This window comes from Promicromonospora sp. NPDC090134, assembly GCF_044746965.1.
GTDB lineage: Bacteria > Actinomycetota > Actinomycetes > Actinomycetales > Cellulomonadaceae > Promicromonospora.
This window is the reverse complement of the sequence record NZ_JBIVCZ010000013.1, coordinates 94,133-149,459: the sequence shown is the minus strand read 5'-3', so window position 1 is coordinate 149,459 and position 55,327 is coordinate 94,133. Positions and strand designations below refer to the sequence as shown.

Sequence of the window (55,327 nt, the reverse complement as noted above, 5' to 3'; positions counted from 1 at the left end):
GCGGGCGATGGCCATGACGTGGTCGCCGTACAGCCTCAGTCTGGCCGCATCGACCGGCATCCCGACTTCCTCGACGGCGAGAAGCGCGCTGTCGAGCTGCGCGAAGGCCGTCATCCGCTCGTCCGACGCGTTGTACGCCGGTCCCAGGGCGGCGAGGGCAGCTTCGGCCCGCGGGTAGCGCCGGTCCGAGTCCGGATCGGCCGGTTGGCTGTTCGCGAGAGCGTCGATCGCCATCCCCAGCATGCGGTAGAGGCTGCCCTCGGGTTGATCGACGATGTCGAGAATCCTCTTGGCCCGGCTCAAGGGCAGGCCGGCGACGATCGTGAGCGAGCGGATCAGTCGCAGCCGTTCAAGGTGCAGCTCGTCGTAGTCGGCGCGGGTCGCGCTCGTGGTGCGCCCGGGGGGCAGCATGCCCTCCCGGATGTAGAACTTCACCGTCGCCAGCGGCACGTCGGCCCGCCGGACCAGTTCCGAGATCAGCACCTTGCCTCCATTGGATATTGGCACTATCTTAGCGCTAGATAGCTCACTATCCAATCAGTCAGGAGCGTCGTGCACCCCACAGCCCGGATCGTCGCCCACCCGCGCACGTGGGCGGTCCCGATCGTCTTCCTCGTCGGCCTCGCCGTCCTGTTTCCCGCCGTCTACCTCTTCGCGACGGTGGACCCGCAGAAGCACCTCACCGACCTCCCGGTCGCCCTCGTGATCGAGGAGCAGACGATCGACAGCCCGCCGAGCGCGGCAGGTGCGGTCGCCGACGCGATCGAGGACGGGGCAGGCACCGAGATCGCCTTCACCCGGATGACCCCCAGCGAGCTGGCAGACGGCATGGGAAACGACACTGTCGCCGGAGCGGTGGTCATCCCCGCGGACTTCGACCAGTCGATCGCCAGCCTGCTGCCCGGCTCGGATACGGCAACGGTTCCGACCGTCGACATCCGCACCAACGCCGGGGACGGCGGGCTCAGCGGCGGGCTCGTCACGGGAAATCTCGCACCCGTGCTGAGGGGGGTCGCATCGGGCCTCGGTGCGCAGCTCGCGGCGAGCGCAGGCGGAGACGCCCTGCCTGCCGCGAACCAGGCGCTGCTTGCCACGCCTTTCGACGTGGTGTCGGCCCCGTACGCCGAACTTCCGGCGAACGCCGGACTGGGAACCAGCGCCTTCTACTACGCCCTGGTCCTCGTGCTGCTCGGCTTCGTGGGGGCGTCGATGATCAGCCCGATCGTCGATTCGGCACTGGGCTTCGCACCCAGCGAGGTGGGCCCTCTCGTGCAGCGACGCCCCTACATCGCCGCGTCCCGGCTGCAGACCCTTCTGGCGAAGTTCGGCATCCTCCTCGCCGGCGCTCCGGTCGCTGCGCTGGCCGCGCAGCTCGTCGCCGTCGGGCCCGTCGGCATCCCCGTCTCCGATCCGGTGACGCTCTGGCTCTTCTCCACCGCGACCATCATGGCGATCGGCACAAGCGCCATGACGGTGTTCGCCATCTTTGGCAACGGCATCGGCGCGCTGGTGAACACCATGTTCTTCATCGCGCTGTCCATGACGTCCTCCGGCGGAACCGTCCCGCTGGCCGCAACCCCGACCTTGTACCGCTGGCTCTCGGAGTTCGAGCCGTTCCGAGCGGTGGTCGACGGCGTGCGTGCCCTGCTCTATTTCTCCGGCAACCCCGACGCTGGTCTTACCGAGGCGTGGGTGCGCGTCGCGATCGGCGGCGCCATCGGCATCCTCCTCGGGATCACGATCACTGCTCTCTACGGACGGGTGCGGATGTTCACCCGCCACCCGCACCTCGAACCCTCGACCACTACCTGAACCAGGCCCCACAACCGAGCTCCATACCGAGGGGAACGCACCATCATGTCGACACCCGACCAGTCGTACGAGCGCTCACGTCGCCGCGTCATCGCGAAGACCGTCTACCAGGGCGCGGTCGCCCTCTGGGCACTGCTCGGCGTCGTGTAGGTCGCGATCTGGAACCTCACGACGGGCGGCTACTTCTGGCCTGTCTGGCCGATCCTGGGAACCCTTGTCGCCGCGGTCGCCTGGGCGATCCCCGCCTACGCGCACCGACCTGTCGTCTCCGAGCGTCGAATCCAGGCCTAGCTGGCCCGCATGCGGGACGGCCTCTGACGTCATGACCACGCGGCCCCTCCCGGCAACCTTTTCGAAGCTGTACCGCTGGCACCGCCCGCTCCTCACGTTCGCCGCCGCCCTGGTGGTCCTCGCGGTTGGCCCTGCGAACCAGGGAATAGGACGCACCCCCGCGGCGGGTGTACTTCGGTGCCACGTCTAGCCAAGTTTGGGAAATGGTGACATTACGACGATTAACGGTGCAAACCATGGAAGTTGCCCTGACCTGCACCTATGCCCCTGACGATGCGCTCATGGGCATTCCACGGGCATTGAAGATTCAGGTGATGATGCATGGCCTCAGAATCAGATGGAGGAACGGCGCCCGCCAGAGTCGAGAGGGCACCTCACCCGCTTCTGGCCGCGCCGCGGCGCTCGGTGACCGGCCCTCATCCCTGCGCCGTCGGCTCTGCCGTATTCAGCTGCGACAGCCACAGCGCGTACGGTCACTCGGGCTTCCGAATGCTGGGCTTCAGACGTTGAACTGTGCGAACCGGTCCTGACCTGGTGGTCTATCTCCTGCCGTGAGCGGCTGGGATTTCCCTGGGACTTGGGACCGGTAGCGAAATAGAAGTCGCCGGCCGAAAGCCAGCCGACGCGGCGAGAATCCCTCGCGGGCTGCTCGCCGATGCGCACGGCAGCCGCCGAGCGCATGCCCAGACTTGACCGTCCCGGAACGCAATGTCATTTCGACAACGTCGCCTCGACCGTATGACACCTATCGAGTTCGAAACCGTTTACGCTGACCGGACCCTGGCCCTCGCGGCCTGACTCATCAAAGAAGACGTGTCAGCCATTCCTGGGGCAGTCCCTTGCTCTACGAGGCCGTGCCGGAGTCTGCATCTGCCGCGGCGTCAGCCGAGTCGTCCGAGCGGTTGAGCGTGGTCGTACCGGACCAGTGCGACAGCAATGCGAGGGCCTGGGCTGAGGGTGAGTGTGGTTCGACCGTGTGGGCGGCCAGGACGAGGTCGGGTTCTCCGACCGGGCCCAGGAGTTCGTATCCCAGCTCCAGCTCGCCGACGAGGGGGTGGTGGTAGCGCTTGCTGCCGTGCTCACGCCGGTACACGTCGTGTTCAGCCCACCAGTGTCGGAAGTCGGGGTCGCCCACGGCGAGGTCGCCGACGAGTTCGGCGAGCTTCGGATCGTGGGGGTGGGTGCCGGCGTAGGAACGCAATTCGGCGACCACTCTGCGCGCGGTGGCCGCCCAGTCGTCGTACAGGTGACGGGCGGCGTTCACGGTGAACAAGTAGCGGACCATGTTCCGCCGTTCTGCCGGAAGCAGATCAAGACCGACGTAGAAGGCCGCACCGAGGTCGTTGATGGCGATGAGGTCCTGACGAGGGCCCAGGATGAGCGCCGGGACGTCGGTCAGCAAGTCCAGGGCCCGCTGCAACCCAGGTCGCAACCGCGGGGCGGGCGGGTTCACGGGCTTGTGCCGGGAGGGGCCGGCAAGCGCGAAGAGGTGATCGCGTTCCGCGGCATTGAGCTGGAGCACCCGGGCGATGGCATCAAGCACCGAGGCGGAGGGGTTCTTCGTCCGACCTCGTTCCAGTCGCTCGTAGTACTCGGCGCTGACCCCGGCAAGCAGGGCCACTTCCTCGCGCCGCAGTCCGGGCACCCGGCGGACTCCGATTGACGCCGGCAGCCCCGCATCCTGCGGAGCGATGCGGGCGCGGCGCGTGAGCAGGAACTCGCGCAAGTCGTTCGCTGCAGGATCGGCCATCCTCCGAGATTATCCGTGCCCACGGTGATCCGCGGGGGGCCTGTCGTTACCCCCTCTGACCGTTACCCGGTCACAACAGGGCGTGGTGCCACCGTCAGCTCGGATTTCTCATGGAACCAACGCAGCAATCCGAAGTCGAGACAAACAACGGAGCATCATGCAACAGCACACCCTGGGTAGGTCAGGCATCATCGTCAGTGACATCGCGTTCGGCGCGATGAACTTCGGCTTTCCCGGCGGCCCCTCCGACGAGGTGGCCGTGAGGATGATTCACCAGGCGTTGGACGCCGGAGTGAACCTGATCGATACCGCAGACGTCTACACCGCCGGTGAGTCCGAGCGCGTGGTCGGGCTCGCGATCAAGAGCCGCCGTGACGAGGTCGTCCTGGCGACGAAGTTCGGCCTTCCGATGGGCGAGGACCCCAACCAGGCCGGTGGTTCGTCGCGTTGGCTCAAGCGCGCCGTGGAAGACAGCTTGCGCCGTCTGGACACGGACTACATCGACCTGTATCAGATGCACCGGCCGGACTACCGAACCGACGTGGACGAGACGCTGGCGGCACTGTCCGACCTGGTGCGCGAGGGCAAGGTCCGCGCGATCGGCTCCTCGACGTTCCCTGCCGAACTGATCGTGTCGGCCCAGTGGGCGGCGGAAAAGGGTGGGCATCGTCGGTTCGTCACCGAGCAGCCCCGCTACTCGATCTTCAACCGCCGTCCCGAGACGCACGTGTTCCCCACGATGCAGCAGTTCGGCATGGGCGCGATCACCTACGCGCCGCTTGCCAGCGGCTGGCTCTCAGGCCGCGACGACCCCTCCAGCGGCCAGCGCGCGCAGATGGAGACCCACGTCTTCGACCTCGATAGGGCGGCCAACCAGGCCAAGAGCACCGCGGTGGCGCAGTTGCGCGAGCTCGCCGACGGCCTCGGCATCCCGATGACCCACCTCGCGCTGGCATTCGTCCGCGCGCATCCGGCGGTGAGCGCCGCGCTCATCGGACCGCGGACCCCCGAGCAGCTCGAGGATCTCCTGGCCGCCGCGGACGTGACCATCGACGACGCCACGCTTGACCGGATCGACGAGATCGTCGAGCCGGGCACAGACATCAATCCGGCCGACAACTACGACGCAGTCATCCCGGCCATCGCCGACAAGCAGGCGCGTCGCCGCCCCTGAAGCCGGCACCCACACAGCCAACCCGCACGCCAAGCGTGTGCACCGCGGCCTGCCATCACGGCCGCTCAGAGGCACCGTCGGCTCCGCCCCAAGCGTCCGGCGGCGCTGACGTCGTCGAGCAGATCCGCAAGCTGAAGGAGCTACACGAGGCAGGAATCCTGACCGACGCGGAGTTCAGCACAAAGAAGACTGAACTTCTCGATCGGCTCTAGCCCGTCACACGACCGACAGACAGCCCGATCAGACCGAGAACGATCGGCACGACGAATCATCAGCGCACGGCGAGGACATCTCGATGTCCGGCCCCCCGCGAAATCCCTCCACGGGATCCGTCCGTCTCCGATGACGGATCACGTCGACCTGCCGCCGTAGATGCCGCACGGGCGTTGCCACCGTCAACAACGGCTCCACCACGCGCGCCGATGCCAGACCTTTCCGTAGTGGGACATCTCGGGCACAACAAGCTCCAGAGGGTGCCGGAACTGGGTCCGCCCTGTCCCCGTTCAGGCGGGAAAGTGGTTCGGCGATCTTGCTCTGCTCCGCGCGAAATGCACGGCCTGAGCTGGTTCGTCGTGCCTACCCGGGGCCACACGGGGTCATGCACACGGTCGATCTCGGCCCAGCTGTCCCGACATCTGGTTGAGGTGACGGCGCGGTGAGACGTGACTGGTGCCTCGAAACGGCGCGTCAACGCGCAGCCTGCCGGGAAGGGAGTCGCACTGCGGCGGTCCGCACGGACTGGACGATGAAGTACTCCGAGACGAGGACGTTGCCCACGAGGGCCGTCCAGGCGCTGGCAGTGTAGATGTCGCTGAAGTCCATCGTGGGCGCCACTGTCATGAGGAGGAGCTGGTAGACCCGCAGGGTGACGGCGGCGAAGGTCAGAGTGTAGTTACGGATCATCCAGATGCGGTGGAGCTGCACGTCGCCGCGGCGGATGGCCCGGTACGCCTGCGCCGCCGAGTACAGCTACGCCGCGATGAGGATGTAGAAGGCGACCTGCAACGGGAAGCCGCTCGGCGTGACCGCGGAGGAGTACGCGGCCGCCAGCGCGGCGATCACGACTGAGATCAGATACACCCGGCCGGCCATCCGGTGCGCCTGGGGAAATCGGGCCCGCAGGGGAGAGACGAACTGGAAGGGCCCGATAGCCATGGCCAGTCCGGCGGGCAGGGCGTGCACCACCAGGCTGGCGTAATACCCGACGATGGTCCGGTCGACGGGAAAGTTCGAGCTGCCGTGGCGGTCGGTCTTATTGCTGCTGTCCGGGTTCGGCTCACAGCAGTTTGTCGAGCATGATCGGGAGCGCGCTTCGAAATGGTCGCGGGACGTGTGTACGCGGCAGATCTGCTGGGCTGTCTACGTGGCTCGCCGGGTCGTCGGTTCAGCGCAGGGACTGCGCGCCGATGACGGACAGCACCTGCAGCTTCTCGTAGCTCTCCGTACCGGGAACGGCGGTGTAGACCATCAGGGAGTGAGCCTGACCAGGATCGATCAGCCGCTGGCAGTTGAGCTCCAGGGCGCCCACCTCGGGGTGGACGAAGTGCTTGACCTGGTGGGGATGTATCCCGATCTCGTGGTCGTCCCACACGCTCCGGAACTCCTCGCTGCTGTCCAGGAGCAACCCGGCCAGGTAGGCCGCCCGGGACGCCGGGCCACGAAGGGTGACGAGCCCACGCAGCCCGGCGGCGTACATCCGGGTCAGGAACGCGTGCTCCTCCGGCGCGTAGATGTTCCGGACGCCCGGGTCGGTGAACCACCGGTAGCCGATGCTGCGGGCAGGCCCGGTGTATCGGGTCGTGTCGCCGGTCAGTGCTACGCCCATCGGGGTCTGCCGCAGGGTCTCCCCCAGCTCGGTGATGATCTCCGCGGGCGTGTCCTCCAGCCGGTCGAGGATGCGCAGCAGCCCGGGGTTGATGTGCTCGCTGGACGAGCCCCTGGGCGGTGGGTTGTGGCCGGCGAGGCGGAAGGGGTGGTCACGTTCGTCGATCGACAGGTGCAGCCCCTGGGCGATCGAGGCGAGCATCTGCGGCGACGGCTGCGGACCGCGCTCCCGCTCCAGGCGGGAGTAGTAGTCGGCCGACATGTTGCACAGCGTCGCGACCTCCTCGCGCCGTAGCCCGCTGGTCCTGCGGCGCTGTCCCCGAGGCATGCCGACGTCCTCCGGCTGCAGTGCCTCGCGCCGGTTGCGCAGAAAGCCGGCCAGCCCGGTGCGATCGATCATGACGCTCCCCCTCCTGGAGTACTGCCTCGTTTCTATCCCGTGCGGGCGGGGGTAACCACGGCCTGGCGATCCCCCCTTATGGAGCGGAGCCGTGGCCCGGCGAGCCTGTGATCGGGAGGTCCTGGATAGGTCTTCGCCGTCCGCCAAGGATCGATGCCACGGCCGAACGCACGGACCGAGTGGACGGCCCGGGCAGCCCGATCGCACAAGGAGCAGATGATGACCGACCTGACAGGAAGAGTCGCCGTCGTGACGGGTTCGGCACGCGGGATCGGAAGGGCGATCGCGCTGCGGTACGCGTCGCTGGGCGCGAGCGTGGTGATCAACTACTCCGCGGACGGGGACAACGCACGACGCACGCTGGACGAGATCGTGGACGCCGGGGGGCGAGGGATCGTGGTCCAGGCCGACGCGTCGTCGCTGGCCGACCTGGACCGGCTGTTCACGACTGCGATCGACACGTTCGGCAGTCTCGACATCGTGGTCGCCAACGCGGGGCGCGAGGTGATCGGCCAGCCGGCGGTCGAGGTCACCGAGGAGGAGTTCGACCGCGTGTTCGCGGTCAACTCCAAGGGCGCCTTCTTCACGCTGGTGAAGGCAGCGAGGCTGGTCTCGGACGGCGGGCGGCTGATCTACGTCGGGTCGAGCACCACCGTCAGCCCCTATCCGGGGATGGGCCTGTACTCGTCGTCGAAGACGGCCGCGGCCAACCTCGTGCGGATCCTCGCGCTGGAGCTCGGCCCGCGGAACGTCACGGTGAACACCGTCCTGCCCACCGCGACCGCGGGCGCCGGTGTGTTTACCGACGTCACCGAAGGTGATGAGTTCCACCGGATGAACGCCCAGCTGCGCCCGATCGGCGGACGGGGCGGCACCCCGGAGGACACCGCCGACGCCGCGGAGTACCTCGCCGGCGACCTGGCAGGCTGGGTCAGCGGTCAGTCGCTCGTCGTCGCCGGCGGCGCGGTCCAGTGACGACCGCAACCCTGCCCTGCGCGACCTCTACGTTCCGCACGCCTGTCCCGAGCACCAGGTCGACCTCGGCGAGATCACCATGAACTACGCCGAGGCCGGCGACCCCGGCAAGCCGGCGGTTCTGCTGATCCCCGAGCAGTCCGGCTCGTGAGCAGACGATGGCCCTGCTCCCCGAGGACTTCCACGTCTTCGCCGTCGACCTCCGGGGACAGGGACGAAGCAGCTGGACGCCGAAGCGCTACAGCCCGGACAACTTCGGCAACGACCTGGTCCGCTTCATCGCCCTCGTGGTGCGGCGTCCGGTCATCGTCGCGGGCAACTCCTCCGGGGGCGTCGTCGCCGCCTGGCTGTCGGCCTATGCGATGCCGGGCCAGGTCCGGGGGGTGCTGTGCGAGGACGCCCCGTTCTTCGCCTCCGAGCTCACCACCACCTGCTATCGCCGTCGCCGATGCCGCCGTTCGCGGCGGCGGAGATCCCGCAGAACCTGAAGGAGTTCGACCCGGAATGGGCGTGGGCCTTCTCCGAGGGCACCGTCGCGCTGCACTCCCCGCACGAACGCCTGCTGGCCCAGGTCAAGACGCCGGTGCTCCTCACCCACCACGTGCGGGTGACCGACCCTGAGACCGGCGCCCCGCTGGGCGCGATGACCGACGAGCAGGCCGCTCAGGCCAAGCGCCTGATGGAGTCCGCGGGCGCCGAGGGCGGATACGAGTCACTGTCGGACGCCGTGCACGTGCTGCACCAGCTCGATCCGTCCCGGTACACCCAGATCTTCTCGCGGTGGGCGGCCACGCTGCCGCACTGACCGGCCCGTCCGCGAGCGTGACCGGCCCGAACCCCACAACCACAACCTGAAGGAGCAGGACGATGCCGCGTACACCGATCGACATCTCCGTCCCCGACCTGTCCGGAAAGCGCGCGCTGGTCACCGGAGCCAGCGACGGCATGGGCCTGGGCATTGCCGCGCGCCTGGCCGCCGCCGGCGCCGAGGTCATCATGCCCGTGCGCAACCCGGCCAAGGGCGAGACCGCGATCACCAGGATCAACCGGGTCGTCCCCGGCGCGAAGGTCTCGCTGCGCGGCCTCGACCTGGCGTCGCTGGAGTCCGTCGCGGCCCTGGGCGACACCCTGCACGCGGAGGGGCGGCCGATCCACCTTCTGATCAACAACGCGGGCGTCATGCGGCCACCGCAGCGGCTCACCACGGTCGACGGGTTCGAGGTGCAGCTCGGCACCAACCACCTGGGCCACTTCGCGCTCGTCGCCCACCTCCTGCCGCTGCTGCGCGCCGGGCACGCCCGCGTGACCTCCCAGGTCAGCGTCGCCTCGGCCAGCGGCTCCATCAACTGGGACGACCTGAACTGGGAGCGCAGCTACCACGGGATGCGCGCATACAGCCAGTCCAAGATCGCGTTCGGGCTGTTCGGCCTCGAGCTGGACCGCCGCAGCAGGGCCCGCGGGTGGGGCATCACGAGCAACCTCTCCCACCCCGGCCTCGCCCCCACCAGTCTGATGGCCGCGCGTCCGGAGCTCGGCCGCAGCCAGGACACGCCCAACATCCGGCGGATCCGCTGGCTATCGGCGCGCGGAATCCTGGTGGGCACCGTAGCGACCGCCATGCTCCCCGCCCTCATGGCGGCGACCGACCCTGCCGCCAAGCCCGGCGCCCTGTACGGGCCGAGCGGCCCGGGCACCCTGGGCGGTCCGCCCGCCGAGCAGCGGTTGCACCGTCCGCTGCGCAGCCTCACCGAGGCCGCCCGCGTCTGGCAGGTCTCCGAGAAGTTGACCAGGACCGCCGTCCCGACCGCCTGACCATCCAGCCGACAACCGCGAGCCCCCAGAGCCAGACCCGAAGAGCCGAGCCCAGGAGAAGCCATATGAGTTCTGTCACCCGTCCCGCCACCAGGACCCGAAGCCCCTGGTGGGTGGTCGTCGGCGCCGGTACCGCCAACGCCGTCGGCCCCCAGATGTACCTGGCCACCACCGGCCTCTTCGTCCTGCCGATCGTCGAGGAGACCGGGTTCAGCCGCACGACCGTGACCGGCGCGTACTCCGTCGCCGCCGTCGGGATGGTCATCGGTCTGGTGATCGTCAGCAGGCTCGTGGACCGGTACGCCGCGCGCTACATCCTCGTGCCAGGGTTCGTGCTCTTCGCGGCCTCGATGGCCTCGATCGCCCTGGTTCCGCCGGTCGAGGCCGTCTACTTCATCCCCTGCTTCTTCGTGGGGCTCTTCGGAGCCGGGACCGCGCTCCCCGCCGTCCGGGTGGTCGTGAGCTGGTTCGACAACAACCGGGCGCTGGCCGTCGGCGTCGTGACGGGCATCATCGGCCTGGGTGCGGCCCTGGGGCCCCTGCTGGCCGGCGCGCTCATCGACAGCGTCGGCTGGCGGCAGGCGTACGCCTACATGGCCCTGATCGCCGTCGTCGTCTCCGTCACGATGGTCGCCCTGTTCGTCCGGGGCCGCGCCGAACGGCACGTCCGCGGCCGCCTGGTCCAGGAGACGCAGGTCGAGGGCCGCGACGTGAGCCTCGAGCTCCCCGGCCTGACGTTGCGCGAGGCGGTCGGCACCCGACAGTTCTGGGGCATCGCGCTCGGCCTGGGCCTGGTCGGCGCCGTCGTGATCGGCCTCCAGGTGCACCTCGTGCCCATGATGACCGACCGTAGCCTGAGCAACGGCCAAGCAGGACAGCTGCTCGTCGTCTTCGGCCTGGCCTCCCTCGTCGGCCGGGTGGCCGGTGGCTTCATCATCGACCGCATCCACGGCTCGATCGTGGGCCCGATCGTGATGCTCGCCCCCATCGCGGGCATGTTCTTCCTGCACCCGCCGTTCGGCAGCGCCGTCATCGCGGTGGCCTTCATCGGCATCGCCTTCGGCATCGAGGGCGACCTGGCCGCCCTGCTCATCACCCGGTATCTCGGCACCCGTAACTTCGGCCAGATCTTCGGCCCGGTCCAGGCCATGTTCCTCCTCGGCAGCGCCTTCGGCCCCCTGCTCCTCGGCCTGGGGTACGACGAGCTGGGCTCCTACGACCCGGTCATCCCGGTCCTGATGGGCGTCCTCGTCGTCGGAGCCGTCCTCATCGCGACGCTCGGCCGCTACACCTACCCCGCCGTCACCGGCTTCGACCAGCTCGCCGCACGCGACGAGCTCGCCGCCGCCGAGGTGCTGAGCGACATCGCCGAGACCGACGACACCCACACCCCGTCGGGCCGGCCACGCCCCCGGGTCCACAGCTGATCCACGCCGACAGGCCATCAGCGCAGCGCCGTCGGATCCGACGACCAAGGAGCTCGGACCATGCCCACCAACCCCCTCGGTCGCGCGTTGCGCCACCGGCGCGCCGGACACCACACGCTCGTCTGGGCGCGTCCCAGCCTGCACGCACCCGAGAGCTTCACGCTCACCAGTCCTGCGTTCGAGCACGGCGACCCCCTACCGCCGGGCTACCGCGGCAGCCTCCTCGGGCGGGACATCTCACCAGCCCTCACCTGGACGACGCCGCCGGCCGGCACCACGGAGCTCCTGCTCGTCGTGCAGGATCCTGACGTCCCCTTCCGCCAGCCCCTCGCCCACGCGATCACCACCGGCATCGACCCCGGGCTGGGCAGCATCCCTGAGGGCGGCCTTGCCGAGCCCAGCCCGGTGCCCGGGCTCCGGCACGGCAAGGGCGCCCTCGGGCGCCGCGGGTGGGGCGGTCCCATGCCCATCCGCTCCCACGGACCGCACTCCTACGTCTTCCAGCTCTTCGCCCTGACCCACCCGCCAGACCTCCCGCGCACCTTCACCCTCAACGCGGTGGTCCGGGCCATGACCGGGCACGTCATCGCCCGTGCCCGGCTCGACGGCACCTTTGAGATCCGGTAACCGGGCACCAGCGCGGTCGGCCTGCGCGCCTCGCGCACACGCTCTCAGGCCGGCCAGGTCTACATCGACGGCGCCGGGTTCAACCCCGACGTCCCGTTCGGTGGTTACAAGCGATCCGGCATCGGCCGGGAGTACGGGCGCTACGGCCTGGAGGAGTTCCAGCAGGTCAAGGGGCTGGTGTTCGACGACGGCGGCGCGACCGGAGCGTCCCGTCGCTGACGGGGACAGCTGGCGGGACAGCTGACGGAGATAAGGGCGGATCGGCAGGCCCTGAATAACCGGCCGGCGCTCAAAGACAGTAAGAGCAACACACGAAAATGAGGAGCGAACCACATGTCACGCACACCGATCGACATCACCATTCCCGACCTGACCGGCAAGCGTGCCGTCGTCACCGGGGCGAGCGACGGCATGGGCCTGGTCATGGCCCGACGCCTCGCCGCGGCCGGGGCCGAGGTCATCATCCCCGTTCGTAACCCGGCCAAGGGCGAGGCCGCGATCGCGAAGATCAAGCAGTCCGTGCCGGGCGCGAACCTCTCGCTGCGCAGCCTCGAGCTGTCCTCGCTCGAATCCGTCGCCGCCCTCGGTGACACCCTGCGCGCGGAGGGCGACCCGATTCACCTCCTGATCAACAACGCCGGCGTCATGACGCCGCCCGACCACCAGAGGACCGCCGACGGGTTCGAGCTCCAGTTCGGCACCAACCACCTGGGCCACTTCGCCCTCGTGGCGCACCTGCTGCCGCTCCTGCGGGCCGGCGGTGCACGGGTGACCTCACAGGTCAGCGTCGCCGCCCGCAGCGGCGTCATCAACTGGGACGACCTGAACTGGGACCGCGAGTACGACGGGATGCGCGCCTACAGCCAGTCGAAGATCGCGTTCGGCCTGTTCGGTCTCGAGCTGGACCGCCGCAGCAAGGCCAACGGGTGGGGCATCACCAGCAACCTCTCCCACCCCGGCGTCGCCCCCACCAACCTGCTGGCCGCACGCCCCGAGCTCGGCCGCGCCCAGGAGACCTCCGGACGCAGGATGATCCGCTTCCTGTCGGCCCGCGGCATCCTGCTGGGCACCGTCGAGACCGCGGGCCTGCCCGCGCTCATGGCGGCGACCGACCCCCAGGCCAAGCCCGGCGCGCTGTACAGCCCCAGCGGATTCGGCAACCTCGGCGGCCGGCCCGCCGAGCAGCAGATGTACTCCCCGCTGCGCAGCGCCGACGAGGCGGCACGCGTCTGGGAGGTCTCGGAGCAGCTGACCAGGACGGCCATCTCGGCCGCCTGACGCCAGCGCACCACTCGTCCGCAGCCTGGGATCGGCAGGTCCTGGATGTCCTCGCCCCCGATGGCCAGCCTGGGAACAACACCGAGAGACCACGCGGACGGTGGCGGCGCCGTCTGCCCTGCCCCGAAATTGCGACCAGCCAGGAGAGACTCGATGAATCCAGCCAACGATGCGGGACGCGGCCCTTCGGGGGTGTCCCGGCGAAGTTTCCTGGGCGGCGGCCTGGTCGCCGCCGCCGTGACACCGCTGCTGACCGCACCGACCGAGGCGGCGGAAGCCGCCTCGGTCGCCACAGTGGACGGCGTGACCCCGGTGACGGTACGGGCCGCCGTCAACGGCGATCCGGTCACGGTGCGGGTAGACCCCCGGGCCACCCTGCTCGACACGCTCCGCGAGAGGCTGGATCTCAAGGGCACGAAGAAGGGCTGCGACCGCGGCCAGTGCGGGGCCTGCACCGTCCATGTCGACGGCCGGCGGGTGCTGTCGTGCCTCACCCTGGCCGCCTCGGCCAACGGCCATGAGGTCACCACGATCGAGGGTCTGGCCGACGGCGACCGCCTGCACCCGATGCAGCAGGCCTTCGTCGAGCACGACGGTCTGCAGTGCGGCTTCTGCACCCCGGGGCAGATCATGTCCGCGGTCGCCATGGTCGACGACGAGGGCCCCGCACGCTCGGACGACGAGATCCGCGAGCGCATGTCGGGCAACATCTGCCGGTGCAGCGCCTACCCGCGCATCGTCGACGCGATCCGGGACGCGCAGCAGGTGATGCGCTGATGCGGCCCTACACCTTCGCCCAGGCCCGATCGGTGCGCGAGGCGCTGCGAGGCGCCGGGCCGGACACCGCGTTCCTGGCCGGGGGCACCACCCTGGTCGACCTGATGAAGCTCGAGGTGATGGCACCCGAGCACGTCGTGGACATCAACCGGCTCCCGCTGGACGGCATCAGCCTGGACCCCAAGGGGCTGCACATCGGTGCGCTCGAACGGATGAGCGACGTGGCCGCCGACCGCACCGTGCGTGAGCACTACCCGATGATCGCGCGGGCGCTGGAGCTGAGCGCCTCGGCCCAGCTGCGCAACATGGCGAGCATCGGGGGCAACCTGTTGCAGCGCACCCGGTGCGGCTACTTCCGCGACGTCACGACGCCGTGCAACAAGCGCGAGCCGGGGAGCGGCTGCTCGGCGCTGGAGGGCGTGAACCGCGGACACGCCGTCCTCGGCACCAGCGACGCCTGTATCGCCACCCACCCCAGCGACCTGGCGGTCCCGCTCGTGGCACTGAGCACCGTGGTGCACCTGGCCTCCGCGCGGGGCACCCGCAGCGTGCCGCTGGACACCTTCTACACCCTGCCCGGTACCACGCCCGACGTCGAGAACATCCTGCGACCGGGCGAGCTCATCACCGGCATCACCGTGCCCCGCTCCCCCTGGGCCGCGCGCTCCGTCTACGTCAAGGTGCGCGACCGGCAGTCGTACGAGTTCGCGCTCACCTCGGCCGCCGTCGCCCTCGAGCTACGGGGCCGCACCATCACGAACGCCAGGATCGCCGCGGGCGGGGTGGGGACCAGGCCGTGGCGGCTGGCGGCGGTCGAGCGCGCCCTGACCGGCCGGCCGGCCACCCCCGCCACCTTCGAGGCCGCCGTCGTCCATGCCGCCGACGGCGCCCGGCCGCGGGAGCACAACGCGTTCAAGCCCGCCCTGCTGCGCCGCACACTGGTGCGGGCCCTGACCGAGCTGCAGGAGAGCCGATGACGGGCCGAGGCGGCAGCCATGCTTGAGCTCGCCGCCGACCTGCTCGAACGCACCCGCCGCCAGACCCCGTTCGTGGTCGCCACCGTCACGGGCGTGGACGGCAGCGCACCCCGCCAGCCCGGCTCGTCACTGGTCGTCGACGCCGACGGCGCTGTGCTGGGCAACGTGTCCGGCGGCTGCGTCGACGCCGCCGTGCACGAGGCGTGCCAGGAGATGCTCACCGGGGACAGCCGGCCGCGTGCCCTGCGGTTCGGCTACACCGACGCGGACGCGATCGGCGTCGGTCTCACCTGCGGCGGCACGATCGAGCTGCTCCTGCGCCACCACGACCCGGCCGCCGAACCCTGGCTCCAACCGGCCCTGACCGACGCCGCGCGGGACCAGGCGGTGGCCGTGGCCACGATCGTGCGCGGCCTCCACGCTCGCCTCGGTCGAACGATCGTCGTGCGGCCCGGTCATCCTGTCACAGGGTCCCTCGGGGACGAGCTGCTCGACCAGGTGGCCAAAGCCCACGCGACCGATCTGCTGCACGCGGGGCAGACCCGCACCGTGGAGGTCGGGGTGGCCGACAGCTACTGCCAGGAGCCCATGACGCTGCTGGTCGAGTCCAGTGCCCCGGCCCCGCGGCTGCTCGTCTTCGGTGCCATCGACCACGCCGCCGCGCTGGCCCGGGTCGGCGCGTTCCTCGGCTACCGGGTGACCGTCTGCGACGCCCGGGCCACGTTCGCCACCCCGGAGCGCTTCCCCGACGCCGTGGTGGTCGTCGACTGGCCGCACCGCTACCTCCGGTCCCAGGCCGACTCGCTGGACGGCCGCACCGTCGTCTGCGTGCTCACCCACGACCCCAGGTTCGACCTGCCGCTCCTGACCGCCGCCCTCCGGATGCCGGTGGCCTACGTCGGAGCCATGGGCTCACACCGCACCCACGAGGAACGCCTGGCCCGGCTCCGCGACGCAGGACTGAGCGACCGCGAGCTCGACCGCCTGCACTCCCCCATCGGGCTCGACCTCGGCGCCCGCACCCCGCAGGAGACCGCGCTGTCGATCGCCGCGGAGATCGTCGCCCACCGCCACGGCGGCTCCGGCGCGCCGCTGAGCACCGGGGTCCCCATCCACCACAGCCTCCCGCCGTCCGGCGCGCTCGCCCACAGCAGATGAAGGAGTCACGATGACCCGTTCCCCAGTCGGACGCGAGACCGAGCGCGTCGACGGCAGGCTGAAGGTCACCGGCGCGGCCGAGTACTCCGGTGACTACCGAGCCGTCGACCTCGCGTACGCCCACCTCGTCACGAGCACCATCGCGAGGGGCACGATCACCAGGATCGACACGGCCGCGGCGCTCGCCGCGCCCGGGGTGCTGCGCGTGTACGCCGCGCCGGAGTCCCGCCTCAACCTGTACGAGGTCACCGGCCCGGCCGCCGGCTTCGTCGAGAACTACATTCCCCTGCGGAGAGCGGAGGTCCACTTCCACGGCCAGGCCGTCGCGATGGTCGTCGCCGAGACGCCCGAGCAGGCACGCGATGCCGCTGCCCTGGTCACCGCGACCTACAACACGCAGCCGCCGCGCACCTCCCTCGCGGACGAGCCGCACGTGCCGGCGGGCCCCACCCTCAGCGGGTCGCCGAGCAGCCTGAACATCCTGGCGCCCGGGGTCGGCTCCATCGACGCCGCGCTCGCCGCCAGCGACGTCGTCGTGGAGGCCGAGTTCCACCAGAACATCCAGCACCACGTGGCCATGGAGCCCCACGCGATCCTCGCCGTCTGGGACGGCGACCGGGTGACCATCCACGCCGGCGCGCAGATCCCCGCGGCGTACGCGCTCGGGATGGCCCAGCGACTCGGCGTCCTGCCGCAGGACGTCCGGCTGATCACGAAGTACGTCGGCGGCGGCTTCGGCGCCCGCGTCGTCCTGTGGAGCGACACCCCGCTCGCCGCCGCGGCAGCCCGTGAGCTGGGCCGCCCGGTCCGGCTCGTCCTCACCCGGGAGCAGATGTTCACCCTGACCGGGCACCGTCCGCACCTCACCCAGACCGTCCGGCTGGGCGCCTCCCGCGACGGGGTGCTCAACGCGGTCAGCCACCGAAGCGTCGCCGAGCGGCCGACCACCATCGCCTTCCCCATGACGCCGGCCCACGCCACCACGGACGCGCTCTACCGCACGCCGAACCTGCACGTCGACGCGCAGCTCGCCGTGCTCGACCTGCCCGGGAGCCGAGCGATGCGGGGACCCAACGAGTCCCCCGGGTCGTTCGCCCTGGAGACGGCGATGGACGAGCTCGCGGTCGCCACCGGCGTCGACCCGGTCGAGCTGCGGCTGCGCAACCACGCCACCGTCCACCCTGCCTCGGGGCTGCCATGGTCGAGCAAGCACCTGGAGGAGTGCTACCGCGTCGGCGCTGAGCGGTTCGGCTGGTCCGCCCGCAGCGCCACGCCCCGCGCGCGCGTCGACGGGCAGTGGCTGTACGGCTCCGGCATGGCCACCGCGATCTATCCGGCCCACCGACGCCCCGGGGCCGTCGTCCGGGTCAGGCTGCTCGGCGACGACACCGCCGTCGTGTCCACCGCGACGTCGGACCTCGGCACGGGCTCGGCGACCATGGTGGCGATCTCCGGCGCGGACGCCCTGGGTATCCCCGTGCAGCGGGTCACGCCGGAGATCGGCGACACCGTCCTGCCTCCGGGCGCACCCGCGGTCGGCTCCAGCGGCACCCACGCCACCGTGCCGCTGGTCGTGGACGCCGCCCGGAGCGTCATCGCCGAGCTCAAGCGGCTCGCCGTCACCGAGGACGGGTCACCCTGGCAGGGAGCGGCCGCCGAGGACCTGCGCTACGAGCGCGGCATCCTGCACGGGCTCGGCCGCTCGATGACCTTCGGCCGGCTGCTGACCGCCATCGGGTCGCCGGGCATCTACCAGGAGTCCGCGCCGGACGGCGCACCCATCCCCGGGTACGTGCACCACAGCTTCGGCGCCCACTTCTGCGAGGTGCGGGTCAACCGGTTCACCGGCGAGACCCGCGTCACCCGGTTCACGACGGTCGCGGACGTCGGCCGGGTCATCAACGCCCGGGCCGCCCGGAGCCAGCTCGTCGGCGGCGTGATCTTCGGCATCGGGCACGCCCTGCTGGAGGAGAACCGGCTGGAGCTCGGCACCGGGCGCCTGGCGAACAGCACGCTGGCCGACTACCTGGTACCCGTGAACGCCGACGTCCCTGCGATCGACGTGGTCATGCTCGACCGGCCCGACCCTGTCCTGACCGGGCCCCTCGGCGACGGCAGCGAGGACGTCGGGACCAGGAGCCTGGGCGCCCGCGGCCTCGGGGAGATCGGCGCCGTCGGCTCGGCGGCCGCGATCGGCAACGCGGTCTTCAACGCCACCGGCATCCGTGTGCGCGATGTGCCTGTCACTCCCGACAAGCTGATCGAGCACCTGTAGACGCCGGTGCGCCGGACCGACAGCTATCGAGAAGAGCGGGAACGCATGTGAGTCAGGATCCTCTGGGCGATCAACGGAGTAGATCCGCCCCAGCAGGTCAGGACTTGCTGTCGATGCGCCCGTAGGAAGCGGTGTGCTTCTCGAACGCGGTGCGCGCGTCGGCCCAGGCGTCGTCCGTGGGGTCGACGACGGAGCGCAGGTACGCCCAGGTCATGCGCTGGGTGATCGCGAGAAGCTCGGGGTTCTCGTCGTCGGTCTCCTGGAGGTTGTAGCCCATGATGCCGCCGAGGAAGTGCTTGGCCCCGAAGAAGGTGATCAGGTGTTCGGCGCCGGGGCTCTGGTGGTAGGGATCGGCGTGCCAGTCTGCGCCGCGGAGCATCATGGCCGGGTTGATGTCGTCGTCGCCGTAGGCCACCAGGGCGCGGGTGGTCATGTGCGAGAAGTCGAGGTCGAGCTCCGGGTACGCCTCACGTACCACCTGGGTGAGGCCGTCGCCGTTGCCGGTCGGGGCCAGCAGCAGGCCGGCCTTGATGCGCGGCTCGGTGAGGTCTTCGTCGATCACGTTGCCGTCGGCGTCCTTGAGGCGGGCGCCGAGCAGGACAGCAACGGTCTGCGCGCCCGCGGAGTGGCCCACAGCCACGACGCTGTCGTGGTCGAGACGTCCGCTGAGTCCGGGGACCTGCTGTTCGATCTCGGTGAGGCTGTCGAGGATCTGCCTCATGTCGGCGATGCGAGCACGCCCGAACATGGGATGTCCCGGCTTCGCGGGGTTGAGGCCGAAGCCGCCGATCATGGAGCTGAGGTGGGTCGGCTGCATCACCGCGAACCCGCGCGCGGCGTAGAACTGCACGATTGGGTCGTAGCCGTCCTTGGAGGCCAGGTACAGGGACTCGCCCCCGCCGTGCGAAAGGAGGACGACCGGCAGGTTGTCGCCGGCGGCCGGGGCGGTGACGCGCAGTTCGAGCGGCAGACCTCGGTCGGGTGCGGACAGGGTGACGGTGGTGACGTAGAGGCTGGGGTCCGCGTCAGGGGCGGCGATGTTCAGGGCGTCGCTGATCAGCTTGTTCATCGGGAACTCTCCTAGGTGTCGGACCGCACCCACCCTCAGCAACCACGGGCAAACGAGTCAATGTGCCGGAATTGCAGGGTTTACAACATGCCGAAAGGGACAGCGGTATTCGGGCTGGTGAGGCTACGGACCGGTCCGTCAGCAGTGTCCCACCGGTCGACGGATCCCTGTGCACGGGATGCGGGGCAAGGATCCCTGTGGGCGATGCGGTAATGACACCGGCGTCGGCGTAATGCTCTGCCGGAATGCTGGACTCGTCGTTCCAGATCATCTGCACCGTCTCGGTGGATGGCCCTGCGTCGCTCCGAAGACGGCCTGCCCGGTCACCGTGCACAAGACCGACCCCATTCACCACGCGCACGACCGTCCACGTTCACTGGGGGGCACAACCGTTACCTGGCACCGCCGAGGGCGGAGATGCCAGCCTCAAAGTTATGACTTCCGAAAGACTGGACAACCGAATCTCGCTCATCACTGGCGGCACCACCGGGATGGGTCTGGCCACGGCTCGCCGCCTCCTCGACGAGGGCGCTCAGGTGATCATCACCGGCCGCGACCAAGAGCGTCTGGACGCGGCGACACTCACGCTTGATGCAGGTGACAGGCTCCTGCCCGTGCGAGCAGACGCGAGCAACATCAGCGACATCGACGAACTGATGACGACGATCGGTGAGCGTTACGGGCGCCTCGACTTCGTTTTCGCCAACGCCGGCATCCTCTCGGGGCGCAGCACGCAGGACGTCACCGAGGAGGAGTTCGATCGCGTCGTCGGCGTGAACTTCAAGGGCGTGTACTTCACGGTCCAGAAGGCGATCCCGCTGCTCCACGATGGCGCATCCGTCGTGCTCAACGCGTCGTGGACGATCTATCTGGGCCGCGGGACGAACGCGCTGTACTCCGCGAGCAAGGCCGCCGTGCACAACCTGGCCAGGACGCTCGCATCGGAGCTCGCGCCGCGGCGCATCCGGGTCAACTCCGTGAGCCCTGGGTACATCGTCACGCGGATGTTCGACGGTGTCCCTGTCGAGGAGCGCGGTGCCTACGTCGCTGAGGTCGCCGCAGGGCGTCTTGGCACGCCGGAGGACATCGCGGGTGTCATCGCGTTCCTGGCCTCGGACGACAGCGCCTACGTGAACGGCGAGGACATCCTCGTCGACGGTGGACGCGTCGCTGTGGACCCGCTGCGCCCCATGGAGTAAGAGCTCGACATCCGAGGGCGGCATGCGGCACCGCGGGCTTGCGCCCGCGGTGCCGCATGCCGTCTCACTCAGGTGACCGAGATGACGACCTTCCCAAGCGCCTGGCCGCTGTCCAGACGACGCCATGCCTCGACCGTGTCCTCGAAGGCGTGGACGCTGTCGACGACCGGCTCCAGCCGGTGATGCGCGACGAAACGGACAAGGTCTTCGGTGTCCTGGCGGCTGCCGACGCGTACCTTGCGCAGTGTGGCGAAGCCGCCGCCGAATGCGTCCATGAAGTCGACGTTCCAGTCGCCCTGACCGAGAAAGCCGATCATTGCGAGCTCGGCGTTCTCGTTCCCTGCCTTGAGCGACTGTGCGAAGGTCGCTGCACCGCCGACCTCGACGACGCGGTCGACTCCGCGGCCACCGGTTAGCTCCCGGACACGCGACCCCCAGTCGGGGGTGGTTCGGTAGTTGACCACGTCGTCGGCGCCCAGCTCGAGGAGCCGGACCTCCTTCGCTGCGCTTGAGGTGGTGGCGATCACGCATGCACCAAGCCGCTTCGCGATCTGCAGTGCGAACAGCGAGACGCCGCCGGTTCCCTGGACGAGCACCGTGTCGAGCGCCGAGACGGGCACAGGACCGGCGAGTGCACTCCACGCCGTGACCGCCGCACAAGGGAGCGTCGATGCCTGCTCGAAGGTCAGCCCGTCGGGCATCCGCACCAGGTGCTCCGCGGAGACGACCTTGTACTGGGCGAGCCAGCCGTCCTGGGCGGTGCCGTACTGGTGCTGCTCGGTGCCTGGGTACGGGCCGCCGAACCATCGGGGGTTGAAGACGTTGATCACACGATCACCTACCGCGAAGCGCGTGACCCCCTCGCCCCACGGCAGCGATCTCACCTGCTGCGTCGGAGACGGGGATCAGCCCGTCGGGTGCGTCGGCGAAAAATCGTCGGTAGGCCATCGCGAGGTCGCGATAGTTCAGCGACACCGCGCGCACGCGCACCAGCACCTCGCCGCGTTGCGGCACGGGTATGTCCTCGTCGTGGAGGTGGAGGTTGTCGAGGTTTCCGCGTCGGTCGAGTCGGTAGACGTTCACGTTCCCGAGGCTAATGATCCGCGACCCCACCGCCGCGCCGCGAGGGAGGTTCTGTCGTTACTCCCTTCGCGGCCAAGGAACCATCGCTCAGCCGGTGGGCCGCCCGGTCCGCTCGTCACGCTCGGTCGCAGGCGTCGTCCGCTCCTGCTCGGCTGCCCAGCTGCCCAGGAGGGCAAGTGCGTCAGCGGAGGTGCTGCCCGGGGCTGCGGTGTAGACGATCATCGTCAGGCCGGGGTCGGACGGCACGTCCAGGGAATCGAAGTTGAGCTCGAGGTCTCCCACGACCGGGTGATGCAGGCGCTTGGTCCCAGATCGGTGCAATCGGACGTCGTGCGCCGCCCAGCGCTGCCGGAACTCGTCGCTGCGCGTCGACAGCTCGCCGATCAGCTCTGTGAGGCCCTTGTCCAGCGGATGGCGCGCCGCCTCCTGGCGAAGCATCGCAGCGTTCTCGTCGGCCATTCGATCCCAGTTCGGGAAGAAGGTCCTCGCTGCCGGATCGAGGTAGACGAAACGGGCGACGTTCACCGGGCTCCGCGGGTCCGCGAGCATCGGCGCATGGAGCGCGCGGGCCATCCGGTTGGTGGCGAGCATGTCGTAACGGTCGTTGCGCACCCACGCCGGCAGATCGACGATCGCGTCGAGGATCTGCTGCACAGATGGTCGCACCTGCTGCGCTCGGGTCCGGCGCGGCTTTGCGGCCGGTCCTGTCGCCTTCCGGGCGAGATCGAAGAGATAGGCGGACTCGGACTCGTCGAGCTTCAGCGCGCGACCGAGCGCCTTCAGTACCGCGTCAGATGCCCCCGACAGGTTGCCACGTTCGAGGCGGACGTAGTAGTCGACGCTCATTCCGGCGAGCAGTGCGACCTCTTCGCGTCGCAGCCCGCTCACTCGCCGGCCGCCCCCGTAGGCCGGCAGGCCGGCCTGCTCCGGTGTGATGCGGGCACGCCGTGAGCTGAGGAACTCGCGCACGTCCTGCTGATGGGTCATACGAACACGCTACGCGCGGCCTCGCACCGGAGGGAGGTACCGCCGTTACCGGGAACGTCTGTGGCTCCCGCGTGGGCAAGCGGGCGGGTTGGCTGGCTTGCGTGACACAGACATCCACTTCGTCTTCGGAAACTGCCCGGTGGACCCCCGCCGAGCTCGCACAGCTCTGCCGCATCGACGAGATCAGCGTCTCATCCCGCCGGCCCGACGGCTCGCTTCGACCTGGCGTGACCGTGTGGGCGGTGCCGCTCGACGGCAGCGTCTACGTCCGCTCGGCCTACGGCCCTGAGAACCCCTGGTTCCGACGGGCCCGTCGTGCAGGACGGGGGCGGATCCGCGCGGGCGACCTTGAACGCGAGGTGAGCTTCGAACTTGCCGACCACACCGAGGGGTTCCTCGTCGACGCCGCGTATCACGCGAAGTACGACCGCTTCGGCCCACGGATCGTGGGCGACGTGGTCGGCGAGCACGTCCATCACCTGACTCTACGGCTCACTCCAGCAGCCGACGAGCACTAGATACACCGCTTTCAGAAAGGTTCTTCTCCCATGGCATACTCTCCGACCATCCCGAGCCTCAAGGCAGCTCCCTTGCTGCTCGTGGCTCTCCTCATCGCCGTCTTCACCGTTCCCGGGCAGATCGCCGGAACGGCGGTGACCCTGCCCTCGATCGCAGCCGATCTCGGTGCCGATCCCGGCCCGCTGCAGTGGGTCGTCAACGGCTTCAATGCCGCGTTCACGATCTTCACGCTGGTCTGGGGCGTCGTCGGCGACCGCATCGGCTACAAGACCACCTTCATCATCGGCGCCGTCGTGACGATCGCCGCCTCGATCGTCAGCGCACTGGCACCGAACCTGCTCGTCCTCGACGTCGCGCGCATCGCGGCGGGCATCGCCGGAGCCGCGATGTTCACCTCAGCGGCCGCGATCTTCGGCAACGCCTTCGTCCCGGAGGCCAGGGCCAAGGCCTTCGGGCTGCTCGGCACCGTACTCGGCATCGGCATCGCCTTCGGGCCGGTCATCTCCGGGCTCCTGACCTCCGCCTTCGGATGGCGGGGAGTCTTCGTCGCGTTCGGCATCGCCGTGACCGCGTCGCTGCTCCTGAGCGGCACCATCCCGCACATCCGGCACGATCGCGTCGAAGGCGCACGCCTGCTCGACTTCCGGGTGCTACGCGAGCCGTACTTCCTGGCGCTCAGCCTGCTGACCGTTGTCCAGGCCTTCGGATTCGTCACGATGCTGACCTACTTCCCCGTCGCGCTGAGCGGCGTCTGGGGGCTCGAGGCGGGGGCATCGGGTCTGGTCATGCTCATCATGACCGCACCCGTGTTGTTCCTCCCCGCTCTGGGCGTCCGACTGCTCGCACGCAGCCGTCGTATCTCCGTCATGACCCTCGTGTATGTCGCCCTCGGCGGCATGCTCGCGGGCAACGCATTCCTGCTCCTCGTCTCGCCATCGCTTCCGATCGGCTGGCTCGTGCTGCCGCTCGTGCTCCTCGGCGTCTCGATGGGCCTGCCTCTCGGCTTCGTCGACGGCGAGGCGATGGGCGCGGTACCCGCGCAGTTCAGTGGGACGGCGTCCGGCGTGCTGAACTTCCTCCGTCTCGGCGGTGAGACCGTGGCGGTCGGCGGCTACGCGGCGCTGATGGGCGCGCTGGTGGCGAGGGAGGTTGACCGGCCGGACCTCGCCAACCGGATCGCTTCCGGTGAGCCGGGCAACGCCGATATCTACGCGACCGCGTTCGGACAGGCGCAATTCGGGATCATCGGGGTGGTCACGCTCGGCATCGTGATCATCGCGCTCCTCCACCGCGCGACGAGGAGCGCGAGGCGGGCCGCGGCCGACGGGTACGCGATGAGCGCCGTCTAGCGCAGGCACCGACACCTCACGTCTGATCGTCGCTCGGGTGGGCGCTCTCCGGCCAGCAGCGGGAGAGCGCCTACCCTGCCGCAGCTCAGAGGTTCTGGCCCCCCGAGACCTCGATGTCCTGCCCGGTGATCCAGCCCCCGTAAGTCCGGCCGCGTCTACCCCCTCGCGAGACGCTGCTTCCGCGCCTACTGCGGATGCCGACTCTCAGCACTCTTCCACGCCTCGAAGAAGAAGGATGGCACCGGACGCGTGCTCTACCGCTGCGACGTGGGCAAGAAGCGAGCATTGCCCGCCGGCCTGGTCGAGCACCCGGTAGCGACCCTCAACCAAGGACTCCTGCTCCCGGTCCTCGACGACTACCTCTTCGAGATCTTCAAGGACCCCGCCGCGCTCGCGGCAGTGATGGCCGGCGAGGCAGCCGAACCGGACGCACGCCTTGCCACGCTCCGCGAACAGGTCGCCGAGAAGAAGAAAGAGATCGACAATCTCGTGGGCATCCTCGCGAGCGGAGTGACCTCGCAGGCGATCACCGCCTCGCTGGTCACGAAGGAGGCTGAGCTCAAGACGCTCGACGGACGGTTGGCTGACGCCAAGGCCCCCGTCGAGGCGGTAGATCTCAAGCAACTCACCAAGGACATGGAGATCGTGGGCGGCTCCCTCAAGGTGCTGCACCGCGCCACAGACGAAGAACGCCGAGACCTCTACGAGGCACTCGGCGTTCAGATCAACTTCGACGCCGCGGCATCGAAGGTCGTACTCAGCGTATCGTCCCTGGTCACACCAGGGCGTGAGGATAAAAGTGTCCGGAGGGGGACTTGAACCCCCACGCCCGATAAAGGGCACTAGCACCTCAAGCTAGCGCGTCTGCCATTCCGCCACCCGGACAGGTGGACCGTTCTCGGCGTTTCCGCCTTCCCGGTGCGTGGAAAAACATAGCACGCAGAACGGGTCGGGTCCGAATCGAAAAGCGTGTGACCTGGGCCGCTCCGGGACCACGCCGCTCGGACCCGGCCCGAGCTCCGGTGACAGGCTGCCCGGACCAGGCCGCCGCGCCCCGCGCATCAGCCCAGGAGTCGCTCCGTGACCTCCCACAACCGTTCCTCGCGTGCACGGTCCCGCGCGAACGGTTCCACCTCGCGCTCGGCGGTCTTGACCACGAACGCACCGTCGCGCAGGTGCGCCCAGCGGTCATCGAGGGCCACGGCCGCCAGCAGCGGACCCGAGCGCTCCGGGGTGGAGACGCCGGGAATGCGCCCGATCGCGCGCCCGACCCGCTGCAGCGCGGGCCCGTGCTCGCGCGAGAGGCCGCTGCCGGGCATGAACCCCGGCTCGAAGACCGACACGTTGACACCGTCGGGCAGACGGCGCTGCAGCTCGTGCGCGTAGTACAGGATCGCGAGCTTGGAGTTCGAGTAGGCGGCGCCCGCGTCCCGGGGACCGGGCGTCGTGTCGGCGGCGCCCGGCCGCGCGAGGTCCAGCGGGTCGCGCCACTCGGCGGGCGGCACGCCGAGCAGACGGCGCGGGGTGTTCAGGTAGTACGTGTTGGAGCCGAGCAGCACGATCCGGGCGGGCGCCACGAGCGCGCCCGCCAGGTCGCGTACGAGCTGGGCGTGCGCCAGGTGGTTGATCGCGAAGGTCAGCTCGTACCCGTCCGCGGACGCGGTGCGGGTGTCCGCCGCGGACACCCCGGCGTTCCCGATGATCGCGTGCAACGGCCGCACGTCGCCGTCCGCCAGGAGGCGTACTGCCGCGCGGCCGGCCGCGCGGACGTCGGCCAGGCCGGCCAGGTCGGCCCCGATGGCGTGGGCGGTGGCGCCCGCTGCCCGGGCCTCCGCGGTGATCGCGTCGAGTCGTGGACCTGGCCGCCCCACCAGGAGCAGGTCGGGACGGCGCTGCGGGCTGCGGTTCGCCATGGCCAGCACCGCGGACCGGCCGAGGCCGGCGGTCGGTCCGGTGATGAGCACGGTTCCGGTGGTCGAGGTTGTCATGCCGCCATCATGAGTCGGCCGGGCGGCGGCGGGCAGTCGTCGGCCTGTCGTAGGACCGGCAGGGCCACCACAAGCGCGCGGGCAGAGCGCAGACTGGAGCGATGGAGCTCGGACCAGCGATACGACACTGGCGCGACCGCGTCTCGCCCGACGCGGCCGGGATACCGGTCGGCACCCGTCGGCGCGCCACGGGGCTGCGCCGCGAGGAGCTGGCCCAGCTCGCCGGCATCTCCGTCGACTACCTCACGCGGCTGGAGCAGGGGCGGGCCACCGCGCCGTCGGACCAGGTCGTCGAAGCGCTCGCCCGGGGGCTCCGGCTCAGCGAGCCCGAGCGCGAGCTGCTGTTCCGGCTCGCCGGCCTGACCGCCCCGGGGCACGGCCTGGTCTCCACCCGCATCACCCCCAGCGTGCAGCGGCTGCTCGACCGGTTCGACGGGCACCCCGTGGTCATCTTCGACGCGATGTGGAACCTCGTGACCGCCAACGCCGCCTACGACGCCCTGATGGGCCGGACCACCGCGTGGCGCGGGCCGGAGCGCAACGCGGTCTGGCGGCACCTGCTCGGACCCGCGTCACGCGTGGTCCACTCGCCGCAGGAGGAGGCCGACCTGGTGGCGAACCTCGTGGCCGACCTGCGGCTGACGGCGACGCGTTACACCGGGGACCCGCGCATCCGCCGGCTCGTGGCGGACCTCCGGACGCGCAGCGCCGAGTTCGTCCGCCTCTGGGAGGCGATCGACCTGACCGCGCAGGAGGCACCGGCGAAGCTGAAGACGGTCGACCACCCCGAGGTCGGACGCATCCGGATCGACTGCGACACCCTCGTGGTCGCCGGGGACGACCTGCGGATCATGGTCTACTCCTGCGAGCCCGGCACCGAGGACGCGGAACGGCTGGCGCTCGCGATCGTCCTCGGCAACCAGGCGATGAGCGACCAGGCACCGAGCGGCCAGGAGACCGGCGGCGCCGTCGGCCCTACGGTTCCCGCATCCGCGACCTGAGCACGTCGAACTCGCACCCCGGCGCGTCCGGGTCGAAGCCGTGCTCGACCAGCCAGCGCGACGCCGTCAGGCTGCGCAGCGACCACCAGGCCCGGATCACGTCCCGGTCCGCACCCGGACCGTAGCCGGCGAGCAGGTCGTCCAGGCGCTCCTCGTGCCCCAGGGTCAGGATGGCCAGGTCGAACATGGCGTCGCCCGGCGCGGCCTCGGACCAGTCGATCACGCCGGTGACGTCGTCGCCGTCGACGAACACATGGGTGATCTGCAGGTCGCCGTGGACGAACGCCGGCCGCCACGGGCGCAGAGCCCGCTCGGCTATCTCGCGGTTGCGCCGGATCACCTCCTCGGGCAGGACGGCGTTGGCGAGCAGCCACGCGCACTCGCGCTCCAGCTCGGCCGCGACGTCGTCGAGCCTGCGCCCCGGCCACGGCGGGGGCGGCGCGTCGTGCAGCCTCCGTATCGCGGCACCCGCCGCGGCCCACGCCGCCGGCGACGCGGCGGACGGCTCACCGAGCACGCCGAGCGCCGTCCCCGGCACGGCGGCGATCGCGAGCACGGGCGGCTCGTGCCACAGGATCGCCGGGGTCGGCACCGGCGCCAGGGCCATCGCCCGGATCTCGACGTCCGCGTGTGCCGGGTCGCCGTCGACCTTCAGGAACACGTCGCCGACGCGCAGCGTCGCGCGCTGGCTGTGGGCGACGACAACCTCCACCTCGTCCATGGCGGCCATCCTGGCGGAACCGGCCGCCGATCTCGCCGGTTTTTCCTGACGACGGCGTGGCGGCGGCGCGCCGACGCCGAGCGGTCTACGGCCGGCCGACCCGCACGCCGTCCACCCAGACCTCCAGGTCCGCGTTCTTCTCCTGCCAGAAGCAGACCATCCCGGCGATCCGCAGCCCCTCCCGCAGCGGGGTGTCGTAGCCCCAGACGACGTCGCGCAGCCGCAGGTCGCCGATGCCGAGCGTCCAGTACGCCGCCGTGCCCTTGTACGCGCAGTAGCTCACCGTGTCGGTGGGCGTGAGCAGGTCCATCCGCACGTCGACCTGCGGCAGGTAGTACCGCGGCGGCTGCCCGGTCTGGACCAGGACGACCGGCCGGCGCGACTCGGCGGCCACCTCCCCGCCCGCCACCACCCGGACGTGCCGGTTCGACGGCATGGCGTCCACCCGCACGTACGGGTCGCGGGCATGGGTGTGGATCACCTCCTCCTCGGCGAGCCAGGTGTCGAAGGCCGACCAGGTCAGCGTCACCGCGTCGCGCAGGGCAGCGAGCGGGGCCTGCGGGTAGCGCAGGGCGGCGCCTGCGAGCACCGTCTCCCCCACGCCGTCCGGTACGACGACGTCGAAGAGCTCGCTGGGCCCGAGGCTCCTGGACCGGCGACCGGGGCCCGCTGGGCGCAGCCCGACCCTCAGCTCGCCGGGGGCGAAGAAGTACTGGGGGTAGAAGCGGTGCTCCCAGACCAGCAGCGGCGGGTCCGCGTCCGCGACGAGCGCTCCCGCCTGGTAGGCACGTACCCGCACCGAACCGGGCTCGGCCGTGCCCGGCTGGATCGCGACCGCGCTGCGCACGATCTCGCCCTGCGCCGCGTCCCTGCGCACGGTCTCCCGCTGCACGATGTCGCTCATCCTGTCCGCCACCTCTCGTCGTCCGTCACGGTCCCCGCCGGCCGGGGGATCTCGCGCACCACTCCTGCCCACCTGACCGGCGAGCGCCCCGATGCGTGACCGTCCCGGCCGGGCGGGACACCGTACCCAGGAGGCGCGCCGCCGGACGAGTGTCAGTGGTCGGGTGTTTCCTGGACCCATGAACAGACCGGACCAGGACGGCGCCGGCCGGAGGACGCGGTTCGCCATCGACGCCGTCACCGCGCTGCGCCTGGTGCGCGAGGATCCCGGCGCGGGCGCCCACCTGCCGCTGGTCGCGCCGGCCGCGCTGCGCAGCCACGCCATGTCGATCCTCTATCGCGACGCCGACGCGGGGCTCCTCGACGAGAAGACGGCGCGGGCGCTGCTCGAACGGGTGGCGACACTCAAGGTCCGGCTGCTGGGCGACCGGGTCTCGCGCGCGACGGCGTGGAAGATCGCCCGGCAGCTCGGCTGGCACGACACCGGCCAGGCGGAGTACCTCGCCGTCGCCACCCTGCAGGCCGACGTGCTGGTGGCGGGCGACCGCGACATCGCGGCGGCGGCGTCGGGGCTGGTGCCCCTGGCCACGTACGACGACCTGCGCCGGGCCTGACGGACCGGGTGGTACGAGTCGCGCGTGACCGGCCCCTGGCCGTGCGCCACAATCCTGCCGTGACCACCCTCAGGTTCGAGCTCAGCACGTCCGTCCCCGTCGGCCCGCGCGCCGCGATCGACTTCCTGGCGGACCTCACCCGGCACCGCGGCCTGCACCCCTACCTGGTGTCCGCCGACGTCGTCGCGAACGGCGCCGGCCCGGACGGGCCGTGGCAGGACTGGCACGTCGTCGAGCGGCCCCGGCTCGGTCCGCTGCGGTACACGATCAGGTTCCCCGCCCGCATGGTGCGGGCCGGCGACGACCTGCTGACGTCGTCCGTGCGGGCCGCGCCGGGCTGCACGCTGCGCACGGTCACCCGGGCGACGGCGTCGGGCGACGGCGCCCTGCTCGCGGAGACGACCGAGGTCACCGCCCCCTGGCCCGTGGCCGGGTACATGACCCACCACGCCCGCGTCGCGCACGAGCGGACGTTCACGCTGCTGCCCGGGGAGCTGGGCCGGCTCCGGTAGGCAGGACCGGGCCGGCAGGGCTCGCCACACCACGCGACACGCCGAGCGGCACGCCGTGTGCACCCGGCGGTTCGGGGGCATCATGAGGAACATCGGGGGGCGGCCGCATCTCGCGAGAGGAGCCGCGGCATGGAGCTGTCCGACCGGGCCAGAGCAGCGCAGGACGCCATCGAGCCTGTCACGTCCTTCTTCGTCTCGCTGCGCGCGATGGACGGTCAGCGCGACGTCGTCGACCTGACCTTCGGCGACCCGCACGAGATGCCGCTGCGGGGCCTCGTCGACGCCCTGCGCACGAACCTCGAACCCCGCGCCGTGGACTGGTTCGCCTACAAGACCAGCCTGGCCCCCGCGCGGGAGACGATCGCGGAGGGGCTGCAGGGCGAGCTCGGCCTCCCGTTCGACGCGGACGACGTGGCCATGACCCAGGGCGCGTTCGGCGCCATCGCGCTGGCGTTCCGGCTCGTGGCCGACGCCGGTGACGAGGTGGTGTTCCCCGAGCCGGGCTGGTTCTACGCCCCGATGCTGCGCGCGGCCAACCTGGTGCCGGTCCGCGCGCCGCTGACGGCCGACGGGTTCGACCTGGACGTCGAGGCCGTCGCCCGGGCGATCACGCCGCGCACCCGCATCGTCGTCGTGAACTCGCCCGCCAACCCGACCGGCCGCATCTACACCCGGGACCGGCTGGTCGAGCTGGCGAGCGTGCTCGACGCCGCGTCCGCGCGTCACGGCCGCCGGATCTGGCTGCTGTCCGACGAGCCGTACCGCCGGATCCGGTTCGACGGCGTGGGCTTCACGAGCCCGGCGGCCTGCTACCCCTGGACCCTGGTCGACTACAGCTACGGCAAGGTCCTGCTCGCCCCCGGGCAGCGCCTCGGCTACCTCGCGCTCTCGCCCCTGATCCCCGACGGCGTCCGCACCGAGCTGCGCGCCGCCCTGCTCCCCCTGCAGATGGGACTCGGCTGGGGCTTTCCCGACGCCCTCATGCAGTACGCGGTGCCGGCCCTCGAGACCGTCTCGATCGACGTCGGCGAGCTGCAGCGACGCCGCGACCTCATGGTCGCCGCGCTCGGCGCGGCGGGCTACGACCTCACCGTGCCCGAGGGCACGTTCTACCTGTGGAGCGCGGCGCCGGGCGGCGACGCGCCCGCCTTCGTCACCGCGCTCGCCGGGCGGGGCGTGTTCGTGCTGCCCGGCAGCGTCTTCGACCGGGCCGGGCACTTCCGGATCAGCCTGACCGCGACCAGAGCCATGCTGGAACGGGCGCTGCCGGCCCTGCGCGAGCTGGCGCCGCGCTGAGCGCCCGTCCCCGCTCGTGTCAGCGTCCCCTGGCACACTGGCGGCCATGACTCCTCCGGACGCCGCCTCGCCCGAGCTCGACGTGACAGGACCGGCGCTCGACCTGGCGCCGACGCCGCTCGACGTGCTGCGCACGGTGTTCGGCTACGACGCCTTCCGCGGTGAACAGCAGGAGATCATCGACACCGTGACGAACGGCGGCGACGCCCTCGTGCTCATGCCCACCGGCGGAGGCAAGTCGCTGTGCTACCAGATCCCGGCCCTCGTGCGGCGGGGCACCGGCGTGGTGATCTCGCCCCTGATCGCCCTGATGCAGGACCAGGTGGACGCCCTGGAGGCCCTCGGGGTGCGCGCCGGGTTCCTCAACTCGACCCAGGACGCGGACCAGCGCCGCCGGGTGGAGCAGGCCTACCGGTCGGGCGAGCTGGACCTGCTCTACCTCGCGCCGGAGCGGCTCGGCGTCGAGTCCACGGCCCGGCTGCTCGACCAGGGCACGATCGCGCTGTTCGCGATCGACGAGGCGCACTGCGTGTCCCAGTGGGGCCACGACTTCCGCCCGGACTACCTGCGCCTCGGCGCGCTGGCCGAGCGCTGGCCCGGCGTCCCGCGCATCGCACTGACCGCGACGGCCACCCAGCACACCCGCGAGGAGATCGCGGACCGCCTGGGCCTGGCGGAGGCCAGGCACTTCGTGGCCAGCTTCGACCGCCCCAACATCACCTACCGCGTCGCGCCCAAGGACAGCCCGCTGCGACAGCTGCTCAACCTGCTGCGCACCGAGCACCCCGGCGAGGCCGGGATCGTGTACTGCCTGTCGCGCGCGTCGGTCGAGAAGACCGCCCAGCAGCTCACCGACCAGGGCATCCGCGCCCTGCCGTACCACGCCGGCCTGCCCGCGCCGGTGCGCGCGGCCAACCAGGCGACGTTCCTGCGCGAGGACGGCGTCGTCATGGTCGCGACCATCGCGTTCGGCATGGGCATCGACAAGCCGGACGTCCGGTTCGTGGCGCACCTCGACCTGCCCAAGTCGGTCGAGGGCTACTACCAGGAGACGGGCCGCGCGGGGCGCGACGGCCTGCCCTCGACGGCGTGGCTCGCCTACGGGCTGGCCGACGTCGTCCAGCAGCGCAAGATGATCGCCGAGTCCGAGGGCGACCTCGCCCACCGCCGCCGGCTGTCGTCCCACCTGGACGCGATGCTCGCCCTGTGCGAGACCGTCGAGTGCCGCCGCGCCCAGCTCCTGCGCTACTTCGGCCAGCAGCACCCCGGGGACTGCGGGGCCTGCGACACCTGCCAGAACCCGCCCGAGGCCTGGGACGGGACCGTCCCCACCCAGAAGCTCCTGTCCGCCGTGTTCCGGCTGGACCGCGAGCGCAACCAGCGGTTCGGCGTGGGACACGTCGTCGACATCCTGCGCGGCAAGGCCACGCCCAAGATCACGCAGTGGGGGCACGACAGCCTCACGGTGTTCGGCGTGGGCGAAGAACTGTCGGACGGCGAGTGGCGGTCCGTGGCGCGCCAGCTCCTGGCGCAGGGTCTGCTGGAGGTCGACTCGAACCACGGCACGCTGCTGCTCACCGAGACCAGCGGCGACGTCCTGGGCCGACGGCGCGAGGTGCGGCTGCGGCGCGACCCGGCCCCGGCGGCGGGCGCGGCGCGCCGGTCGTCGCGGTCCGGGGGCGCGAAGACGGAGGCCGTGGCGCTGTCCGACGGCGACCAGGAGGTGTTCGAGCGGCTGCGCGCCTGGCGGGCGGCGGCCGCCAAGGAGCAGGGCGTGCCCGCCTACGTGGTGTTCCACGACGCGACGCTGCGCACCGTGGCGACGGAGCGGCCGGGCGACCTGGACGCGCTGAGCGGCATCAGCGGCGTGGGCCAGGCCAAGCTGGACCGCTACGGCGAGGGGATCCTGGCGGCGCTGCGCTCCCCCGAGTGACGCCCTCACTCACAGGTCGTGCTCGGCGAGCTCGCGGAACTCGTCGGGCACGGCCCCGCCGCGGCGCAGCACCACGGGGAGGTAGCCGACGGCGTCCCCGCCGAACCGCGTGCGGATCGCGTCCATCGACTCGTCGACGGCGCTGCGCGCCGCGCCCGGCGTGGAGCCAGGACGCCACGGGTCGGGCGGGTCGAGGTCGAGCTCGAGCTGCACCGCCGACTGGTCCGCGATGTTCGAGACGGAGACGCCGAGCAGCGTGATCTCGCACGGTGCGACGTCGTCGATCGCGGACCAGGCGAGCCGCACCGCGACCTCGGTGAGGGTGAGCGTGGCGGACATCGGCACCGGCAGCGTGAGGGACCGCGTCGCCCGCTGCATGCCCGCGAACCGCACCGCGACCGTGACGGTACGGCCCGCGCGCCCCTTGGCCCGCAGCCGCCGCGAGACCCGGTCGGACAGGTGCGCCAGGACCGCGCGCACGTCGTCCGGCTCGGGCCGGCGCCGGCTCAGGGCCGACTGCGCGCCCACGGAGCGGGCGCGGCGGCTGGTGACGACCCGGCGCGGGTCCTCGTCCTGCGCCATGGCGCTGAGCTTGTGCCCCACGGCATGCCCGAGGATGTGCTCGACCGCGGTCGACGGGGTGCGCGCCAGCTCGCCGATCGTCCGGATGCCGAGGTCCGCCAGGCGCTGCTCGTTCACGGGCCCCACGCCCCAGATCAGGCTGACGGGCAGCGGGTCCAGGAAGGTCCGCTCGGTGCCGGGGTCGACGACGACCAGGCCGTCCGGCTTGGCCACCTGGGAGGCGATCTTCGCGAGGTGCTTGGTCCGCGCCGCCCCGACCGAGATCGGGAGCCCCACCTCGGCACGGACACGCTCGCGGATCCGCGCCCCGATCGCCACGGGCGGGCCGAACAGGTGGGTCGCCCCGGACACGTCGAGGAAGGCCTCGTCGATCGAGATCCGTTCGACGATCGGCGTGACGTCGGCCAGGACGGCCATCACTGCGTCGCCGAGCCGCTGGTACTCCCCGAAGTGACCCCGGACGAACACGAGGTCCGGGCAGAGCCGGGCCGCGCGCCAGCCCGGCATCCCGCCCTGCACCCCGTAGGCCTTGGCCTCGTACGAGGCCGCGAGCACGACTCCCCCGCGCGGCCCGCCGCCGACGGCGATCGGCCGTCCGCGCAGGTCAGGATCCAGCAGCTGCTCGACCGACGCGTAGAACGCGTCGAGGTCGGCGTGCAGGATCGTGGCGCCGGGCACTGACATGACAGCATTCTACTCGAACACCTGTTCCAAATCGCGTGCCGGCGCCACATCCTCGGCGCCGCATGCCTGGCGCCGAGCCGGTCAGGGGTTGGCGTACATCTGCACGACGACGCGGTCGAAGCGGCGCACCTCGAGGTCCTGGCGGGTGATGGTCCAGTACAGGATCCCCATCGGCACCCCGACCCACTGAGCGAGCACGACCCAGTCCTCCGGGCGGGACCACTGCTCGCCGGGCTGCTGGAACGCCGAGCCGCCGGCCGGGTCCCCGTAACCGTCGAAGTCGTAGGCGTGGCCGCCGAGCTGCCATTCGCCGCCCTCGTCGGACTGCTCGGACCAGACGTCCTGCAGCGTCTCCGCGTGGGGGTGCAAGGCGCTGTTCTCGGAGTCGAGCGGGCAGGAGGGCAGTGACACGCCGGGGACCAGGCGGAAGTCGGGGGCACGCCGCAGGGCCTCGTCCAGCTCCTCCGGTGAGTCGTACTCGTAGGGCTCGTAGTCCGGCGAGCTCTCCCGCTCCTCGACCGGCGCTCCCGCCGGGACGTACACGGCGCCGCCCGGCAGGACTTCGTCCTCCAGCTCGACGTTCGCGAACAGGAGCACGTGGCCGTCGGGCGGCAGCGGCAGGTCGGTGGCTCCCGGCGGGATCGCCGCCAGGTCGAGCGTCACGATGAGCTGGTACTCGTCGGAGCGGTCGGGTCCGTACACCGTGGCGGGTGTGGGCACGTCCGGCGGGAGCAGCAGGGGGGTGCCGAACCGGCCGACGACCGGGCCGCCGCCGTCGGGCGCCGTCCGCAGCACCGGGCGCGCGAGCCCGAGCCACCGGTCGACGTCGGCCGCCGGGACCCCCCGGTCGAGCGCCTGCTCCCGGAACCGGTCCAGCCACCACAGCGTGGTGGCGGGCAGCTTCCGGACGGACGCGGGCAGCACCCCGGCGCCGAACTCCCAGCCCGGCTCCGGCCCGGCCGTTTCCCCTTCATATATGTACATATCGGGAGTTTACGGACGGGGTCTGACACGCCCCGGGGCAGGCGGTCCGGGGCTCAGGCGGTCCGGGCGAACAGGTGCCGGCTCCCGATCACCCTGTACCCGAGCCGCCCGTAGAGCACCTGGGGCCAGTCGTCGGCCGCGGCGAGCAGGAACCGGGTGGCACACCCTGCCTCGTGGGCGCGCCGGGTGGCGTCGCGAAGCAGGGCCTGGGCGTAGCCTCGGTCGCGGTGGCCCTCCTCGGTCAGGACGTCCTCGATCTGTGCCAGGCCCCGGGCCGGGTCCAGGTAGAGGTCGGCGCGGGCGACGACCTCACCGCCCGCTCGCACAGCCAGGAACACCACGCCGTCCGCGGCGCGCGTCCGCGCACGGCGCCGGTCCACGAGCTGCTCCACCACCTCAGGCGACGCGTCCGGGAGGGCCCCGCGCCAGCCGCCCCGCTCCATGTCCGCCAGGTCGTCGGCCGTGACAGCACCCCGGAAGCAGAGCTTGTTGTGGTCGTGGGACGCCGCGTACCGGGGGCTGAGCACCGCGAACCCGCCCGGGAACTCGACGACCCGCTCCGCCTGGCGCCGCTCGAAGCCGCGCAGGAAGTCGCGCACGCCGCCCAGCAGGTCGCCGTCCGGAGCAGGTTCGGACAGCACGGGGCCGGTCGTGTCGTCGAGGTCCATGCCACGAGAGTTTCAGGTCCGGCCGCCGGAACCCAGCGATTTCCCGATCACACCCGCGCGTCATATATGATGTACGACGTGCCGACGACGCCCCCCGCCCCGATCTCCCTCCCCTCGCGGACGGAGCACGCGCTCGCGACCATCAAGGAGGGCATCCTCAGCGGCCGGCTCGCCGCCGGGCAGGCGCTCGTCGAGGCGGAGCTCGCCCAGGAGCTGGCGATGTCCAAGACCCCGGTCCGCGAGGCGCTCAAGACCCTGGAGATGAGCGGGCTCGTCGTGGTGCGGCCCTACGTCGGGGTGCGCGTGCGCGAGCTGACGCAGGCCGACGCCGTCGCCATCTACGAGACCCGGCTGCTGCTCGAGCCGGAGGCGACCCGGCGCAGCGTGCTGCGCGGCATGGACACCTCCGCCGCGCGCGCGGCGCTGGAGCGGGCGGCCGAGGTGACCGAGCCGGCGCAGCGCAGCCTCGCCAACCGCGCGTTCCACGCGGCCCTGTGGGCCGCGGCCGACAACACGATCCTGATCGGCATGCTGGAGGGCCTGCGGGACCAGACGGCGCTCGCCGCCGTCACCACCTGGGCCAAGCAGCCGAGCTGGCGCGACGAGGCGCAGGAGCACGCACAGATCCTTGCCGCTGCCGCGGCCGGCGACGCCGACCGCGCGGCGGACCTGACCCGCCGGCACATCGCCGGCTTCCTCGACCGGCTCCACCAGGGAGGTGCGACCGCCTGACCCTCAGGACCCGCGCCGCGAGCGCCGGCGGGCCCGAGGGCCCGGCGTCCGCACGCGCGGCGATGCAGACGAGGTGCAGCCCGTTCACCGCCAAGTTCCCGGGCCGCACCTCTGGAACGAGTGCTCCATGGCGGAGCACGCACGTCACTCGATGAAGGAGCAACGATGCTCAATAGTACAAAGCAGCCCGTGGCTGTCGCAGCCCGTGCGCGGCGCAGCCAGATGCGCTGGACGATCGTCGCGTTCTCGGCGCTCGGCCTGACCATCGCCTACCTCGACCGCGCCGCCCTCAGCGTCGCGCTGCCGTTCATCTCGGAGGACTTCCACATCAGCCCGGCCGTGCAGGGCGTGCTGCTGTCGTCGTTCTTCTGGACCTACGCCCTGTTCCAGGTGCCGTCGGGCTGGCTCCTGGACAAGTTCGGTCCGCGCGTCATCTACCCCATCGCGGTGGGCTGGTGGTCGGTCTGGACGGCGCTGACCGCCTTCGCGACGGGTGTCACGAGCCTGATCGTCTTCCGGCTCGGCCTCGGCATCGGCGAGGCGCCGGTGCAGCCGGCGAACATCAAGGTGGTCTCCACCTGGTTCCCGCGCCGGGAGCGCGCCTTCGCGTCCAGCCTGTTCGACATGGGCCAGCAGATCGGCTCGGCCCTCTCGATCCCGATCGTCACGTCGATCGCGGTCTTCGCCGGCTGGCGGTGGACCTTCGTGGTGATCGGCGCCGTGGGCCTGCTCTGGATCGTGGGCTGGCTCGCCATCTACCGCGCCCCGCAGAACCACAAGCGGGTGAACCCCGAGGAGCTCGAGTACATCCGCTCCGACCAGGCCGAGATGGTGCGGCACAGCGGCGAGGAGGTGCGCTGGAGCACGCTGCTGCGCGACAACCAGACCTGGGCGCTCATGCTCGGCTACGTCTTCCGGTCGCTCGCCGGGGCGTTCTTCCTCACGTGGTACCCCAGCTACCTGCTCAACGAGCGCGGGTTCACCGAGGCCGAGTTCGGCATGGTCGGCGCGCTGCCCGCCGTGATCGGCATCGGGTCCACGGTGCTGGGCGGGATCGTCTCCGACCGCATGCTCGCGAGCGGCCTGTCCCCGAACATCGCACGCAAGGTGCCGATCATCTCCGGTCTCGTGCTCAGTGCGTGCATCGGCTTCAGCCCGTTCGTGGAGAGCAACGTGGTGCTCATGGTGGTCCTCACGGTCTCCAGCGCCGCGCACTCCTTCGCGGGCGCCGCGATCCTCAGCCTGCCCGCCGAGGTCTCCCCCAGCCCCGACCGCGTCGGCTCGCTGGCCGGCTTCCAGAACTTCGGCTCGCAGCTCGGCAACCTCATCAGCCCGATCGCGATCGGGCTGGCCCTGACGGCGTCCGGCGGCTCCTACCTCTGGCCGCTCGTCCTCGCGGCGGTCAGCTGCCTCGTGAGCGCCGCGATCTACGGCTTCTGGGTGCACATCAAGCCCGTCGAGCAGCAGCACGGCCGGCCCGACGCCGACCAGCAGGACCCCGCCGGATCCCTGCGGACCGGCACCCGTCAGAACGGAGCATCATGACCGGGTACCACGACATCGTCGAACGCCTGCGGACGGTCGTCGGCATCCCCGTCGTCCCCTATGCGCCCGACGGCGCCGTCGACCTCGCCCTGACCGGGCGGCTCGCCGGCCGCCTGGTCGACGCCGGGCTCGGCGCGATCACGCCCAACGGCAACACCGGCGAGTTCTACGCCCTGACCCCGCGGGAGCGGGCCGACGTCGCCCGCACGGTCACCGAGGTGGCCCGCGACCGCGCAGTGGTCGTCGTCGGTGTGGGGCTGGACCCGGCCACGGCGCAGGCCGAGGCACGCGCGGCCGCCGAGCTCGGCGCGCACGCGGTCATGGTGCACCAGCCGGTGCTCCCGTACATGTCGCGGCAGGGCTGGGTCGAGTACACGGCCGCCGTCGCGCACGCGGTGCCCGGCCTCGCCGTCCTGCCGTACGTGAGCTCCCCCGCCATCCGAGGCGCGGACATCGCGGCGCTCGCGCACCAGGCGGGCAACGTCGTGGGGATCAAGTACTCCGTGCCCGACCCCGTCGCGTTCGCCGAGACCGTGCAGGACACGGACGCCGACCTGCTGTGGATCGCCGGGCTGGCCGAGTCGTACGCGCCGTCGGCGTGGCAGGCCGGAGCCCGCGCGTTCACCTCGGGCCTGGTCAACGTCGCCCCGGACGTCTCGTTCGGGCTGCTGGACGCCCTCCGGCAGGACGACGCCGCCCGCGCGGCCGCCGTCTGGCGTCGCATCCGGGAGTTCGAGCAGCTGCGGGCCCGCGACCGGTCGGCCGACAACGTCTCGGTGGTCAAGGAGGCCATGCACCAGATGGGGCTGTGCGACCGGTCCGTCCGGCCGCCCAGCACCACGCTGGCCGAGCCCGACCGCGCCGCCGTCGCGCGGATCCTCGACGACTGGAAGGTTGCGGCATGACCGGCACGACGATCGCCCGGCTCACCACCTACCTGCAGCGGGTCGGGAACCGTCCCCGCGTGCTGCTGCGCATCACCACCGACGACGGCATCGACGGCTGGGCCGAGATCTACAACCACGGCCCCGACCTCGCCTACCCCGCGATCATCGAGTACCTCGCCGACCAGATCGCGGGCATCGACGCCTCCCGCGTCGCCTACGTGAACCAGCTCCTGCACCAGTCGGCCCGGTTCCCGCAGGGGGCGCTCGGGCTGGCGGCCATCGCCGCGGTGGACCACGCCCTGTGGGACATCGCCGCCAAGCGGCTCGGCGTGCCCGTCTACCAGCTCCTCGGCGGCGCCGTCCGTGACCGGGTGCGGGTCTACGCGGGCCTGTACGACGCGCCCGACGTGCCGCAGCTGCGCGACCGCACGGCCGCGCTGCACGAGCACCACGGCGTGGACGCCTTCAAGCTCAGCCCCTACCGCCGCGACCTCGGGTCGCGGTTCGGTCTGGTCGCCCGCGAGCTCGGCGACTGGTTCGGCGAGATCCGCGCGAACCATCCCGACGAGTGGGAGTTCGCGTTCGACGCCCACGGCTGCCTGTGGGAGCCCCGCCAGGCCGTGGACCTGGCCGCGGCGCTCGCCCCGAACGAGCCCATGTTCCTGGAGGAGCCGATCCGCCCGGAGTACCTGCCCGCCTGGGGCCGGATCCGCGCGGAGATGGCCGTGCCGCTCGCCACCGGCGAGTCGCTGTACTCCCCGAACGAGTTCCTCGGCCTGCTGAGCGTGCAGGGCGCGGACATCGTCCAGCCCGACATCTGCGTGGTCGGCGGGCTCACCCAGATGCGCAAGATCGCCACGCTCGCCGAGGCGCACGACGTCCCGGTCGCACCCCACAACCCGCTGGGGCCGCTCGCGACGGCGGCCAACGTGCACTTCTCGGCCGCGACCTGGAACTTCTCGATCCTGGAGTACAAGCCCGACGACGTCTCCTGGTGCCACGACCCGTACGTGCCGGTCGACGGGCACCTGGAGCTGCGGCCCGACCGGCCCGGCTGGGGCATCGAGATCGACGAGTCGGCGCTGGCGCACGACGACTGGGTGCACTGGGAGCGCAAGGTCCCGGTGCGGAGGGACGGGTCGACGGGATGGATGTGACGACACCCGGCACCGCGCCCGGTACGGGCCCGGGCGCGAGTCCCGTGCGCAGCAGGGACGCCCGGACCGGCGCGGTCCGCGACCTCGACGTCGTCGAGACCACCCCGGACGGCCTCGACGACGTCGCCCGGCGAGCCGCCGCCGCGGCCCCCGAGCTCGCCGCCTGGCCGCGCGAGCGGCGAGCCACGCTCCTTCAGGCGCTCGCCGACGCGCTCGACGCCGACCGCGAGACCCTCGTGGCCGAGGCCGACCGCGAGACCGCCCTGGGCCCCGACCGGCTCGGCGGTGAGCTCACCCGCACGGCGTACCAGCTGCGCACGTTCGCCCGCGTGGTGCGCGACGGCGCCTACCTGGAGGCCACGATCGACCACGCGGGCGACACCCCCATGGGCCCGCGCCCCGACCTGCGCCGCATGCTGGTGCCGCTCGGCCCGGTCGCGGTCTACGCCGCGAGCAACTTCCCGTTCGCGTTCTCCGTGCTGGGCGGCGACACGGCGTCGGCGCTCGCCGCGGGCAACCCCGTGGTCGTCAAGGCGCACCCGGGGCACCCCGCCACGTCGGAGCGCGTGGCGCGGCTCGCCGGGCGGGCCGTCGCGGGGTCCGGCGCGCCCGCGGGCACGTTCGCGCTGGTGCACGGCTTCGACGCGGGGGTCGCGCTCGTGTCCCACCCGGCGATCCGCGCGGCCGGGTTCACGGGGTCGCTCGCCGGCGGGCGGGCGCTGGCCGACGCCGCGGCGGCGCGTCCCGCGCCGATCCCGTTCTACGGGGAGCTGAGCAGCATCAACCCGGTGCTCGTCACGCCGGCCGCTGCCCGCGAGAGGGCCGACGAGTACGGGGCGGGCCTCGCCGGCTCGGTGCTCCAGGGCGGCGGCCAGTTCTGCACCAAGCCCGGCCTCGTGCTGGTGCCGGCGGGTGCGGACGGCGACCGGGTGGTCGACGCGTTCGCGCGGGCGATCGACACGGCGCCGGCGCTGCCCGCCCTGACGGCGGGCATGGCGGACGCCTACGGGCGCGGGCTGACGGCGCGGGCCGCCGACGCCGTCGTGCGGGCGCAGGGTGCCCCCGCCGCGGCGACGCGGACGGCGGCGCCCGCCGACGCGCCGACGACGACACGGCCCGCGCTGCTCGAGGTCCCGGCCGGGAAGCTGACGGCCCGGCTCGTCGAGGAGTGCTTCGGGCCGCTCGCCGTCGTCGTGCGGTACGCGGACGAGGCCGAGGCCGTGGCCGTCGTCGAGCAGGTGGAGGGGTCGCTCACCGCGAGCGTCCTCACGGGTGGCGCGGCCGACCTGGACCTGCCCGCCGCGCGGGCCGCGCTCGCGGCGCGGGCCGGACGTGTGCTCTACGACGGCTACCCGACCGGCGTCGCCGTGGCCTGGGCGCAGCACCACGGCGGGCCGTGGCCGTCGACCAACTCGCTGCACACGTCCGTGGGCGCCACGGCGATCCGCCGGTTCCTGCGTCCGCTCGCGTGGCAGCAGGCGCCGCAGCACGCCCTGCCGCCGGAGCTGCGGGACGGCGCGCCGGTCGTCCCGGTCCGCGTCGACGGGGAGCTGGTGCTGCCGGGGGTGTGAGCCGGCCGGACACGATCGAAAAACAAGCGGCCCCGCGGCTGTGGATGCCGTGGGGCCGCTCGATCCGCTGTCTCATTCGGATCCCGCCGGCGCTCTCGCGCCGGAAGTCTGCGTGAAGTCTAGCCGATTCACCTGTCCTGGCGGGGGCAGGTGGATCGGCGCGTCCGCGGCGGCGGGCGGCCCCGTCGCCGGGATAGCCGTGGCCGTCGCGCGGACCTACTCTGGAGGGGTAACCCCTTCCGCGACGACGACGTGGCGGTGACACCCATGGTCTGGTCGTTCCTGACGCGCCCGAAGCCCGCTCCTGACCCGCTGGTGACCCTGCGGCTGCAGGCCCGGCTCGGGCAGCTCGCGACCGAGCTGCGCCGCGTCGAGGAGGACCCAAGCCTCTACGCCCGTGCCCACCACTGGTTCGCCGTGCAGAACGCCTACGACGCCCTGCTGCGCGAGGCGTGCCGCCTCGCCGAGCTGCCCACGGACACCGACCCGCTGCGCGCCAGCGAACGCTCGGCCGCGGACGAGCGGCTCCGGGAGGAGCTGGAGCTCAGCTCGCGCGGCTGGTCGTGGTGAGAGATTCTCAGGTGATCGCTGCCGCTCCTGCCCATGCGCGCAGGTCACGCTCAGCGCTCTCGACCTGACCACGGAGCACCGCGAACTCGGCTTCGTCGAACACCTCCGCGGAGTCGAGGTACACCCGACGTGCCTGTTCCGCACCGACGATCCGCCACAGGATCTCAGTGACCTGTCGCTGCTCGCCTGCAGAACGCTCCTCGATGCGTGCGATCAACCGACGGGCGAACTGGTCACGACCGAGCCAAGAGCTCCGGAGGACTCCGGGAGACCTGAACTCGGCGATTCGCCGGACCGCCTGCCTGGTGAGCCGGTCACGGGGTATGGCGAACGCGATCGCGACGAGGGAGTAGGCGATGGTCACGGGGAGGACCACCTCCGTGAGCGGGGCTGTGCCGGGTTCCGCCGACCCGCTCGCCCACCACCAGACGACTGCCAGGACCACCGGGACCGCGCAGACAAGGGCGTTGGCCGCACGGGACCATCCGAAGCACCTCCGGGCGACCTGCCCCAGCTCGTCGAGCCGTGCCCGGATCCGCTGGATCTCGAGCGAATCGGCGCGCGGGTCGATCACGAATACGGGACGGTCGAAAGCCAGGGCCCGTTCGTCCTCCCAATTGGGTATGAAGACCGGGCCAGGCTTCGAGACTATCCAGACGAGACCGAGGAACAGGCCGGGGACGGGCGCCTGCCACACATGCTGCACGGGCCAGAGCGTAGCGGCTGACCGGATCCGGACCGGCCTTCGCCGCGGCGCACGACGGGAAGGGCTCGGGTCGTGCCCCGCCCGCCTAGAGTCAGGGCATGTTCCCCTGGCTAGAGATCGCCGGCTGGGTCGGCTCCGCGCTCGTCGTGCTGTCCCTCACGCAGGCGCGGGTGTTCCGCTTCCGCTGGCTCAACCTGACCGGCTCCCTGATCGCCACCGCGTACAACGCGGTCCTCGGGATCTGGCCGTTCTTCGCGATGAACGCCGCGATCAGCCTCATCAACGTCTACTGGCTGCGCCGCCTGAACCGCGAGCGCCACGACGCCGCGGTGTACGAGGTGGTGGAGGTGGCGCCGGACGACGCGTACCTGCTGCACGTGCTGCGCACGCACGCGGCCGACATCGCGACCTTCGCCCCGGACTTCGTGGCGCAGCCGGAGCCGGGTGAGGAGCGTTCGGCGTTCCTGGTGCAGCGCGGCGACGAGACGGTGGGCGTGGTGGAGGTGCGCGACGCCGGGGACGGCGCGGGCGTGGTGGAGCTCGACTGGGTGTCCATGCGGTTCCGCGACCTGACGCCCGGCGAGTTCGTGTACCGGCGCAGCGGGATCTTCGCGGCCAAGGGGTTCGACCGCGTCGTCGTGCCGCGGGCCGCGCCGGGCGAGCACGCGTACCTGCGCGGCGTGGGCTTCCGCCCGGAGGGCGACACCTGGGTGCGGGAGGTCGTGGCCGACGGCGGGTGAAAGCTGCCGGGGCCGCCTTGACAGCACAGGGGACGGCTGGGAAAACTCTTTCCTGCCGCTGGTCTGCATCGAGGCAATCCGGCGCCGCCGACACCGACGTCCGGGAGAGAACGTGCACCTGCCCTCAGGCAACCGAAACAGCGGCAGACCGGGAGGCAGGCACGGGCGCCGGCGGTCCCGGGCCGCGGCGACCACCGCGCTGGCGCTCCTCGTGCCCGCGGTCCTCGCGCCCACGGCGCTCGCTGCTGCTCCGGCACCCGCCGCCCCCGCAGCGACGCAGGAGACGACACAGGAGCCGGCCGGCGTGCTCGGCGGCTGGACCGTGTCCTCGCCGGACCGGTCGATCGAGGCCACCGTCGACGTCGTCGACGGGACCCTCACGTACGAGGTCGTGCGCGACGGGACCACCACCGTCGTCGCGCCGTCGGGCCTCGGCCTGACGCTGCGGGAGCCCGCGGTCGACCTGACGACGGGGCTGACGGTCGACTCCACGGAGCGCGACGTCGTCGACGAGACCTGGACCCCCGCCTGGGGCAACGACGCCCGGGTGCGCAACCACGCGAACGAGCTGACGGTGCACGCCGTGCACGAGGCCTCGGGCGTCGAGCTGGACGTGGTCCTCCGGGTCTTCGACGACGGCGTGGGCTTCCGGTACACCTTCCCGGAGCAGGAGGGCCTCGGCGACGACGTGGTGGTGTCCGGCGAGACGACGCAGTTCGCGCTGCCCGCGGACCTGACGGCGTACTCCATCCCCGCGGGCACGCGGTGGAGCGCGGACGAGCAGCACTACCGCACACAGCCGTTGCCCGACGTCGCCTCCGCGCAGACGCCGATCACGATGTCCCGGGACGACGGCCTGTTCCTGGCTGTGCACGAGGCGGCGCTGATCGACTTCCCGAGCATGACGGTGGTCCGCGGCACGACGCCGGGCACGCTCGTCTCGGACCTCATCGCGCTGCCGAACGGCGACAAGGCGGTGATCGACGTGGACGCCGACGGCTTCAGCACGCCGTGGCGCACCGTCACCGTGGGCCGGTCCGCCGGCGACCTCGCCGCCTCCCACCTCATCGAGAACCTCAACGCGCCGTGCGCCATCTGCGACGTCGACTCCGACGACGACGGCACCGCGGACACCACCGGCTGGATCGACCCCGGCACCTACGTCGGCGTGTGGTGGGAGCTGCAGCGGCGCGACACGACCTGGAACGCCGGGCCCAAGCACGGCGCCACGACGGCACGCATCAAGGAGTACGTGGACCTCGCCGTCGAGGCTGGCGCCACGTACGTGCTGGCCGAGGGCTGGAACCAGAACGCGGGCGGCGAGTGGAAGGGGCAGGACTTCGTCACGCCCCAGGCCGACGTCGACATCGACGAGGTGCTGGCCTACGCGAAGGCGAACGGCGTCGGGTTCATGGCGCACAACGAGACCCGCGGCTACGTCGACTACTACGACGCGCACATGGACGAGATCTTCGACCAGTACCAGGAATGGGGCATCCACGCCCTGAAGACCGGGTACGCCACGCGGTTCGAGCTGGGCGGCGTCAACCGCAGCCACTACGACCAGGAGGCGGTCAAGCACTACCAGCGGGTCATCGAGTCCGCGGCGCGGCACCAGATCTCCGTCAACGCCCACGAGTCCATCAAGCCGACCGGCCTGTCGCGCACCTACCCGAACATGATGACGGGCGAGGGCGTGGCCGGCATGGAGCAGCACAACTACATGGGCGCGAGCGGCAACCCGCCCGAGCAGGCCACGATCCTGCCGTTCACCCGCTGGATGGGCGGGCCCGCTGACTACACGCCCGGCGTCCTGGCCGTCACCTGGGACCCGGCGAACCTCAGGACCAGGGTGCAGACCACCACGACGGCGCAGCTCGCGCTCTACCCGACGTTCTCCAGCCCGCTGCAGATGCTGGCCGACACCCCCGAGAACTACGCCGAGCACGCCGAGGCCTTCGCCTACCTCCACGACATGCCGACGGTCTGGGACGAGTCCCACGTGCTCGACGCCGTCCTGGGCGACCACACCGTGACCGCCCGGCGCAGCGGGTCCACCTGGTACCTGGGCTCCGTCACTGACGAGAACGACCGCACCGTGCGGGTACCGCTGACCTTCCTGGACGAGGGCACCACCTACGTGGCCGACGTCTACGCCGACGCCGGGGACGCGTCCTGGAAGGGCAACCCGACCGCCGTCGAGGTGACGCACTCGCTGGTGGACTCGACCGACACGATCGACGCCTCCATGGTCGGCGGCGGCGGGCACGCCGTGAAGCTGCGCCCCGCCACGCCGCAGGACGTCGCGGAGCTGGACGACTACGCCGCCGGGACGTTCACGCTGCAGGGCACGCCGGAGGTCGCCTACGACCCGACGGCCGGCACCGTGACGGTCACCGCGACCGTCCGCAACGACGGCACCACGGCGGGCCAGGCCCGCATCGCCGTGGACGGCGCGACGGTCGACGGCGCCGCCGGCCGGGTGGGCGGCGGGCAGACCCGCACGTTCACGTTCGCCGTCGCGGCCGACGACGTCGCCTACCGGGCGGCGAACACGATCGCCGTCGTCGGTGCGGACGGGACGCCCGGGCGCCCGCTCTCCGTGGCGCTGCTGCCGCGGCCGGACGAGTCCCTGACCGACCTGCTGGACGACGAGGCGGAGCGCCTGGCCCCCGCCCGGGCCGCGCTCCTGTCCGAGCGTGCCGAGGCGGCGCTGGACGCGGCGCGCGAGAACGACTTCCCCGCCGTCCGCCGGGCGATGCAGGCGGTCCGCCAGGCCGTGCTCACCTCCTCCGCGGAGGCGGTGCCGCCCGGCGTCGCGGACGAGATCGACACGATCGTGGAGCCGTACCTCGGCACCGCGGCGGGGCTGTTCGGCATCCTGTCGCTGATCAGCGACGCCGAGGACGCGTCCGCGATCGACGTCGCGACCGCCGTCGCGCTGCGGGAGCCTGCCGCCGAGGCGGTGGCGCACGCCCGGGCGGGCGACACCGCGGCGATGACCGAGGCCCTGGGGGTGCTGGCCCAGGAGATCGCCGCCGCCGAGGGCGACGACGCGGCCCTGGCGACGCTGCTCGCGGCCGTCGAGGCGCAGCACGGCGAGCAGGTCAGCGAGGCGGAGACGGCCACGCTGCTGGGCGGCGCCCGCACCAACGCCGAGCACCCCGGCTACACGGGGACCGGGTTCGTCCGGGACCTGACGAAGGTCGGGGCGGGCGTGCGGTTCACCTACGAGGCCGCGGCGCCCGTCACGGTCGAGCTGTCGTTCCGGTACGCGAACGGGATGGTCGTCGCCCCGCTGGACCGCCGGCTGTCCGTCTCGGTGGACGACGGCGCGGCGCAGCCGGTCGACTTCCCGAACCTCGGCCAGGGCGCGGACCGGTGGCGCATCTGGGACCACTCCCCCGGCGTGCCCGTCACGCTGGAGGCCGGGCGGCACGAGATCCTGCTGCACCACACTGCAGCCGACACGGGCAACATCAACCTGGACCACCTGCGGGTCACGGCCCGGCCCGGGGTGCTGACCGAGCCCGAGGCCGCCGCCTGGGCGGCCCGGACCATCTACACCACCGGCGACCGGGTCGCCCACGACGGCGCGCTCTGGCATGCCTCGTGGTGGACCCAGAACCAGACACCCGGCGCGTCGGCCTACGGGCCGTGGCAGGAGATCGCGGAGGCCTGGGACGGCACCGCGGTCTGGACGCCGTCGCGCATCTTCGACACCGGCGACGTCGTAGAGCACGACGGCACGCTCTACGCGGCGAAGTGGTGGACCCGCAACCAGGAGCCGGGCGACCGGCACGGGCCGTGGCGGGAGGTCGGCTGACGGTCTCCGGCTCGTCGGCGGGCGGCGTCTCGCTGCCCGCCGACGGCCGAGCGTGGCGTCAGGTGGCCTCCGGGTCGGCTCCCTGCGCCGCGCGTCCGCCGTCGACGGGCAGGACCGCCCCGTTGACGAACCCGGCGGCGTCCGACAGGAGGAAGGCGACCGCCTCGGCGACCTCCTCGCCCGCGCCCACCCGGCCGAGCGGGTGCAGGGCGGCCATCTGCGCGTCGACGCCGGGGTGCGCCCGCCGGTACTCCTCGTAGCGCGCCGTCGTCACGGACCCGAGGGCCACCGCGTTGGTGCGGATGCCGTCGGGCCCGTGGTCGACGGCGACGGCTCGGGTCAGGGCCTCGACCGCGCCCTTGGCGGTGGCGTACGGCAGGGCGCCGCGCACCGGCCGCTGCGCCTGGTGCGAAGAGACGTTGACGATCGCGCCGCTCCGTCCGTGCCGCAGGAGGTGGCCGACGGCGGTGTGGCAGCCCGTGACCGCGAGCGCCAGGTTCGCGGTGACGATACCGAGCACGTCGGACGGCGGTGCGGTGATCGGCGCGTCCCGGAAGACGGCGGCGTTGTTGACCCAGCCGGCCAGCGGGGCCGCGGCCTCCGCGGCGTCGGCGGCGCGGCGGGCGACGTCGGGATCCGCGGCGTCGCCGCTGACGAGCGTGACGCGGGGGTCCTCCCAGCCGAGCGGCCCGGCGAGGTCGAGGACCACGACGTGGCCCTCGGCGGCGAGCCGCAGCGCGATCGCGCGGCCCACGCCCTGCCCGCCCCCGGTGACGACGTACGAGCGCGGGGCGGAGGAGCTCGTGGTTCCGAGGGCGTGGGGACTCGGGCTGGTCGGTTCCGTGTGTGCGGCCATCCCCCGATCCTGCACCCGGGGGGCGGCGGAGACCGAGCGGCCGCGGGGAACGAGTGGCTGCGGGGATCGAGTGGCTGCGGGGATCGAGTGGCACGGGACCGAGTAGGGTGCGGCGCGGACGCACGAGAGCGGCCCGACGAAGGAGGAGCACCAGGGTGTACGACCACGTCACGGCGCGTCGGCGCCCGCCCGTCAGCCTGCTCGTGTGGGTGCTCGCCGCCGTGCTCCTGTTCGGCGCGGTGATGGGCACGATCTGGGTGCTGAGCCGGGACGTGTCCGGGCAGGACGCCGCCGGGCAGGCCTCGGCCGGCGCCTCCGCGAGCGCGGCGCCGAGCCCCACGCAGGCGAGCCCGGTCAGCGCCCCGGCGAGCCCGGCGCCGTCGCCCACGCCGAGCGCCCCACCGCCGGAGCCGGCGCCCGTCACGCTGCAGGGCGTGGCGTCCGGCCGGTGCCTCGACGTTCCCGGCGGCGTCGCCGCGGACGGCGCGGCCCTGCAGATCTACGACTGCAACGGGTCGGCGGCCCAGCAGTGGACGGCGTCGGCCGCCGGGGAGCTGCGCGTGCTCGGGACGCTGTGCCTGGACGACCCGAGCGGCGGCCAGCAGGGCACCGCCGCCCAGGTCTGGACCTGCCACGGCGGCGCGAACCAGCAGTGGGCCCCGCAGGCGGACGGCACGGTGCGCAACGCCGCGACCGGGCTGTGCCTGGACGTCTCGAACGCCCTCACGGACAACGGCACGCCCGCGATCATGTACGGCTGCCACGGCGGGGACAACCAGCGCTGGACGGTCTCCTGACCGGTCGCCGCTGACCTGTCACAGCGGGCGGCCGAGCGCTCGGCCGGCCGCCCGTCAGGGCCGTACCCGCCCGGGCAGCCTCAGACCCGCGGCGGAGCCTCGGCGAGCTCGCGCAGGGCCTCGACCGCGAGGGCGTGGTCGTCCTGCTGCGCCAGTCCCGACACGGTGACGACGCCGACGATGCCCACGCCCGCGACGCGGACCGGGAAGGCGCCGCCGTGCGCCGAGTACTCCTGGAACAGCAGCCCGTGGTCGGCATTGAAGTCGGTGCCCTTGGCCTTGGCCCGCAGGCCCACGAGGTACGACGACGCCCCGAACCGGTAGACCACCCGCACCTTGCGCTTGATCCACGAGTCGTTGTCGGGCGTCGTGCCGGGCCGCGCCGCGTGGAAGACCTGCTGCGTGCCCTTGCGGATGTCGATCGTCACGGGCAGGTCGCGCTCCACCGCGAGCTCGACCAGCAGGCTGCCGAGGCGCCAGGCGTCGTCGTTCGTGAACGTGGGCAGGACCAGCTCGGCCTCCTGGGCCTCGACCTCGGTGATGATCGCGCTGACATCGGATTCGCTCATGGGCCCATCCTGCCCTGCCGGCGTCCTCCCCCTCTTCGAGGCCCGGGTTTCTTCGCTTTGAGCCGGCTCAAAGCGAAGAAACCCGGGCCTCGAAGGGGAGATCGACGGCAGATCAACCGGACAGATCGGGCGGCCCCACGCGCGACCCCTCAAGCGGTGCGGTCAGGGCGCCTCGTACGTGGCCGTCACGTGGTAGACGCCGCCGCCCCAGCCGTCGGCGGGGAACGCGTCGGAGACCCGGATGTAGGCGGCCTTGTCGGCACCGAGGTGCTCGGTCAGGTCCAGGGTGTGCTCGGCCCGGTTGGAGCCGTCCCGGATCTGCTCGTCCTCGGTCAGCACCGTGGTCCAGCTCTCGCCGTCCGGGCTCACCTCGACGACGTACTGGTTGTCGATCGTCAGCGTCGCCTGCGCCGACGTCGTGCCCGCGGGGAACGGGAAGCGGTAGACGAAGGCGCTCTCGCCGTCGGCGTACCTGCTGCCGCCGCCGCTGAAGCCGGAGCCGCCGGCGTCGAACAGCCAGGGGATCTCCTCGGGCGACCCGGCGGCGAAGTCGACGACGGCCGCGACCAGCACCTCCGCACGCGCGGTGTAGGTCAGGCCCGACCGCGCGGTGACGGTCACGCTCACCGGGTAGCTGCCGTCGGCGGTGCCGGCCGGGATCCGCACGTCCACCGGGACGGTGGCCCGCGCGGGGTCGGCGTGGCCGGACGGGTCGAGCCGCAGCGTCCGGTCCGCGGTGACCTTCCAGCCCCGCGGGCCGGTGGTCCGCACCGTCACGGGCAGCGCCTCGGGGCGGGCGGACGTCGCTGCCACCGTGACGTCGAGCCCCACCCGCGTGGCCTGGCCGGGGCTCGGCATCACGGCGACGACGGCGGGCGCGGCGGCGGCCGAGAGGGTGCGGCGCGGCTGCTCCCGCGGGACGTCGGCGATCAGCGCGCTCAGGGCGCTGGCCTGGGTGCGCCAGTCGAACACGTTGGGCTGCTCGGCGGTGCCGCCGGCCCAGCGCAGGCACAGCCGGCCCACGACGTCGCGGTCGTTCGCCCAGACGGAGGCCGCCTGGTCGGCGACGAACTGCGTGTACGCCGGCTCGCCCGTGGCGTCGGCGAGCTCCATCAGGTACCGCTGGAAGATGCCCTTGAACTGCTTCTGGTTGTCGTCGCAGCTGCGTCCCGCCGCCTCGCACCACTCGGTCAGCACGCCGTCCTTGACCAGCACGTCGGACTCCAGGGCGGAGTCGGCGAGGTACTTCGCGGTGTCGAGCAGCTCGGGGTCGCCCGTGGCCCGCCACAGCTCCAGCGCCGCGCCGATGCCGAGGCCCTGGTTGTAGGTCCACACGGTGTCGCCGTTGCTGCTGCAGTCGTCGCGCAGCCCGTCGTTCACCAGGCCGTTCGCGTTGATCATGCCGCTGCCGACGTACCAGTCCCAGGCCTCCTGGGAGCGGTCCAGCCAGAGCGTGTCGCCCGGGAGCCGGTTGTGCAGCTCGGCGGTCAGGCGCACCCACTGGCCGTTGGTGACGGCGTTCTTGTAGGTGCGCTCCTCGTTCCACCAGATGCCGCCGCCGCAGGTGCTGGTGTCCCAGAACTCGTTCATGAACTCGCCGATGGTGACGGCCATGTCGAGGTACTTCTCGTCGCCGGTCAGGTCGTAGGCGGTGACCCAGTTGAGCCCCCACCACCCGGAGTCGTCGATGGCGCGGCTGGTGAAGTTGCCGTAGATCTCGTCGGTGGACCGCTCGCCGGCCGGGAACGGACCCTTGTTGGTCTCGAAGCTGTGGTCGAGCTCGGCGAGGTAGCGCCGGTCGCCCGTGCGCGCCATGTAGTCACCGATGGTCTGCAGCGCGACGGCGGAGTTCCACCAGCTCGACGCGAACCACGCCTTCTGCTGGTCGTAGGAGTCCATCAGCACGTCGGCGGAGACCCGCGCGTCCGCGACGGCGGTCGCGGCGTCGACGTCGTCGGCGGCGTCGGCCGACACGGTCACAGGTTCGGTGGGTGGCGGCCCGGCGTGCGCCAGGGCGACTGGTTGCAGGCCGGCGATCACAGCGATGGCCAGCAGGACACGTCGGGTACGACGCAACATCGACATCGATGGGCTCCTCCCCCCTGGGCGCGACGTTGCCCCCAGGCGCTCGTGATTTCACCCAAAACCTACAGGACAATAAGATGAAATACACCCATTAGATGACAGCGGTGTCGGCGACGTCGCCGACGGGACCGCACCGGGCGCGCGAGCACCGCCGATCCCGCCCATCCACCCACGACCGGGGGCGCCCACGGGAAGTGCGCTTCTACCCCGTCATGGGGCCCGAAACCGGCCTGGTTTCGGGCCCCATGACGGGGTAGAAGCGCACCTTGGGTCAGACCGGGCTACGGGCGCGACGGGGCCGGGTCGGCCGGGCACGCCTCGGCGGCGATCCGCTCCGGGTCGGCCAGATCGACCGAGCCCGCCGGTCCGGCAGCGTCAGACAGGTCGGCCGGGTCGGCCGGGCAGCCGTCCGCCGACGCCGCGGGTGCCGCGGGTGTCGCGGGTGCCGACGCCGCGGGTGCAGCGGGTGGTGCGGGCGCCGGGTCCGCCGGGCACTCGTCGGCCGACGCCTCGGACGTCGACGCCTCCGGGGCCGACGTGACCGCCAGCCTCCGGTCGGGGTCCAACCGGGTCAGGATCGCGAACGCGAGCCGGGCCAGGTCGTCGACGTCGCCCTCGGTGAGCCCGTCCAGGATCATGCTGGACACCGCGTCGGCGTACAGCGGCGTGCCGTCCCGGTAGACCTCGCGGCCCCGGTCGGTGAGCACCGCGTTCGTCGCCCGCGCGTCCTCGGCGCACGGCGCGCGGCGCACGAGCCCCTTGCGCTCCAGCGCCGTGACCACGCGCGACAGCCGCGCGAGCGTGGCGTTGGTGCGCGACGCGAGCGCGCTGAGCCGCAGCTTGCCGTCGCCCGCCTCCGCGAGCGCCTCCAGCAGCGTGAACTCGAACGACGTCAGCCCGGCGGGCTGCATGCGCTTGTCCAGCGCCGTCGGCAGGAGCTCCAGCAGGGCGTGCAGGCGCGCGACCGCGACCCGCTCGGGGTACCTCAGCTCGCGCTCGTCCATGCCGCCATCCTAACAGTTGGTTGCACCTACAACTAAAGCGGTCTAGGGTCAGTACTTGTAGGTACAACCAACCGCTCGAGGCCACAGATCCAGGCCCGGGCAGATCCAAGGGAGCAGCACCATGGCCAGCATCACGATCATCGGCACCGGCGCGATGGCGAACGCGATCGGCGGCGTCCTCGCCGAGGGCGGGCACGACGTCGCCCACGTCGCCAGGGCCGAGGTCGGCACCGCGCCGGTCACGGGCGACATCGTGGTCCTCGCGGTCCCCTACGCCGCGCTCGACGGCATCGCGTCCGCCTACGGCGAGCAGCTCGCCGGCAAGGCCGTCGTGGACATCACCAACCCGCTGAACTTCGAGACCTTCGACGCGCTCGTCGTGCCGGCCGGCAGCTCCGCCGCGGCCGAGCTCCAGGCCAAGCTGCCCGCCAGCCACGTGCTGAAGGCGTTCAACACCACGTTCGCCGCGACGCTCGGCGCCAAGCGGGTGGGCGACCTGCCCACCACGGTGCTGGTCGCCGGGGACGACGCCACCGCCAAGCAGGCGCTGATCTCGGCTGTCACGTCCTCCGGCCTCGGCGCGGTCGACGCCGGCTCGCTGGAGCGCGCGCACGAGCTGGAGGCGATCGGCTTCCTGCAGCTCACCCTCGCCGTCGGCGAGCAGCTCCCCTGGACCGGCGGCCTCGCCGTCGCCCGCTGACCTGCACGTCACCCCCACCCCGCCCCGGACCTGGAGCACCCCATGAACCCGACCGACCCGCCCGCCGTCGACGACCGGATCATCTCCCCCGACCTGGCGATGGACGCCGTCACGCTGCGCGTGGGCGACCTCGACACGATGGCCGCCTACTACGGCTCGGCGTTCGCGCTCGAGCCGCTGCAGGAGCGCGGCAGCGGCCGCGAGGTGCACCGGGTCCTGGGGCAGGGCGCGACGCCGCTGCTGCGGCTCGTGCACACGCCCGACCTGCCCACGGGCGACCACCGGCAGGCCGGGCTGTTCCACACGGCCTTCCTGTTCGACGACGCCGCGGCGCTGGCCGCCACCGTCTACCGCGCGGCGCAGGACACCCGCGGCACGTTCACCGGCTCCAGCGACCACCTGGTCAGCGAGGCGTTCTACTTCACCGACCCCGAGGGCAACGGCGTGGAGCTCTACACGGACCGGCCGCGCGAGCAGTGGGTGCGCGACCGGGGCCAGATCAAGATGGACACCGTGTGGCTGGACCCCAACGCCTACCTGCGCTCGCACCTGACCGAGGCGGAGCTGGGCACCGCGCCCAGCCGGTCCGGCCGGGTGGGCCACGTGCACCTGCAGGTGGGCGACGTCGCGACAGCGAGGTCGTTCTACGTGGACGCGCTGGGTCTGGAGACCACCCTCACCGACATCCCGGGCGCGCTGTTCGCCTCGGCGGGCGGGTACCACCACCACATCGCGATGAACACCTGGAACAGCGCGGGCGCCGGGCCGCGTGCCGCGAGCCTCGGGCTGGGCGACGTCGCGATCACGGTGCCCGGCCGCGAGGACCTCGACGCGCTCGTGGCCCGGCTGCGGGCCGCTGCGGTCCCGTTCGCCGACGACGGCCGCTCCGTGACCGTCGCCGACCCGTGGGACACCCAGGTGACCGTCGCCGTG

Annotated in this window: 53 protein-coding genes, 1 tRNA gene and 1 pseudogene (2 of these 55 cut by a window edge); 35 read left to right on the top strand and 20 right to left on the bottom strand. The window is 71.8% G+C overall.

Annotated features, from left to right (window positions below):
- Positions 1 to 483: the 5' portion of a MerR family transcriptional regulator gene (locus ACIPN7_RS27120; RefSeq protein ID WP_400549845.1), read on the bottom strand. 135 nt of this gene lie to the left of the window's left edge; the window shows 483 of its 618 coding nt (coding positions 1-483); it begins with the start codon at positions 481 to 483; its stop codon lies beyond the left edge, outside the window.
- A 69-nt stretch (positions 484 to 552) separates the two neighbouring features.
- Here ACIPN7_RS27120 and ACIPN7_RS27115 point away from each other — a divergent pair, with 69 nt between their 5' ends.
- Positions 553 to 1,812 carry a YhgE/Pip domain-containing protein gene (locus tag ACIPN7_RS27115; RefSeq protein WP_400549843.1) on the top strand — a complete coding sequence of 420 codons (1,260 nt, stop codon included), beginning with the start codon at positions 553 to 555 and terminating at the stop codon, positions 1,810 to 1,812.
- 1,135 nt (positions 1,813 to 2,947) lie between these two features.
- On the opposite strand, the gene ACIPN7_RS27110 is transcribed toward ACIPN7_RS27115, so the two are convergent.
- The gene (locus ACIPN7_RS27110) at positions 2,948 to 3,853 is read right to left on the bottom strand and encodes a helix-turn-helix domain-containing protein (protein ID WP_400549841.1); all 906 of its coding nucleotides are present in this window, start codon (positions 3,851 to 3,853) and stop codon (positions 2,948 to 2,950) included.
- 157 nt (positions 3,854 to 4,010) lie between these two features.
- Here ACIPN7_RS27110 and ACIPN7_RS27105 point away from each other — a divergent pair, with 157 nt between their 5' ends.
- Both ACIPN7_RS27105 and ACIPN7_RS27100 read left to right on the top strand, forming a co-directional pair.
- Positions 4,011 to 5,027 carry an aldo/keto reductase gene (locus ACIPN7_RS27105; protein ID WP_400549839.1) on the top strand — a complete coding sequence of 339 codons (1,017 nt, stop codon included), beginning with the start codon at positions 4,011 to 4,013 and terminating at the stop codon, positions 5,025 to 5,027.
- A 35-nt stretch (positions 5,028 to 5,062) separates the two neighbouring features.
- Entirely contained in the window at positions 5,063 to 5,239 is a 177-nt protein-coding gene (locus ACIPN7_RS27100) for an SHOCT domain-containing protein (protein ID WP_400549837.1), read from the top strand.
- 475 nt (positions 5,240 to 5,714) lie between these two features.
- Here ACIPN7_RS27100 and ACIPN7_RS27095 read toward each other — a convergent pair.
- Together ACIPN7_RS27095 and ACIPN7_RS27090 are read right to left on the bottom strand one after the other, a co-directional pair.
- Positions 5,715 to 6,209 (bottom strand): annotated as a pseudogene (locus ACIPN7_RS27095) (DUF2306 domain-containing protein).
- Positions 6,210 to 6,411: 202 nt separating this feature from the next.
- Entirely contained in the window at positions 6,412 to 7,251 is an 840-nt protein-coding gene (locus ACIPN7_RS27090; RefSeq protein ID WP_400549835.1) for a helix-turn-helix transcriptional regulator, read from the bottom strand.
- A 219-nt stretch (positions 7,252 to 7,470) separates the two neighbouring features.
- Between ACIPN7_RS27090 and ACIPN7_RS27085 the strand changes: the two genes are divergently transcribed.
- From ACIPN7_RS27085 to ACIPN7_RS27030, 12 genes are all read left to right on the top strand, one after another.
- On the top strand, positions 7,471 to 8,226 hold the full coding sequence (locus ACIPN7_RS27085; protein ID WP_400549833.1) for an SDR family oxidoreductase: 756 nt from the start codon (positions 7,471 to 7,473) through the stop codon (positions 8,224 to 8,226).
- 158 nt (positions 8,227 to 8,384) lie between these two features.
- Positions 8,385 to 8,714, top strand: coding sequence for an alpha/beta fold hydrolase (locus ACIPN7_RS27080; protein WP_400549831.1), 330 nt, complete (start codon positions 8,385 to 8,387; stop codon positions 8,712 to 8,714).
- Entirely contained in the window at positions 8,675 to 9,031 is a 357-nt protein-coding gene (locus tag ACIPN7_RS27075) for a hypothetical protein (protein WP_400549829.1), read from the top strand. The genes ACIPN7_RS27080 and ACIPN7_RS27075 overlap by 40 nt, the downstream gene beginning before the upstream one ends.
- 62 nt (positions 9,032 to 9,093) lie before the next feature.
- On the top strand, positions 9,094 to 10,038 hold the full coding sequence (locus tag ACIPN7_RS27070) for an SDR family oxidoreductase (protein WP_400549827.1): 945 nt from the start codon (positions 9,094 to 9,096) through the stop codon (positions 10,036 to 10,038).
- Positions 10,039 to 10,103: 65 nt separating this feature from the next.
- Entirely contained in the window at positions 10,104 to 11,465 is a 1,362-nt protein-coding gene (locus tag ACIPN7_RS27065; protein WP_400549825.1) for an MFS transporter, read from the top strand.
- Positions 11,466 to 11,525: 60 nt separating this feature from the next.
- Complete coding sequence (locus tag ACIPN7_RS27060) at positions 11,526 to 12,092, top strand: YbhB/YbcL family Raf kinase inhibitor-like protein (protein WP_400549823.1); 567 nt, start codon at positions 11,526 to 11,528, stop codon at positions 12,090 to 12,092.
- 21 nt (positions 12,093 to 12,113) lie between these two features.
- Positions 12,114 to 12,311, top strand: coding sequence for an aldehyde dehydrogenase family protein (locus ACIPN7_RS27055; protein ID WP_400549870.1), 198 nt, complete (start codon positions 12,114 to 12,116; stop codon positions 12,309 to 12,311).
- A gap of 114 nt (positions 12,312 to 12,425) precedes the next feature.
- Positions 12,426 to 13,370 (top strand): SDR family oxidoreductase, encoded by a 945-nt coding sequence (locus tag ACIPN7_RS27050; RefSeq protein ID WP_400549821.1) that lies wholly within the window; start codon positions 12,426 to 12,428, stop codon positions 13,368 to 13,370.
- A gap of 192 nt (positions 13,371 to 13,562) precedes the next feature.
- A complete protein-coding gene (locus tag ACIPN7_RS27045) occupies positions 13,563 to 14,147 on the top strand; it encodes a (2Fe-2S)-binding protein (RefSeq protein WP_400549819.1) in 585 nt (194 codons plus the stop codon).
- The gene (locus tag ACIPN7_RS27040) at positions 14,147 to 15,124 is read left to right on the top strand and encodes an FAD binding domain-containing protein (RefSeq protein WP_400549817.1); all 978 of its coding nucleotides are present in this window, start codon (positions 14,147 to 14,149) and stop codon (positions 15,122 to 15,124) included. Before ACIPN7_RS27045 ends, ACIPN7_RS27040 begins: the two co-directional genes overlap by 1 nt.
- Before the next feature lie 18 nt (positions 15,125 to 15,142).
- Positions 15,143 to 16,282 (top strand): XdhC family protein, encoded by a 1,140-nt coding sequence (locus tag ACIPN7_RS27035; protein ID WP_400549815.1) that lies wholly within the window; start codon positions 15,143 to 15,145, stop codon positions 16,280 to 16,282.
- 10 nt (positions 16,283 to 16,292) lie between these two features.
- On the top strand, positions 16,293 to 18,557 hold the full coding sequence (locus ACIPN7_RS27030; RefSeq protein ID WP_400549813.1) for a xanthine dehydrogenase family protein molybdopterin-binding subunit: 2,265 nt from the start codon (positions 16,293 to 16,295) through the stop codon (positions 18,555 to 18,557).
- 97 nt (positions 18,558 to 18,654) lie between these two features.
- Here the strand turns inward: ACIPN7_RS27030 and ACIPN7_RS27025 are convergent, their stop codons facing one another.
- Complete coding sequence (locus ACIPN7_RS27025) at positions 18,655 to 19,626, bottom strand: alpha/beta hydrolase family protein (protein ID WP_400549811.1); 972 nt, start codon at positions 19,624 to 19,626, stop codon at positions 18,655 to 18,657.
- 245 nt (positions 19,627 to 19,871) lie between these two features.
- On the opposite strand from ACIPN7_RS27025, the gene ACIPN7_RS27020 reads away from it, so the two are divergent.
- Complete coding sequence (locus tag ACIPN7_RS27020; RefSeq protein WP_400549809.1) at positions 19,872 to 20,825, top strand: SDR family NAD(P)-dependent oxidoreductase; 954 nt, start codon at positions 19,872 to 19,874, stop codon at positions 20,823 to 20,825.
- A gap of 68 nt (positions 20,826 to 20,893) precedes the next feature.
- On the opposite strand, the gene ACIPN7_RS27015 is transcribed toward ACIPN7_RS27020, so the two are convergent.
- From ACIPN7_RS27015 to ACIPN7_RS27005, 3 genes are all read right to left on the bottom strand, one after another.
- Positions 20,894 to 21,655: an NAD(P)-dependent alcohol dehydrogenase gene (locus tag ACIPN7_RS27015; protein ID WP_400549807.1), complete on the bottom strand. Its 762-nt coding sequence runs from the start codon at positions 21,653 to 21,655 to the stop codon at positions 20,894 to 20,896.
- A gap of 4 nt (positions 21,656 to 21,659) precedes the next feature.
- A complete protein-coding gene (locus ACIPN7_RS27010) occupies positions 21,660 to 21,908 on the bottom strand; it encodes an alcohol dehydrogenase catalytic domain-containing protein (protein WP_400549805.1) in 249 nt (82 codons plus the stop codon).
- Between the two features lie 87 nt (positions 21,909 to 21,995).
- Positions 21,996 to 22,895 (bottom strand): helix-turn-helix domain-containing protein, encoded by a 900-nt coding sequence (locus tag ACIPN7_RS27005; RefSeq protein WP_400549803.1) that lies wholly within the window; start codon positions 22,893 to 22,895, stop codon positions 21,996 to 21,998.
- Positions 22,896 to 22,966: 71 nt separating this feature from the next.
- On the opposite strand from ACIPN7_RS27005, the gene ACIPN7_RS27000 reads away from it, so the two are divergent.
- The 3 genes from ACIPN7_RS27000 to ACIPN7_RS26990 all read left to right on the top strand — a co-directional run bounded on the left by ACIPN7_RS27000 (position 22,967) and on the right by ACIPN7_RS26990 (position 25,582).
- The gene (locus ACIPN7_RS27000; protein ID WP_400549801.1) at positions 22,967 to 23,413 is read left to right on the top strand and encodes a DUF2255 family protein; all 447 of its coding nucleotides are present in this window, start codon (positions 22,967 to 22,969) and stop codon (positions 23,411 to 23,413) included.
- A 30-nt stretch (positions 23,414 to 23,443) separates the two neighbouring features.
- Positions 23,444 to 24,763: an MFS transporter gene (locus ACIPN7_RS26995; RefSeq protein ID WP_400549799.1), complete on the top strand. Its 1,320-nt coding sequence runs from the start codon at positions 23,444 to 23,446 to the stop codon at positions 24,761 to 24,763.
- 267 nt (positions 24,764 to 25,030) lie between these two features.
- The gene (locus ACIPN7_RS26990) at positions 25,031 to 25,582 is read left to right on the top strand and encodes a hypothetical protein (protein ID WP_400549798.1); all 552 of its coding nucleotides are present in this window, start codon (positions 25,031 to 25,033) and stop codon (positions 25,580 to 25,582) included.
- Here the strand turns inward: ACIPN7_RS26990 and ACIPN7_RS26985 are convergent.
- Together ACIPN7_RS26985 and ACIPN7_RS26980 are read right to left on the bottom strand one after the other, a co-directional pair.
- Positions 25,564 to 25,648, bottom strand: a tRNA-Leu gene (locus ACIPN7_RS26985). The genes ACIPN7_RS26990 and ACIPN7_RS26985 overlap by 19 nt on opposite strands.
- A gap of 176 nt (positions 25,649 to 25,824) precedes the next feature.
- Complete coding sequence (locus tag ACIPN7_RS26980; RefSeq protein ID WP_400549796.1) at positions 25,825 to 26,751, bottom strand: SDR family NAD(P)-dependent oxidoreductase; 927 nt, start codon at positions 26,749 to 26,751, stop codon at positions 25,825 to 25,827.
- A gap of 101 nt (positions 26,752 to 26,852) precedes the next feature.
- Between ACIPN7_RS26980 and ACIPN7_RS26975 the strand changes: the two genes are divergently transcribed.
- The gene (locus ACIPN7_RS26975; protein WP_400549794.1) at positions 26,853 to 27,752 is read left to right on the top strand and encodes a helix-turn-helix transcriptional regulator; all 900 of its coding nucleotides are present in this window, start codon (positions 26,853 to 26,855) and stop codon (positions 27,750 to 27,752) included.
- Here ACIPN7_RS26975 and ACIPN7_RS26970 read toward each other — a convergent pair.
- Positions 27,727 to 28,473 carry a phosphotransferase family protein gene (locus tag ACIPN7_RS26970; RefSeq protein ID WP_400549792.1) on the bottom strand — a complete coding sequence of 249 codons (747 nt, stop codon included), beginning with the start codon at positions 28,471 to 28,473 and terminating at the stop codon, positions 27,727 to 27,729. The genes ACIPN7_RS26975 and ACIPN7_RS26970 overlap by 26 nt on opposite strands.
- An 85-nt stretch (positions 28,474 to 28,558) precedes the next feature.
- Entirely contained in the window at positions 28,559 to 29,377 is an 819-nt protein-coding gene (locus tag ACIPN7_RS26965; protein WP_400549790.1) for a DUF427 domain-containing protein, read from the bottom strand.
- A gap of 178 nt (positions 29,378 to 29,555) precedes the next feature.
- Here ACIPN7_RS26965 and ACIPN7_RS26960 point away from each other — a divergent pair, with 178 nt between their 5' ends.
- The 4 genes from ACIPN7_RS26960 to recQ all read left to right on the top strand — a co-directional run bounded on the left by ACIPN7_RS26960 (position 29,556) and on the right by recQ (position 33,731).
- Complete coding sequence (locus tag ACIPN7_RS26960; RefSeq protein WP_400549788.1) at positions 29,556 to 29,990, top strand: hypothetical protein; 435 nt, start codon at positions 29,556 to 29,558, stop codon at positions 29,988 to 29,990.
- Positions 29,991 to 30,049: 59 nt separating this feature from the next.
- Positions 30,050 to 30,502 carry a hypothetical protein gene (locus ACIPN7_RS26955; RefSeq protein WP_400549786.1) on the top strand — a complete coding sequence of 151 codons (453 nt, stop codon included), beginning with the start codon at positions 30,050 to 30,052 and terminating at the stop codon, positions 30,500 to 30,502.
- Positions 30,503 to 30,631: 129 nt separating this feature from the next.
- Positions 30,632 to 31,798 (top strand): aminotransferase class I/II-fold pyridoxal phosphate-dependent enzyme, encoded by a 1,167-nt coding sequence (locus ACIPN7_RS26950; protein ID WP_400549784.1) that lies wholly within the window; start codon positions 30,632 to 30,634, stop codon positions 31,796 to 31,798.
- Positions 31,799 to 31,844: 46 nt separating this feature from the next.
- The gene (recQ, locus tag ACIPN7_RS26945; RefSeq protein WP_400549782.1) at positions 31,845 to 33,731 is read left to right on the top strand and encodes a DNA helicase RecQ; all 1,887 of its coding nucleotides are present in this window, start codon (positions 31,845 to 31,847) and stop codon (positions 33,729 to 33,731) included.
- Between the two features lie 9 nt (positions 33,732 to 33,740).
- Here the strand turns inward: recQ and dinB are convergent, their stop codons facing one another.
- The 3 genes from dinB to ACIPN7_RS26930 form a co-directional block, all read right to left on the bottom strand.
- Positions 33,741 to 34,997, bottom strand: coding sequence for a DNA polymerase IV (dinB, locus tag ACIPN7_RS26940; RefSeq protein WP_400549780.1), 1,257 nt, complete (start codon positions 34,995 to 34,997; stop codon positions 33,741 to 33,743).
- A gap of 81 nt (positions 34,998 to 35,078) precedes the next feature.
- Positions 35,079 to 35,981, bottom strand: a complete 903-nt coding sequence (locus ACIPN7_RS26935) for a DUF1963 domain-containing protein (protein WP_400549778.1) — start codon at positions 35,979 to 35,981, stop codon at positions 35,079 to 35,081.
- A 53-nt stretch (positions 35,982 to 36,034) separates the two neighbouring features.
- On the bottom strand, positions 36,035 to 36,649 hold the full coding sequence (locus ACIPN7_RS26930) for a GNAT family N-acetyltransferase (protein ID WP_400549776.1): 615 nt from the start codon (positions 36,647 to 36,649) through the stop codon (positions 36,035 to 36,037).
- A 69-nt stretch (positions 36,650 to 36,718) separates the two neighbouring features.
- Here ACIPN7_RS26930 and ACIPN7_RS26925 point away from each other — a divergent pair, with 69 nt between their 5' ends.
- From ACIPN7_RS26925 to ACIPN7_RS26900, 6 genes are all read left to right on the top strand, one after another.
- Entirely contained in the window at positions 36,719 to 37,381 is a 663-nt protein-coding gene (locus ACIPN7_RS26925; protein ID WP_400549774.1) for a GntR family transcriptional regulator, read from the top strand.
- Between the two features lie 189 nt (positions 37,382 to 37,570).
- Positions 37,571 to 38,926 (top strand): MFS transporter, encoded by a 1,356-nt coding sequence (locus ACIPN7_RS26920; RefSeq protein WP_400549772.1) that lies wholly within the window; start codon positions 37,571 to 37,573, stop codon positions 38,924 to 38,926.
- Entirely contained in the window at positions 38,923 to 39,831 is a 909-nt protein-coding gene (locus ACIPN7_RS26915) for a dihydrodipicolinate synthase family protein (protein ID WP_400549770.1), read from the top strand. Before ACIPN7_RS26920 ends, ACIPN7_RS26915 begins: the two co-directional genes overlap by 4 nt.
- Entirely contained in the window at positions 39,828 to 40,970 is a 1,143-nt protein-coding gene (locus ACIPN7_RS26910) for a mandelate racemase/muconate lactonizing enzyme family protein (RefSeq protein WP_400549769.1), read from the top strand. The genes ACIPN7_RS26915 and ACIPN7_RS26910 overlap by 4 nt, the downstream gene beginning before the upstream one ends.
- Positions 40,961 to 42,541: an aldehyde dehydrogenase family protein gene (locus tag ACIPN7_RS26905; protein WP_400549767.1), complete on the top strand. Its 1,581-nt coding sequence runs from the start codon at positions 40,961 to 40,963 to the stop codon at positions 42,539 to 42,541. Before ACIPN7_RS26910 ends, ACIPN7_RS26905 begins: the two co-directional genes overlap by 10 nt.
- A gap of 267 nt (positions 42,542 to 42,808) precedes the next feature.
- A complete protein-coding gene (locus ACIPN7_RS26900; RefSeq protein ID WP_400549765.1) occupies positions 42,809 to 43,111 on the top strand; it encodes a hypothetical protein in 303 nt (100 codons plus the stop codon).
- Positions 43,112 to 43,118: 7 nt separating this feature from the next.
- On the opposite strand, the gene ACIPN7_RS26895 is transcribed toward ACIPN7_RS26900, so the two are convergent.
- Positions 43,119 to 43,817: a hypothetical protein gene (locus ACIPN7_RS26895; protein ID WP_400549763.1), complete on the bottom strand. Its 699-nt coding sequence runs from the start codon at positions 43,815 to 43,817 to the stop codon at positions 43,119 to 43,121.
- Positions 43,818 to 43,915: 98 nt separating this feature from the next.
- Between ACIPN7_RS26895 and ACIPN7_RS26890 the strand changes: the two genes are divergently transcribed.
- Both ACIPN7_RS26890 and ACIPN7_RS26885 read left to right on the top strand, forming a co-directional pair.
- Positions 43,916 to 44,557: a hypothetical protein gene (locus ACIPN7_RS26890; RefSeq protein WP_400549761.1), complete on the top strand. Its 642-nt coding sequence runs from the start codon at positions 43,916 to 43,918 to the stop codon at positions 44,555 to 44,557.
- A 211-nt stretch (positions 44,558 to 44,768) separates the two neighbouring features.
- Entirely contained in the window at positions 44,769 to 48,383 is a 3,615-nt protein-coding gene (locus ACIPN7_RS26885; protein WP_400549760.1) for a glycoside hydrolase family 97 catalytic domain-containing protein, read from the top strand.
- Between the two features lie 58 nt (positions 48,384 to 48,441).
- Here the strand turns inward: ACIPN7_RS26885 and ACIPN7_RS26880 are convergent, their stop codons facing one another.
- Positions 48,442 to 49,239 (bottom strand): SDR family NAD(P)-dependent oxidoreductase, encoded by a 798-nt coding sequence (locus tag ACIPN7_RS26880; RefSeq protein WP_400549758.1) that lies wholly within the window; start codon positions 49,237 to 49,239, stop codon positions 48,442 to 48,444.
- 155 nt (positions 49,240 to 49,394) lie between these two features.
- Between ACIPN7_RS26880 and ACIPN7_RS26875 the strand changes: the two genes are divergently transcribed.
- The gene (locus ACIPN7_RS26875; protein ID WP_400549756.1) at positions 49,395 to 50,036 is read left to right on the top strand and encodes an RICIN domain-containing protein; all 642 of its coding nucleotides are present in this window, start codon (positions 49,395 to 49,397) and stop codon (positions 50,034 to 50,036) included.
- Between the two features lie 80 nt (positions 50,037 to 50,116).
- On the opposite strand, the gene ACIPN7_RS26870 is transcribed toward ACIPN7_RS26875, so the two are convergent.
- The 3 genes from ACIPN7_RS26870 to ACIPN7_RS26860 all read right to left on the bottom strand — a co-directional run bounded on the left by ACIPN7_RS26870 (position 50,117) and on the right by ACIPN7_RS26860 (position 53,694).
- Positions 50,117 to 50,605, bottom strand: a complete 489-nt coding sequence (locus tag ACIPN7_RS26870) for a heme-degrading domain-containing protein (RefSeq protein WP_400549754.1) — start codon at positions 50,603 to 50,605, stop codon at positions 50,117 to 50,119.
- Positions 50,606 to 50,767: 162 nt separating this feature from the next.
- Complete coding sequence (locus ACIPN7_RS26865) at positions 50,768 to 52,690, bottom strand: glycoside hydrolase family 76 protein (protein WP_400549752.1); 1,923 nt, start codon at positions 52,688 to 52,690, stop codon at positions 50,768 to 50,770.
- A 281-nt stretch (positions 52,691 to 52,971) separates the two neighbouring features.
- A complete protein-coding gene (locus ACIPN7_RS26860; protein WP_400549750.1) occupies positions 52,972 to 53,694 on the bottom strand; it encodes a MarR family winged helix-turn-helix transcriptional regulator in 723 nt (240 codons plus the stop codon).
- Positions 53,695 to 53,815: 121 nt separating this feature from the next.
- Here ACIPN7_RS26860 and ACIPN7_RS26855 point away from each other — a divergent pair, with 121 nt between their 5' ends.
- Entirely contained in the window at positions 53,816 to 54,394 is a 579-nt protein-coding gene (locus ACIPN7_RS26855) for an NADPH-dependent F420 reductase (RefSeq protein ID WP_400549748.1), read from the top strand.
- Positions 54,395 to 54,436: 42 nt separating this feature from the next.
- On the top strand, positions 54,437 to 55,327 hold the 5' portion of the coding sequence (locus ACIPN7_RS26850) for a VOC family protein (RefSeq protein WP_400549746.1). 36 nt of this gene lie beyond the right edge of the window; the window shows 891 of its 927 coding nt (coding positions 1-891); its start codon is at positions 54,437 to 54,439; the stop codon falls past the right edge of the window.

Bases quoted from the DNA above. Each gene is read 5' to 3' on its own strand.
- ACIPN7_RS27030 (WP_400549813.1), top strand. From the start codon at position 16,293: ATGACCCGTTCCCCAGTCGGACGCGAGACCGAGCGCGTCGACGGCAGG.
- ACIPN7_RS26995 (WP_400549799.1), top strand. From the start codon at position 23,444: ATGGCATACTCTCCGACCATCCCGAGCCTCAAGGCAGCTCCCTTGCTG.
- ACIPN7_RS27050 (WP_400549821.1), top strand. From the start codon at position 12,426: ATGTCACGCACACCGATCGACATCACCATTCCCGACCTGACCGGCAAG.
- ACIPN7_RS26970 (WP_400549792.1), bottom strand. From the start codon at position 28,473: ATGGACGAGGTGGAGGTTGTCGTCGCCCACAGCCAGCGCGCGACGCTG.
- ACIPN7_RS27085 (WP_400549833.1), top strand. From the start codon at position 7,471: ATGACCGACCTGACAGGAAGAGTCGCCGTCGTGACGGGTTCGGCACGC.
- ACIPN7_RS27020 (WP_400549809.1), top strand. From the start codon at position 19,872: ATGCTGGACTCGTCGTTCCAGATCATCTGCACCGTCTCGGTGGATGGC.
- ACIPN7_RS26860 (WP_400549750.1), bottom strand. From the start codon at position 53,694: ATGGACGAGCGCGAGCTGAGGTACCCCGAGCGGGTCGCGGTCGCGCGC.
- ACIPN7_RS27110 (WP_400549841.1), bottom strand. From the start codon at position 3,853: ATGGCCGATCCTGCAGCGAACGACTTGCGCGAGTTCCTGCTCACGCGC.
- ACIPN7_RS27105 (WP_400549839.1), top strand. From the start codon at position 4,011: ATGCAACAGCACACCCTGGGTAGGTCAGGCATCATCGTCAGTGACATC.
- ACIPN7_RS27070 (WP_400549827.1), top strand. From the start codon at position 9,094: ATGCCGCGTACACCGATCGACATCTCCGTCCCCGACCTGTCCGGAAAG.
- dinB (WP_400549780.1), bottom strand. From the start codon at position 34,997: ATGTCAGTGCCCGGCGCCACGATCCTGCACGCCGACCTCGACGCGTTC.
- ACIPN7_RS26930 (WP_400549776.1), bottom strand. From the start codon at position 36,649: ATGGACCTCGACGACACGACCGGCCCCGTGCTGTCCGAACCTGCTCCG.
- ACIPN7_RS27090 (WP_400549835.1), bottom strand. From the start codon at position 7,251: ATGATCGATCGCACCGGGCTGGCCGGCTTTCTGCGCAACCGGCGCGAG.
- ACIPN7_RS26865 (WP_400549752.1), bottom strand. From the start codon at position 52,690: ATGTCGATGTTGCGTCGTACCCGACGTGTCCTGCTGGCCATCGCTGTG.
- recQ (WP_400549782.1), top strand. From the start codon at position 31,845: ATGACTCCTCCGGACGCCGCCTCGCCCGAGCTCGACGTGACAGGACCG.
- ACIPN7_RS27040 (WP_400549817.1), top strand. From the start codon at position 14,147: ATGCGGCCCTACACCTTCGCCCAGGCCCGATCGGTGCGCGAGGCGCTG.
- ACIPN7_RS26935 (WP_400549778.1), bottom strand. From the start codon at position 35,981: ATGTACATATATGAAGGGGAAACGGCCGGGCCGGAGCCGGGCTGGGAG.
- ACIPN7_RS26905 (WP_400549767.1), top strand. From the start codon at position 40,961: ATGGATGTGACGACACCCGGCACCGCGCCCGGTACGGGCCCGGGCGCG.
- ACIPN7_RS26900 (WP_400549765.1), top strand. From the start codon at position 42,809: ATGGTCTGGTCGTTCCTGACGCGCCCGAAGCCCGCTCCTGACCCGCTG.
- ACIPN7_RS26890 (WP_400549761.1), top strand. From the start codon at position 43,916: ATGTTCCCCTGGCTAGAGATCGCCGGCTGGGTCGGCTCCGCGCTCGTC.
- ACIPN7_RS26915 (WP_400549770.1), top strand. From the start codon at position 38,923: ATGACCGGGTACCACGACATCGTCGAACGCCTGCGGACGGTCGTCGGC.
- ACIPN7_RS26980 (WP_400549796.1), bottom strand. From the start codon at position 26,751: ATGACAACCTCGACCACCGGAACCGTGCTCATCACCGGACCGACCGCC.
- ACIPN7_RS26855 (WP_400549748.1), top strand. From the start codon at position 53,816: ATGGCCAGCATCACGATCATCGGCACCGGCGCGATGGCGAACGCGATC.
- ACIPN7_RS26880 (WP_400549758.1), bottom strand. From the start codon at position 49,239: ATGGCCGCACACACGGAACCGACCAGCCCGAGTCCCCACGCCCTCGGA.
- ACIPN7_RS27065 (WP_400549825.1), top strand. From the start codon at position 10,104: ATGAGTTCTGTCACCCGTCCCGCCACCAGGACCCGAAGCCCCTGGTGG.
- ACIPN7_RS26870 (WP_400549754.1), bottom strand. From the start codon at position 50,605: ATGAGCGAATCCGATGTCAGCGCGATCATCACCGAGGTCGAGGCCCAG.
- ACIPN7_RS27035 (WP_400549815.1), top strand. From the start codon at position 15,143: ATGCTTGAGCTCGCCGCCGACCTGCTCGAACGCACCCGCCGCCAGACC.
- ACIPN7_RS26960 (WP_400549788.1), top strand. From the start codon at position 29,556: ATGAACAGACCGGACCAGGACGGCGCCGGCCGGAGGACGCGGTTCGCC.
- ACIPN7_RS26975 (WP_400549794.1), top strand. From the start codon at position 26,853: ATGGAGCTCGGACCAGCGATACGACACTGGCGCGACCGCGTCTCGCCC.
- ACIPN7_RS26925 (WP_400549774.1), top strand. From the start codon at position 36,719: ATGTACGACGTGCCGACGACGCCCCCCGCCCCGATCTCCCTCCCCTCG.
- ACIPN7_RS26965 (WP_400549790.1), bottom strand. From the start codon at position 29,377: ATGAGCGACATCGTGCAGCGGGAGACCGTGCGCAGGGACGCGGCGCAG.
- ACIPN7_RS26950 (WP_400549784.1), top strand. From the start codon at position 30,632: ATGGAGCTGTCCGACCGGGCCAGAGCAGCGCAGGACGCCATCGAGCCT.
- ACIPN7_RS26910 (WP_400549769.1), top strand. From the start codon at position 39,828: ATGACCGGCACGACGATCGCCCGGCTCACCACCTACCTGCAGCGGGTC.
- ACIPN7_RS27080 (WP_400549831.1), top strand. From the start codon at position 8,385: ATGGCCCTGCTCCCCGAGGACTTCCACGTCTTCGCCGTCGACCTCCGG.
- ACIPN7_RS27025 (WP_400549811.1), bottom strand. From the start codon at position 19,626: ATGAACAAGCTGATCAGCGACGCCCTGAACATCGCCGCCCCTGACGCG.
- ACIPN7_RS27060 (WP_400549823.1), top strand. From the start codon at position 11,526: ATGCCCACCAACCCCCTCGGTCGCGCGTTGCGCCACCGGCGCGCCGGA.
- ACIPN7_RS27075 (WP_400549829.1), top strand. From the start codon at position 8,675: ATGCCGCCGTTCGCGGCGGCGGAGATCCCGCAGAACCTGAAGGAGTTC.
- ACIPN7_RS27005 (WP_400549803.1), bottom strand. From the start codon at position 22,895: ATGACCCATCAGCAGGACGTGCGCGAGTTCCTCAGCTCACGGCGTGCC.